Here is a 57,671-nt window from a genome sequence, read left to right on the forward strand (position 1 = left end):
GTTTTATACCGATGCACAAAGGGCACGAGTCCCTTATAACAAGAGCACTTGAAGAAAATGACAAGATAATTCTTGCAGTTTGCGGTTACCAGACCGACAGAGGACGTGATTTTATTGACTTTGAGACAAGGATCCGTCTGGTCACCGACATGTTTAAAGACAGGAAAGACCGCGTTATCGTAGTTAAGATCGATGACAAGAAGCTTGGTCTTGACGGAACGTTCACACACGAGAACTGGGTTCTCTGGGGCGATGAGCTTTTCGGCAATGCAGGAATATCCCCCGATAGCGCGCACTTTACCTGGTATACGGGTGAGGCATCTTACGTTGAAAAATTGGGAGAAATTTATCCGGATCATACTTTCACATTGGTGGATCGTCAAGTGATAAAAACCTCGGGTACAGAAATAAGAAGTAATCCCGCAATGCATGAAGACGAGATAAACAAAGACTTTCTTGAATATCTCAGAACTACGGGAAAGCTTAAATAAAAGGAGTAAAAAATGGAAAACATTATTCAAAGTCTTCTTGAGACAGACCTTTACAAATTCTCAATGGGTCAGGCAATCTATCACAACTTCCCTGACTACACAACAACATGGACATTTAAATGCAGAAACAAAGATGTGAAATTCACAAAAGAAATGGTCGAGGAGATCAAAAAGCAGATCCTCGCTTACTGTGATCTCACTTTCAAGGAAGATGAACTCGAATACCTCAAGGGAATCAAGTGGATCAAGCCTTCCTACGTAGATTTCCTTCGTCTCTGGCATCCCAGATTTGAGGACTTCACGATCGGAACAGACGCCGAGTGCGGTCTTTCCATCGAGACAAACGGAACATGGCTTAACACATCTCTTTATGAGATTCCCACACTTGCCATCGTAAACGAAGTTTATTTCAGAATGGCTTATGACTACAACGAGCTCATAGCATCATTTAAGGAGAAACTTGATGAAAAGATCAAGCTCCTCACCGACAATACATACAACATCGGTGCATTCAGTGAATTTGGTCTCAGAAGAAGACTTTCAGCCGAAGCTCAGGAACTTGCAGTTGAGAAGCTCAGAGATTCCAAACTCGGCGATTCAATATTTGTAGGAACATCAAATGTTCTTTTGGCCAAAAAACTCGGTGTAACTCCCGTAGGAACAATGGCTCACGAGTGGATCATGTGCGTAGGTCAGGGTAACCACAAGCACAATCCCGCTTATTCAAACTGGTACGCACTTGATTATTGGGTAAAAGAGTATGGTATCCTCAACGGAACAGCTCTCACTGACGCGATCACAACAGACTGCTTCCTGCGCGACTTCCAGCTCACTTATTCAACTCTTTTCTCAGGTGTTCGTCACGACAGCGGAGACCCGATCGAATGGGGTGAAAAGATGATCGAGCACTACAAGAGCCTTGGCATAGATCCTACAACAAAGACTCTCCTGTTCAGCGATAGCCTTGATTTCAAGCGCGCAAACGACATCAACGCTCACTTCAAGGGAAGAGCAAAAGTTGCTTTCGGAATCGGAACATACATTGCAAATGACACCAACGTTCATGCACTTAACATCGTCATGAAGACAACAGCCTGCAACGGTCAGGATGTAGCTAAGATTTCAGATGTAGCAGGTAAGGGAATGTGCAAGAATCCCGACTATGTAGACTACTTACAGAGATGTATCGACTGGAGAATGGCTCACGAGAAGGTATGATTATGGAAAATATGATTAAGATAGATCCAAACGAACAGATTGAAAAAATTACAAAATGGATACGCGACTGGTTCGATGAGAACGGCAAGACTGCAAGCGCCGTAATCGGTCTTTCGGGTGGTAAAGATTCTACGATTGTTGCCGCTCTCCTTGTAAAGGCACTCGGAAAAGACAGAGTTGTAGGCGTTATGATGCCAAACGGCGAACAGAAAGACATTGCCGATTCACAGAAAGTAGCTGAGCTTCTCGATATCAAGACTTATACGGTAAATATCGCTCCCGCCGTTGACGGTGAGAAAAAAGCTCTTGAAGAAGCCGGAGTCACAATGTCAAATGATGCAAATATCAACACACCTCCGCGAATCCGCATGACAACTTTGTATGCGATCGCACAGTCACTTCCAAACGGCGGACGTGTGGCAAATACATGTAACAAATCTGAAGACTACGTTGGCTACTCAACCAAATACGGCGATGCCGCAGGTGATTTCAGCCCCTGCTCAGATTTCCTCGTTTCGGAAATGCTCATGATAGGTGACGCTTTAGGTCTTCCCAACGATCTTATCCACAAAACTCCTTCCGACGGATTATGTGGATTGTCTGATGAAGACAAGCTCGGATTTACTTATGCAACTCTTGATAAGTACATACTTACGGGAGAATGTGAAGATGCGGCGCTCAAAGAAAAAATTGACCGTCTCCACGCAATAAACCTTCACAAGCTTAAGACTATTCCGATGTACATAAAATAAGCAGTTGAATCAAAGAGTCGCATCCTTAGCGGAGCGATTATTTGGAGAGGATTTTCCTCTCCAAATAATAAGGACATTTCATTCTTCTCTAATCGTCTGTAACAGACTTTGAAAAAAGAATGAAATGTCCTTATTTCTTTTCAGAACATCCTTATTATTCTTCAGAATCACCAGAATCGTCATACTCGGCAACAATTGTTGTCTCAGCTTCTGAAGCCTCTGAAGTCTCACGCTCTTTTACCAAAACAATAAGTCTCTTGGGTTTTTCAGTTTCTTTTCTTTCTGAAACAAGACTGATCCTGCCGCATCCGGTCAGGCACATAGAAAGTACTAATAATAATGGTAAAAATTTTTTAATCATACGTTTTTTCCCTGTCATATCTGAAATCGTCAATTTTCCCCTACCAACAAACCGCTTGTACACTGGATTTGTACACTTATATGTTATCACAATCGCCTTGTTGCTTCAATTTTAAAGATATTTTTACAAAATTTACAAATCGGTTTCATGTGCTTTAATCGCAAACAAATCTTTATTGTGGTAATATAGATGATGATTTTATTATAGATTTTTCAGGAGGATATTATGGACCAGCAGAAAATCGGAACAAAATGCGTACAGGCAGGCTATACACCCGGTAACGGAGAACCTCGTCAGATACCTATTATTCAGTCTACAACCTTTAAATATGATACAAGTGAGGATATGGGAAAGCTTTTCGACCTTGAAGCTTCAGGATACTTCTATACAAGGCTTCAGAATCCCACAAATGACCATGTTGCAGCCAAGATTGCAGCTCTTGAAGGCGGAAGTGCAGCAATGCTCACATCTTCAGGTCAGGCCGCTAACTTTTTTGCGCTATTCAATATTTGTGAATGCGGAAGTCACATTGTTGCCTCATCTTCCATCTACGGCGGAACTTTCAATCTCATCGCAGTAACTATGGCTAAGATGGGAATCGAAGTTACTTTCGTATCTCCCGATGCAAGCGATGAAGAGCTTGATGCAGCATTTAAGGACAACACAAGAGCCGTATTTGGTGAGACAATTGCCAATCCCGCTCTTACAGTTCTCGATATTGAGAAGTTTGCAAACGCAGCTCACAGACACGGTGTTCCTCTTATCGTGGACAATACATTTCCAACTCCTGTTAATTGCAGACCTATTGAATGGGGCGCAGATATCGTAACTCATTCAACAACAAAATATATGGACGGCCACGGCGCAGCTGTAGGCGGTGCTATCGTTGATTCCGGCAAGTTCGACTGGATGGCTCATGCCGACAAATTCCCCGGACTCACACAGCCCGACGAATCATATCACGGAATCGTATATGCCGAGAAATTCGGTCAGGAAGGTGCTTTCATAACAAAATGTACAGCACAGCTTATGCGTGACTTTGGATGCATCCAGTCTCCTCAGAACGCCTTTCTCCTCAACCTCGGACTTGAATCACTTCACGTCCGCATGCCCAAGCACGTTGAAAACGGACTCGCTGTTGCCAAGTTCCTTCAGGAACAGCCTCAGGTTGAAAAAGTCAGCTATCCCGGACTTGAGTCAGACAAGTATTATGAGCTTGCCAAAAAATATCTTCCATACGGCGGATGCGGTGTCGTATCCTTCGAACTCAAAGGCGGAAGAGCCGCTGCAGAGAGCTTCATGAAAAAGCTCAAACTCGCAGCTATCGAGACTCACGTTGCAGACGCACGTACATGTTGCCTCAATCCCGCAACATCAACACACAGACAGCTCACAGACGAACAGCTTGAAGCAGCTGGAATCCCTGCAGGTCTTGTTCGTATGTCTTGCGGTCTTGAAGATAAGGATGATCTTATTGCAGATATCAAGAATGCACTTGCATAAATATTTCTGTATATCAAAAAACCAGACTTTTCGAAGTCTGGTTTTTTTGATGTAAGTATATTATATATATCTTTATTTACTCTGAGCTACATTTGGCTTATAAGGGCCTTTTACATTAGGCTTATAAGCACCTTTTACCTCGGGCTTTGCTGTGTTCTGAGTCACATTGGGCTGAGGTGCCGGTGTAGGTGCCGGAGCAGGTGTAGGTGTGTCCTGAGATTCACTTGGCTGAGGATTGTCATGATGCTCCTCTGTATCCTGAGGCTGCGGCTGCGGCTGAGGTGTGCATTCAGGCTGAGGTTGCGGCTGCGGCTGTGGCTGAGGTGTGCATTCAGGCACTGGAGGACACTGAGGCCACTGAGGCTGACACTGAGGCCACTGAGGCTGACATTCAGGCACTGGAGGACACTGGGGTACAGGTTGACACTCAGGCTTCGGTGTGCATTCAGGTTTTTTAGCCTCATCCTTCTTTTCGTTACAAGTAGGTTTAGGCTGCTCCTTCTTTTCTTCACAATTAGGCTTTGCAGTCTCTTCCTTCTTCTCTTCCTTATTCTCGTCTTTCTTTTCTTCTAATTTACCCGACGTAGGTGTACATTCCGGCTTAGGCGTGCATTCCGGTTTAGGCGTGCATTCCGGTTTAGGTGTGCACTCCGGCTTAGGTGTGCAATCAGGCTTAGAATTGTTATTCACTACCCAGCCATTTGGCTTGTACATTTCCCAACCACCACAGTATGATTCTTCCATCTTAACAGAATCTGAATACTCTGATTGTAATTCATCCGCACCCTTATCATTTTTATCCACAAAAAAATCACTGACGCAATAAGCCATAGGAACTGTAAGTACCGCAACTATTGCCAACGCTGTAGTCGATAAAAATCTCTTATTCATGTCATATACCCCCAATAGCAATATAAAATTATTTGTTTGTTATTAACATCTCTTAACAGATATTACTTTACCATTAACCTCTGATTATTTCAACTCATATTTAGTATTTATCACATATAATGCAATAGGCAGATAAGAATTCACTAAATTTTGAATTCTTATCTGCCTATAAAATCGATTAAACGTTTAACTTTTAATTAACTTACAAATACCCCTCCCACTACTTCTGGCAATTCGGTCATATCCTTGATTGAATATGTAACCTGAGGGTGTGTTGCAGCTTCTCCGATACCGACACATTTAAAGCCTCCGGCAAGGGCTGCGTCTATTCCGGAAAGAGCATCTTCAACAACGATCGCATCTTCCGGTTCCACGCCAAGCATTTGCGCCGCTTTAAGAAAGACCTCCGGATCCGGTTTGGATCTTGTTATATTGGTTCCGTCAGATACCGCATCAAAGTAGTCCTTTAGTCCCAGCTTCTCCAGTATCTTCTTGGTATTCTTGCTACTTGATCCGATTGCAAGAAGAGTTCCTCTCTCCCTAAGAGTATCAAGCACTTCTTTCACCCCGTCATCAAGATCGTTTTCGTTCATCGTATCAAGGAGTGATACATATATGCTGTTCTTCTTTTCCGCAATCTCTTTTTTCTCATCAAGCGAGTAAGCTCTGCCGGCCCTCTCCAGAATAATATCAAGAGACGCCATCCTGCTTACCCCGCGCAATCTGTCATTTATCTTCTCATCAAAATATATCCCCTGCTCATCAGCAACGGTTTTCCACGCCTTGTAGTGGAGCTTATCCGTAAAGCAGATTACTCCGTCAAGGTCAAAGATCACTGCCTTCATTTTTCATACCTCATTTCCTTAACACCTTTTACCTCTATTTTTTCTCCCCTCAATACCTCGCAGACAGCACCGCTCTTGGTAACGGTAAACTTAAGAAGACTGTTTCTGTACTTTATCTTGAAACTGTATTTCTTCCAGCCTGTAGGCAAGAACGGATCAACCGAGATCCCCTCCTTGGTAATCCTAAGCCCTGCAAAGCCGTTAACTATCGCCATATAACTTCCGCCCATATTCGCGGTATGTACGCCGTCTCCCGAGTTATTGTGCGTATTCATAAGATCCAGTTTTATTGAATCCCCGAAATACTCAACAGCCTTTTTGTGCATTCCAAGCCGTGACGCAACAATACTGAACACACAGGTTGAAAGAGATGAATCATGAGTCGTGATCTTCTCATAATATTCAAAGCTCTTTTTCATCACTTCCTTGGGCTGCCTGTCCTCAAACAGGAAATAAGAAAGCACAGTGTCAGCCTGCTTGCAGACCTGGTATCTGTACAGGTGAAGCGGATGATAGTGAAGAAGAAGCGGAAACTCTTCTTTAGGCGTATTCTTAAGATCCCACACAGGCTTTTGCAAAAAAGAATCATCCTGCGGATTGATCCCAAGCTCCTCATCATACGGAAGATACATCTTTTCCGCTGCTGCCTTTATCTCCTTAAGTTCCTTGGCTGTCACGCCGAGCTTATCAAGAAGCTCTTTTAACCTCTTATTCGATGAATGTTCCTCCGCAAAAGAAACAGCCATACTCATGTTGTAAGCCGCGCAGCAATTGGTGTAATAATTGTTGTCGGTCATGCATGTATATTCATCGGGGCCTGTCACCTCGTTTATAACAAAGCGCCCCTCTCTGTCATAATTTCCCACATCAAACCAAAGTCTTGCCGTCTCAAGAAGGATTTCCTCGCCCCGGTCCAGCATGAAATCTAGGTCTCCCGTTGTGAGATAATACTGCACGATCGTATAAGCTATCGCTCCGTTTATGTGATACGCCGCAGTTCCCGAGGGAAAATAGCCCGAGCACTCTTCACCCGTGATCGTTCTCCAAGGATAAAGCGCTCCCTTCTTATGACCCAAAAGAGCCGCGTTCTCCCTTGCTTTATCAAGTATTCCGTACCTGTACTCCAAAATATTCTTAGCAAGCTCGGGACTAGTCAGTATGAAAAAAGGTGCCACATACATCTCTGTATCCCAGAAATAATGACCTTCATATCCCTCGCCCGAAAGTCCCTTCGCAGCTATGCTGCAGTGCTTATCACGCGTCGCGGACTGAAAAAGCTGATACATATTGAAATTGACAGCCTGCCCAAGCTCATCGTCTCCGTCAATTTCCATTTCGGAATTGTCAAAAAACTCCGTTACATACTCTTTTTGCTTCTCATAAATATCCGAAAGACTTCCTCTCATCGCTTCCTTTAGAGTCTTCCTTGCAAAATCCTCAGGATCGTCCTCTCTGACTGAATCCGAGAATGTCGAATACTTTATAAGAGACAGTTCTTCCCCCTGCTTCACTTCAGCTTTTACATGATAAAGAGTTCTTCCCTCTTCCTTGCCATAGCCGATCTCCGCTTTGCCCGGGAGCCTCAACCTGTGTGACACTGCAGATGCCACGGTGATCCCGCTGACATTTGTCTCACTTACGGCAACGCTCATATCCTCGCGCCACTTAACGACTTCAACATTAAGAAGTGCTCCGCTGTCATCGCCAAGCCTTGGATCGTCCGGGTTTGAATAGTTTTTTACATCTGCGATATGATATGACTCAATCTCGATCTCGCCGTCAAAATTAAGAGCCTTCACGTTGTACTCAATCGTAAAAAGAGACGGGATCAAAAAAGATGTCATCCTCGTAACCGACAGTTCAATTTCTTTTCCGTCGGGAGAAGCCCAGATAACATGGCGCCTTGTAACTCCCTGCTCCATATCAAGCACTCTCTCATTCGCAATGACCTTGCCGGTAGTAAGGTCAAATCTGTCTCCGTCCGCTATAAGGCGTATCGTCTGGGTATCTGCCACATTGAGCATCGTTTGCTTCTTCTCGATAAGATTGCACAGACTCTCCGCCTGTTTCATCGGGATAATCTCGTATACACCGTTGATGTACGTTCCGCGCATGGTATTCCAGCCTTCGGGAACACCTTCCTCGACATTACCCCTCACACCTATATATCCGTTTGCATTGGAAAAAAGAGCCTCATGAAGATTGACTTCTTTTTCCATAAATTTTTCCTGTCTTGTAATGATACGCTTCATATTTTTTCCCTGCTTCTTATCCCTTTACAGCTCCCGCTGCCACGCCCTTTACGATGTATTTCTGTGCCGCAAGATAAAAAACAGCAACAGGAATGATCGTTATAACAAGGGCAGCCATAGCTTCGTTCCAGCTGATCGTATACTGTCCGAAAAACTTGGCCGTCGAAATCGGTATTGTCCTGTTCGCCGTCGACTTAAGAGTAAGTGAGGGCAAAAGATAATCATTCCATATCCAGATGACATCAAGGATTATAAGTGTCATCGTAGTAGGTTTGAGAATCGGAAAAACAATCCTCCAGAACAACGTCCAAACACTGCAACCGTCAATAATTGCCGCCTCTTCCAAAGATACGGGGATTGACGAAATAAAGCCGTGATACAGAAATACTCCCATTCCCGCGCCAAAACCGATATACATAAATATCAGGCCGCCGACCGAGTCTGTCATCTGTAGCCCTGTCACCTTACCGATCTTGTTCATCTCCTGCATAAGAGGCATCATGATAGTCTGGAAAGGAATAAGCATGGTTGCCACCAGAATCGAGAAAAGAGCTATGCTGAGCTTATTTGCACTTCTTACAAACATCCATGCAGTCATCGCTGAAAGCACAACGATTATAGTTATCGATACGATCGTAATAACAATCGAATTAAGTAGCGACGTCGTAAAATTCATCTTGCCAATTGCGGAGGCATAGTATTTAAACGAGAACTTTCCCGGAAGCGCCACCATATTTTTATACATCTCGGCTCTGCTCTTAAATGAATTCGTAAGTATTAAATAAATCGGGAACAGGTACAGTAAACACATAAGTGCAACAAGTACGTTCGGAATTATCTTTTTTACACTCTTTGACATTTACAGTGCCACCTCCCTCTTCTTGGTTATTGATACCTGAATAAATGTGACGATCGCAATTATCAGGAAAAAGATAATTGCCTTAGCCTGGCCGTATCCGAAATTACTGAGACTGAAAATCTCGTTGTAGATATTAAGCGAGAACATCTCAGACTGGAAATTCGCTCCTTCACCCGTAAGTGATACGTTGACGTCATAGATCTTGAAACAGTTTGAAAGAGCAAGAAACAGACATATCGTAAACGATGGCATCAGAAGCGGAAATTTAATTGAAAAGAGCGTCTGAAAATAATTGGCTCCGTCAATAGCCGCAGCCTCCATTACATCATCCGGGATAGCCATTATTCCCGTTATGTACACGATCATCACATATCCTGCCAGCTGCCATGTTGTCACCACGATCATCGCAATTACCGATTTAGTCGCATCAGTAAGCCAGTTTCCCAGCCCAACACTTAAGAAAAACTCACTGAACACGCTCTTCCAGATATATCCCAGGATAAGTCCACCGATAAGATACGGTAAAAAAAGCATGGTCCTTGCAAAATTCTTTACTTTAAGCCCCGTCGTCACAAGAAGGGCAAAAAACAATCCCAGGACATTTACGGTTATCACACTGATAACTGTAAAGATTGTTGTCCTTACCGCTGCGTTTATAAACTGCTTATCTCCGAATACCGCTTTATAATTGCTCATCCCCACAAAATTAGCAGCGTGCTTGGCAAATCCGTCCCATTCAACAAATGAATATCCGATTCCTATGAAGAACGGAATGATCACCACCACGAAAAAGGTGATCATGAGCGGTGCCGTAAATAATGCGTACCATCTTTTTTTAATCTTCATACCTTTATCTCTCCGTAAGAGGTGCTGCAACATATGCTGTCACAGCACCCTCATATCATTTAAAACATCATTTTGCATTTACAAATGCGTCATTAAGCTTGTCTATAAGTTCCTCACCTGTCATTGAAGTATTGGTAAAGAATTCCTGTGTGATAGGTGAAAGGCTTGTTGTGATAATTCCTGCAGGCCAGTTGCTCATTACCCACGGAATGCTGTCCTTTGCCGCCTCTGAAATAGACTTTGAAAGAGGATCGAGATTCTCTGAAGTCATTCCGTCAACAACTGGAACAAATCCAAATTGATTCATGAGATAGTCTGTTCCTTTTTCGCTTGTGTAAAGCCACTCAAGGAAATCTTTTGCCATAGCCTTCTCTTCATCCGAAGCATCAACGTTGATATACCATGCGGCGGGAACCGATACAGCAACTTTCTTGTTGCCCTTTATCGGAACGGGTGCGATACCCATGTCAAAGTCCACATCATAGTCTTTGAACATTCCGTATGCCCAGTTACCCTGATGGATCATTGCAGCTTTGCCTGTAGCGAAATCACCGCAGTTGTTGTCATAAGTCACATCAACGGGATTAGTGCAGTTCTCGCGGATCGCTTCCATAAGCTTTGCAAACTCTTTGAAAGCATCGTTGTCCTTCATTCTCACTTCACCGTTTAATACCTGCTGAAGATATGCGTCAGGATCGTCCTGAACCGCAAAAGGTGTATTCAATATATGTGCAATAAGGAAATAATCTTCCTGTGAAAGGCCGAGGCCGTTTATTCCCTTTCCTTTTGCTTCTTTCAAGAAATCAATCAGCGCGTCTGTCGTACCGATCTTTGATGTATCTACAAGATTGCCGTCATATACAAGTCCGAATCCTTCGATAGTATAAGGAACCCCCACAACTTTTCCGTCTACCGAATCTTTGAGATTGTCACTTATCTTGCTCATAAATGAGAGACTGCTCAAATCCTCAAGATAATCTGCCATCTCCACCGACTCTGAACCGGGTGCAAGTGAAAAAAGTACAGGGCCTGATTCTGTAGAAATACCTGTCTTGAGATCTTTGTAGTAGTTATCTCCGCTGGTCTCCCAAACTTCGATCTCTACTCCCGTCTCATCCTTATAATCCTTGGCGAGCTGATTAAGCTGATCCATGATCTCAGTCTTTGACTGGAAAATTGTAAATTTACCGCCTGCATTGGCACTCTTACCTTCTCCGTCAGCAGCTGCCCCTACACCTGCCGTTCCTGCAGCAGCTCCGCATCCTGTAAGAACGGAACCTGCTACCATAACCGTTGCCATAAGCGCAGCAAACAATTTCTTTTTCCTCATAGTTAATTACTACTCCTTTCCCATAACTCCCCTTTAAAAACAGTAAAAAGGTTATCTTCTTAACTACATCTTCCTATTTTTTACTAAAAAAAGACAATACCCCTTCTGTTTTTTAGAGGTATTGTCAGTTTGAGCCCTTTATTATTATGTAAAATTAATATAAAAAGAGGCCGTTTTAGTAAAACGCACCTCTTTTTTAGTAAAATATTATTGATTTAACTTCTTTTTACTAAAGTGGTTGTCCTCCACTTAATCCTTGCACCGATCTTAAGAGATTCATAGCTTCCCGATCCTTCGATAAGTTCGACCAGAGACTGGGCCGCAAGAAAACCTCTTTCGTAATTCGGAACTTCAACGGTTGTAAGTCCCATATACTTGGAAACAAAGGCATCGTCAAAACCACAGACTGCTATATCCTCGGGAACACGAAGTCCCGCCTCTTTGAACTTCCTCATAGCACCTATAGCCATCATGTCGTTCGCGCATACAAGAACCTGAGGCATATGCTCGGAAAGCATCAAAAGCCTCGCCGCCTGCGATCCGCTCTTCTCTCTCCAATTGCCCTCATAATGATCTCTTCTGTGAAAAGTTATCCCGTGAGCGGAAAGAGCATCGCGAAAAGCCTGATACCTCTCTTTATTATCATCCGTATCCATACCGGAAAGATAAGCAAATCGCTCATATCCCGATTTTATGAGAGTTTCAACCATTTCTTTTTCAGCATCATAGTTATTTACTATAACGCTCTTGATTCCCGGATGCTTTATCTCTCTGTCGAGAACAATTATCGGATAGTTGTTCTCTGCCGCTTTTACCAGCATCGAGTCTTCACATCGGTAATCAATATTGATACATCCCGCGGAATAATCACGGGACATATACTTCTCGGCATTTCTGCTTGTGCACACCATAATGTCATAATCCTTGGAATAGGCATAATCACTTATTCCATGGAGTATGTTCAGATAAAAATTGGTATCGAAATCACTGAAATTAACTACTATAGTTTTGTTTTCGGCGATCTTTTCCTTTACCCTGATCTTGGGCAGTTCATAGCCCATCTCCTTTGCAATAGCAAGAATCTTGTCTCTTGTCTTATCACTCATATTCCGCTTTCCGTGCAGAACATTCGAGACGGTTGCTATGGAAACGCCGGCTTCTTTAGCTATATCCTTAATCCCTACCATACCTTAAGTCTTCCTGTGCAAAAAACAGAGTTGTCGTCAACAATTAAAGTAAGTGTGCTCTGAGCTCCTCACCGCTCTTCTCGGATAAATATGCAGGAGCAATATCAAGCATTGTCTTGCATCCCTTCTGACCTTCATTGTACATACGGAAAGCAGCACGTGCAACCGCAGTAAGAACGCTTGTTGTAAATTCAGGGTTTGAATCAAGCTTTAAGCTGTACTCGATAACGTGGTTGTGCTCCTTGTCTGCACCTGTCTTTCCGCTTCTGAATACAAATCCGCCGTGAGCCATTCCGCTGTGATTCTTTAAGAGTTCCTCTTCGCTGATGAAATGAACTGTTGTGTCATAATCGGCAAAGTAGTTGGGCATCTCCTTGATCTCTTTTTCAACGGCAGCTGCGTCTGCTCCGTCTTCAAGTACAACGAAGCACTCTCTTGTATGTTTCTGACGTGTTGTAAGCTCAGGATTCTTGCCGCTTCTGACTGCCTCAAGTGCACTCTCTACAGGGATAGTGTACTGCTTAGCATTCTTAACGCCTTTTACGCGACGGATAGCATCTGAATGTCCCTGAGAAACACCCTTGCCCCAGAATGTGTAATCATTTCCGTCAGGAAGGATTGCATTTGAATATACTCTTGCAAGCGAGAACATTCCCGGATCCCATCCGCAGGAAATAACGGCAACTTTACCTGACTCTTTTGCAGCGGCATCAACATTTGCAAAGTGCTCGGGAATCCTTGCATGTGTGTCAAAGCTGTCAACAACATTGAACATCTTTGCGTACTGAGGAGTCTGTACGGGAAGATCTGTAGCACTTCCTCCGCAAAGGATCATAACATCAACCTTATCCTTCCAGCTTTCTATATCATCTGTAGAAACAACGGGTACACCCTGTGTTTTAATCTGAAGTGTCTTGGGATCTCTTCTTGTAAATACAGCAACAAGTTCCATATCGGGAGCAGCGTTTACAGCAAGCTCAACTCCTTTACCAAGATTTCCGTATCCTAAAATTCCTATCTTTATACTCATAATTACGCCTCCTTTATTCTCGTAAAGTATATCACACAATCACTATCCTTGTGTATAAAAGACACTTTGACGAAATAGCGGAAAAACTTAGCACTTTTCTTTCCTTGTAGGATTATTTTAACTTTCTTGTAACATCCCATTGACTAAATTTATTTTCAAGAGTATAAGTGTATTAGAACTAATAATACACTCGATGCTTATAAAGGAGACCGATATGAGAAAAACAAGTATCGCCATTATTTCATCTGTGCTGATACTCACACTTATGGGATGTAGCGGAGACAATTCCGCCAATTCCGCAAGCAGCGAGGTTTCAATAACGACAGTTACTATAGATGACACAGATGCTAAGGCAGAAGCAGATACAGCAGAAACTAAAAGTATAGAGGCCGCTTCCAATATGAATACAAAGTCTGCTGCCAGCAAAAATCCTGATGCTTCATTCAAATGTAACGGAAAGGAGATTTCTGTATTAAACGACACTGAAACTACAATTGAAGATCTCGGAACTTACGATCCCGAGCTTTCATACCTGGACGAAGAATACAAGAATTACGTGTTCTCTGACAGCAAGGTTCAATTTGACACAGCGATGATCGACGGAAAAGAATCCCCCATGGTACTATACGTTGCAAACCCTGAGATCAAAACCACAAAGAATGTAGGTGTCGGTAATACTGAGGAAGAAATTATAGCTGCTTACGGTTATCCAAATAACACAACCGAAAGCGACTACATCTATACACTCGAATATCACTTCACTTCTTACGATCTGATATTTGACTTCGACGGTAACAAAGAACATGTTGAAATGATTCGCTACAAGAATACTCACAACTGCAAAAAGGCTTCATTTTGATCATATAAATTTATAAGTTTAACATTTTTTACAAAGTGATCGCGACCGACTTGCTTAAAGAAGCATATATTGCTAATATATTTAACGCATAAAGCCTATGAAAGGAAAAATGATTTCCATGGATAAGAAACAAAGATTATTAGATCTTATTGATAAAGCCGGTCGCGGAAGTATAGAAGCGGCAGAAGCTATTGCAGAAGGATATTTTAAAGGAACTTTCGGGGACAGACCAAATCCCGAGAAAGCCAAAAAATGGGCATCTTACGCCGCAAAACATGGCAGTGAAAATGCCCAGAAAATTCTAGACGCATTAAAATAATGCAACCTATTATGAAAAAATCTATCTTTACAATTTAAGTATTTATGAAATCCTCCACATTATTCATGATACTTATGAGATTGCCAAGGTCAGTCTTCACTGAATCAGTTTCAAGTGAATGATTGGCATTGGCAATTTTTATGCACTCAATACCAAGTTCCTTGCACTTCTCATCCGCAAACGGAGTCTCACACCATGGATCGCTCGTTCCGTGTATTACAATCCCGCATTCTTTTCTAAGATATTTAAAGGTCTGTGCAACAGGAGTAAAGACAATCTGCTCGGCATTCACATTCTCCTGCCTGTCGTACTCTGCAGCAATCGCGGTACCGATACTCTTTCCCGCAAAGATAACTCTGTCATATGCAGAATAATCAATATCTTTAAGCTGCTCTTTTGCCTGTGAAAGAGCGATGTTAAACGCCTCAAGCATCTTCTCCGGATTTCCTTTTACGGCAGATGCCTTCTCCGGAAGTTCAAAACTCACCTCGCGTATCTCATAACCGTACTTCTGCGCCAGTTTTCTCGTATAGTAGAGAATCGGCCTTGATGAGTTGTATCCCATTCCGGGGAATATTACCATTAAGTTCTTTTTATCCATTACTAAAAACTCTTTCCTTAGTATTTATTTTATTTCATCAGGTTGTAGCATTCTGCATTTCGCCCGTTTCCAGCTCTGAGGCAAGTTTGCGCTTTCTGTACAGAACATGGGCCTGATAAATAATCAAAGCATATATTGCGATCATGAGCACAGCGTTTTCAACAATTCCTTTGACAGCCACCACTGCTTCCATTAATGTTGCGGTAGGAAAAAATGTAGCAAAATATTTTTCCAATTTTATCCACTGCCAAAATTCAAAGCATTCCCATATTATTTTAAATACCGCAACAACCGTGATTATATTAAACCACAATCTGCGCTTTACGCCACGTATAAAGCATAAATACGAAGCCACCACTCCCAATATACATAATATGGCAGGAATTATAACCTGTATCATCATAGCCATCACAAAGATCATAACACCTCTGCCTGACACTATATACTGCTCACGAAGCCTTAAATAATTAACATATTCATAATAGATATTGCTACCGACGTGGAAAACCAAAAAAGTAAAGAAAAATGCCATCAGAATCTTACCAATTTTCCCCGGTGTCAACATATATCTTACCGCATTGTACAAACCATAAGAAAAAACCAGCATTAGCACAACATGCTCTATAATAAAAATGTGATTACTTCTGACAATAGAATGAGCTATTGTTGTTCCGTCGAATTCAGCATATTTATCATACGCATGAACGTAATGCAACGTCAACTCTTCACCAACTTTAAGAAAAAGCGACAATACAATAACTGCATACAGTGCAGCAATCAAACCGTTTACTATCTTATTTTCAATTACAGGCTTCTTTTCCACCACTTTCACCATTTCCTTTCCGGATAACAGATCATCAAGGCTCACCTCAAGAAGCTGAGAAATTTTCTTCAGCGTAACAATATCAGGATAGCGCTCTCCGCGCTCCCAATTTGAAATTGTCTGCCTGCTCACATACAACCGGTCTGCCAGTGTTTTCTGCGTCAGTCCTTTTGTTTCTCTTGCACTTCTTAGCTGTTCACCAAATTCGACCATAACTCTGCTCCTCTAAATGATTTACACCTGCGCATGATGTTAGCTTCAGTATCCGATATCGTTCAGGATATTACAAGTTTTTACATAAAAATAGGGTGCCACGTTACGTTGCACCCGCATAAATACTGACTATTTTCACTTTTCCCGGAAAGAGCCGACCACTCAACATTTCTCTAAATAATCGATGACAGCGATCAGATCATCACATATTACTTCCGTAAGTTCACGCATCTCATCATCGGGACCTATGATATCCGGAACCATTATGGGACGCATTCCTGCTGCCTTGGCTGCTCTTATCCCGTTGTAGGAATCTTCTATCGCAAAGGTCTCACTTGGATTCACTCCAAGTTCCCTGCATGCGAGCATATATATCTCAGGATTGGGCTTACTTATCTTAACGGCATCACCACCTACTACCATATCGAAATAGTCTATGAATCCCGCGTCTGTAAGCTCGCTTGTCACAAGCGCCTTCCTTGTGGATGAAGCAACACCGACTTTAACGCCTTTTCCTTTAAGGTACTCAAGAATTTCTTTTACACCATTCTTAACAGGAAGCCTTCCTCCGTCGAATTTCTCATGGAATAATCTGGAGCTCTCGGCAAGGAGCTTATCAGCTATCCCCGCGCCCATCTTGTCTGCATAAGCATTCTCAACAATGTCGTGTGTCTGCGCGTTATTGGTACCTATGCACCTCTTAAAGACAGGTTCAACATCTCCGAGCCCGAACTTCTCACCAAGCTCATACCAGCATGAAAGGCAGGCTCTCTCGGAGTCGAATATAACTCCGTCCATATCAAATATTACACTGTAAGAACATGCCATTTATCTTTCCTCCGAACCAATTATATATACGCGACAGTATAACATATCCGACAAGGAATTTCCTGTTTTTATCAGCGAAAAAAAGACACCCCGAAATTACCAGGGTGCCGATCTTACCGTATCAAGCCTTTCCGGATTGTTCAGATATTCGCAGTCCGGTGGCGAATTTACAAGTGAATTGTTTCGTACTTTGCATGAAGCATTTCTGCATTCTCTGCATCTGAAACTTATATGATTGTTATAAAGCCTCTTACACCCCACCGAGCAAAAAGCCCAATTACCGTTACGTGCAATAAACGTTCTTCCGCAATGCAAGCATATCCTTTTTACATTATGTGCCATAATTCTATACTTCCCCAAAAAACCAAAACGCTAGGCGCGTTTTTTATAAAACGTAAATCTTTATATTCTTAATTATAAACTAATGTGCAAGTCCCTTAAAGAGGGGCTTGCACAAGTTCACAGATAGTTCAAACTTTCTAAATTTGCATCATTTAAAAAGAGTAATTTCTAATATATTTTGGAATAATCAATTTTCACACGGTGAATTCAAATCAACTTTCTGAAAACTACAATCGTTTAGCTCAAGCTGCTGCCTTTTTTTCATCATGTGCATAAATTGCTTTCAAAATAACCGGCGTCAATATAGAACTGATAACGATAAGCAGGATTACTGCAGTAAAATACCTGCTGTCGATGATCTCCGCCTTAAGTCCTCTTTGCGCAACGATAAGCGCAACCTCACCTCTTGTCATCATTCCGACACCGATCTTAAGACTGTCGGAACCGTTATATCCAAGGACTTTGGCCACAAGTCCGCAACCCACTATCTTACCGAGAAGGCCGACTATAACAAATGCAAGAGAAAATACAATAACCGTTGTATCAACGGATCTTAAATTAGTCTGAAGTCCTACACTTGCAAAGAAAACAGGTCCGAAGATCATATATGAGTTAATATCCATTTTCCTGTCGATATATTCGGAATCATCAAGCGAGCTTAAGATAATTCCCGCAACAAACGCACCTGTGATATCCGCAACTCCAAAATACTTATCCGCAATGTAAGAAAATACAAGAGCGAGCGCAAGTCCCATGATGGGAATACGTCTTGTATGACGCCACTTTGTATCAAGCTTTTGCATTATCTTAAAAATAATAATTCCCACAACCAAAGAGAACGCAAAGAAAAGAACAGTCTTAACGCATACCATTCCGATATTTGCACTTGGATCTTTCATACCGATAACGGCAGTAAGCACAACAATGCCGATAACGTCATCTATTATCGCAGCGCTCATTATGGTAGTTCCTACCTCAGTTGAGATTTTTCCAAGCTCTCTGAGCGCCTGAACGGTTATACTTACAGAAGTTGCCGTAAGAATTGTTCCGATGAAAAGAGCTCTCATAAATTCGACACTTCCCGGAGCCGCAAATCCGTAGAAGCACATATAAAGAACAGTTCCGAAAGCAAGCGGTATTCCAACTCCCGCGCACGCAAGTATTGTAGCTTTTATACCTGACTTTTTGAGATTATCGATATTAGTCTCAAGTCCGGCACTGAACATAAGAAGAATAACGCCGATTTCCGCCATCTGGGAAAAGAAATCACTCTCAGATACGATATTAAGTATTGTAGGTCCTATGATAAGGCCTGCAATAATCTCTCCCGCCACCTGAGGCGCCTTGAGTTTCCTTGCTCCGAGTCCACAGAACTTAGCTGCAATAACTATGATTGCAAGATTACGCAAAATTTCTAAACTGTCCACTTTTCATCCCTCGATTCTATTATTTAAAAATCAATTTCTTTTTTAAATAAGAAAAGATTGCATCGGCCAAGTTTTAACCGAATGCAATCCTATTATAATACAACTTAGATTTTTCGCAATCTAATAAACATATGAATAAAAATTATGGTATACTATCTTTCAAACAAAGGCGTTTCGATGTGTTTCGAGCGCCTTTTTATATTGCGACATCATGGCGAACGTAGTCGCAAAATCAGTATTTCGGAGGAAAAGTAATGGAAAAGATCTACAGTTACATTGAACAAGTCAACAGTGCTGTAAACGGTTTTGTCTGGGGGCTGCCCATGTTGATACTTCTTGTCGGAACAGGCATACTTATGACTTCACTCACAAGAGTATTTCAGGTCACCCATTTTAAGCACTGGGTAAAAAATACTGTCGGCGGAATATTTAAAGACAAGAATGTCACAGCTCACACAGGAAAAGATGATATGCAGATATCACAGTTTCAGAGCTTATGCACAGCACTTGCCGCAACTATAGGAACAGGTAATATCGCAGGTGTTGCCGCTGCCATAATCTCAGGTGGCCCGGGCGCAATATTCTGGATGTGGATAGTTGCATTCTTTGGAATGATGACAAACTTCTCCGAAAATGTTCTCGGAATATATTATCGCCGAAGAAACAATAAAAACGAATGGTGCGGCGGTGCCATGTACTATCTTAAGGACGGTCTCGGCTCCAAACCCGGTCTTGAAAAAGTAGGTGCATTTCTCGCCGTTATGTTCAGCGGATTCTGTGTTATCGCATCATTTGGAATCGGCAATATGAGCCAGATAAACTCAATCGCGGTTAACGTAAACTCAGCTTTCGGAATCCCCAACCTTGTTACCGGAATCATTCTTATGATCCTCGCAGGACTTGTAATCGTCGGAGGACTTAAAAGAATCGCTTCTGTTACAGAGACACTTGTTCCTTTCATGGCAATAATCTATCTTATATGCACACTCATTATCATAGTGATCAATATAGATCAGCTCGGCGCAGTTATTACTTCAATAGTTAAAGGTGCGTTCGGAATGAAAGCAGTAGGCGGCGGAATTGTCGGAAGCGGTATCGCATATGCCATGCAGTGGGGAATGAAAAGAGGCGTCTTTTCAAACGAAGCGGGACTTGGATCATCTGTAATGGTTCATTCAAGTTCTAACGTAAGAGAGCCTGTAGTTCAGGGAATGTGGGGCATCTTCGAAGTTTTTGCCGACACGATCATCGTATGTACACTCACTGCTTTTGCAGTACTTTCAAGCGGACTTGTAGATCTTGAAACAGGTAAAGTTATATCCGATCAGGTGTCAACCGCACTTGTTGCAGAAGCTTTTTCAACCGTATACGGCAAAGCAGGTGGAGCATTTATAGCAATCGCAATTCTCTTCTTTGCATTCTCGACAGTACTCGGCTGGAGCCAGTACGGCAGCAAAGGTTTTGAATATCTTTTCGGAACAAAGACCGTAAAAATTTATCAGTCAATTTTCGTCGTATTCATACTTGTCGGCGCTACGATTGATCTTACACTTGCATGGGATCTTTCAGATACCTTCAACGGTATGATGGCCATTCCGAATCTGATAGGTGTCATCGCACTTAGCGGAACGGTAATGAAGATAACCAAGAACTACGTAGCCAGAAAGATCAAAGGTAAAAAAATCGAGCCTATGCTTTCTGCGATTGATGAAATTCAGGAACAGCACTTGAAAGAAGTTTCATAATATGCAAAATAGTTCGGATAGCGACTCTATATCTGCTATCCGAACTATTTTTTTAATTCACTAATTGTTTATTGGCACCTGCATCATACTATATTTTTTATTCCTTCGCAGATTCTCCTTGCCACTACGGGATTGTTCATCGTATACAGATGTATTCCGTCGATGTCACTCACAAGAAGGTCTATGATCTGGCTGAGCGCATATGACATTCCCGCATCAAAAAGAGCTTCCTTGTTGTTCTCGTACCTTTCCGTGATCTTCTTAAATCTCTCGGGGAAAGTTGCGTTGCACATCGTGAGCATTCTCTTTATCTGTGCGGCATTGATAACCGGCATAACTCCCGGGATCATCGGAACTTCTATTCCATTGGCCTTACTCTTTTCCTTAAAGCTCATGAACTTGTCATTGTCAAAAAAGAGCTGTGAAAGAAGCACCTCCGCTCCGCTGTCCACCTTGGTCTTGAGATTCTTAAGCTCATCCTCTTCAGTTGCAGTCTCCGGATGCATTTCGGGATAGCATGCGCCGAGTACACAAAAATCATACTTATCCTTCATATATAAAATTACATCCGAAGCGTACCGGAAATCATCTTTTTCAGGGATATTCGCATTTCTGTCTCCCCTGAGAGCAAGAATGTTTTCAATTCCTTCACTCTGTAAAGCCACCGCAAACTCATCAATCTCACTCTTGTCGTAGTGAAGGCTCGTCAGGTGAACCACAGGCTCAACGCCGTAATTATGCTTTATCTTTTTGGCAATCTCAATCGTATTGTTTGAACCTACGCTTCCGCCCGCTCCGAAAGTTACGCTTATAAAATCAGGCTTAAGCTCGCAGAGAACATCAAGTGTCTCATCTATCGCTTCAAGCGCCTTATCTTTTTTCGGAGGAAAAATCTCAAATGACAGAGTTTTTCTGCCTTCTTTATATAAATCCGATACTTTCAACTTCTTGCTTATCCTCTCACTGTCTTTGCTGCCTTAACAAGATTGATAAGGCTCTCTTTGGTCTCGGGAATTCCCCTTGTCTTAAGTCCGCAGTCGGGGTTTACCCAGAGTTTGTGGTCATCGATCCTGCCGCGCATCTTGCCAAGTGCATCAACGATTTCCTGAACGGAAGGAACACGGGGACTGTGAATGTCATAGACACCGGGGCCTACTTCCGTCTTGAAGTTATTGGCTTTTAACGAATCCAGGATCTGAAGATCGGATCTTGAAGCCTCAAAAGTAATAACATCCGCATCCATCGCATCGATCACAGGAATGATATCCGTAAACTCGCTGTAGCACATATGTGTATGAATCTGAGTCTCAGGCTTTACTCCGCTGTGCACAAGTCTGAATGCAGGAATAGCAAAATCAAGATACTCGCTGTACCAGTCCGACTTTCTGAGAGGAAGCTTTTCTCTGAGCGCAGCTTCGTCGATCTGGATGATCTCTATTCCGGCTTTCTCAAGATCAAGAACCTCATCTCTTATCGCAAGCGCAAGCTGCAAAATGCTCTCCTTAATAGAGATGTCTTCTCTCGGGAAAGACCAGTTAAGGATAGTAACAGGTCCTGTGAGCATTCCCTTCATCGGCTTATTTGAACAGCTCTTTGCATACTTTGACCATTCTACGGTAATAGGGCTCTTTCTTGAAACGTCGCCCCAGATGATCGGAGGCTTAACACATCTTGTGCCATATGACTGAACCCACGCCTTCTCAGTGAACACATATCCTGCAAGGTGCTCACCGAAGTACTCTACCATGTCATTTCTTTCGTATTCGCCGTGCACAAGTACGTCGAGCCCAATCTCCTCCTGGAACTCTATGCACTTTTTAATTTTCTCTTTGTTAAAGGCAACATACTGCTCTCTGCTGATATTTCCTTTTCTGTAATCCTGTCTGTTCCTTCTGACATCCGTAGTCTGAGGAAACGAACCTATTGTAGTTGTGGGGAAAAGAGGGAGTCTCAATTTATCTTTTTGTATCTTTTCTCTCTCGTTAAACTCCGGACTTCTCTCGTAGTCGCACTCTTTTATATTTGAAACTCTCTCCCTTACCACCTCATCTACGCTATCAACTCTGTTCTTGAAAAGCTCGGCGTTAGATACAAACTTTTCAGAGGCTGATGCCTTCTTTACATCCTTCTCATCCGCGAGCTCCGCTATATCCTTAAGCTCAGATAATTTCTCTTTTGCGAACGCGAAGTGCTTCTTGTACTCAGCAGAAATCTTGTGTTCACTCTCAAGTGTGTAAGGCACATGAAGAAGCGAACAGGACGTATTTACAACTATGTTGTCCGAACCCGTGATTTCCCTTAACTTTCTTATAATTTCAAGAGACTTACCGTAATTATTCTTCCAGATATTTTTACCGTTGACCACGCCGGCAAAAAGGAGCTTATCAGCAGGGAAACCGTTCTTTTTGACAAGTTCAAGAGATTCTTTCCCCTCAATGAAATCCAGACCAACCGCATCAAAATCAAGCTGTGTAAGTAAGTTGTAAATATCTCTCACATCTCCGAAGTATGTCTGAATAAGAACCTTTGTATTTCCCTTTCCGGCAAGAATACTACGATACAGCCTCTCGAAAAGCTTAATATCTTCGAGCGAAAGATCTCTTACAAGATAGGGCTCATCAAATTCCGCCCACTGCGCGCCAAGCTCTGTAAGCTTTGAAAGGTATGCCACATATTCTTTTGCAAGGGTCTGCTCGAAATCTGAAATATTCTTTTCACCTGTAAATCTTGCAAGCTTTAAAAACGTAAAAGGTCCGATGATGTTGACCTTAAGATTATCTGCAAATTCAGATGCCTCCTTAAACTCATCAAAAGGCTTTGTTCCGGTGAGCTTGATCTCAGTATTGTCGTCAATCTCAGGAACAAGATAGTGGTAGTTTGTATTGAACCACTTCTTCATGGCAAACGCCTTGACGTTTCCCTCCTTACCCTGATAGCCCCTGGCCATGGCAAAAAAAGTATCTGTCTCCGAAAGTCCGAGCTCTCTGTATCTGTCCGGTATGATATTGAAAAGCACCGCAACATCAAGCATGTTGTCATAAAAAGAAAAATCATTTACGGAGATAAAATCTATTCCGCTTGCTTTCTGAAGCTCTAAGTTTTCTCTTCTTAGTCTCTTCGCTGTATCCTTAAGCTCTTTTTCGTCTATTTCATTCTTAAAATATTTCTCAGATGCAAATTTAAGTTCTCTGTCTTTTCCAACTCTTGGGTATCCGATAACCGCTGTTCTCATATGCTTTCCTCTCCTGATTTAGAAATATTTATTAAAGTCCCACTCCGGCGCAGTTGTTTATTGTAGTAATTGGAAGTATACTGCTACGATATCCATAGGTAAAATACATATTTCCATGTCGATATCATAGAATTAATCTATGATAGATGGTATACTTACAGCATGACACTAAAACAATTAAATTACGTGGTAACCGTGGCTGATACAGGAAACATCACAGAAGCTGCCAAAAAGCTCTTTATCGCTCAGCCAAGTCTTACCAGCGCTATTCAGGAAATTGAAAAAGAATATAAGATAACAATCTTCAACAGAACAAAGAGGGGAATCAGTATAACCACCGAAGGAACCGAGTTTCTTGGCTACGCCCGTCAGCTTCTTGAGCAGGCAAACCTTATCGAAGAACGCTACACAGGAAAGCCTGTCGGAAAGACAAAGTTCTACATTTCTTCCCAGCACTACTCTTTTGTCGTTGAAGCTTTTGTTGAACTGTTAAAAAGATACGGCGGTGAAAAGTATGAGTTTCACATGAGAGAAACCCAGACCTATGACATCATCGAGGACGTTGCGCGCCTTAGAAGCGAGATAGGCGTGTTGTATATGAATAAGTTCAACGAGACGGTCATTAAAAAAGAACTTCGCGATAATGACTTGTCTTTTACTCCGTTATTCAAGGCAAAGCCTCATGTGTTCATCGGAAAGAATTCTCCTCTTGCAAAGAAAAAGAGCCTTACGCTTGATGATTTAAAACCTTACCCCAGGCTATCTTACGAGCAGGGAACACACAACTCTTTTTACTTCTCAGAGGAAATCCTGAGCACTCAGGACTCAGACAAAGATCTCGTTGTCTGCGACAGAGCGACTCTTTTTAACCTGCTGATAGGGCTAAACGGCTACACAATCTGTAGCGGTGTGATCAATGAAAATCTGAACGGAGCAAATATAGTCGCGCGCCCGCTTAAGGTTGATGATTACATGGAAGTTGGATATATACTTAAGAATTCCGTAGGCGTGTCCCCGCTCACGCTGAGTTATATAGAGATAATAAAGGAACTTGTGAAAAAGAAATAGAATACTTACAATGCAAAAGAAGTGATAACTTGAGCAAATGAGCTGTAGTTATCACTTTTCTTTGATATCCGTGCAAATGGGCACTGTATATATTATGAATTTATGTATGAAGAAGCGATATGATTTACAGAAATCTGCATAGGAAAGCTCTTCGTTCCGCAGATTTCGCATGAGAAGCGTCATACCCGCGTTTCTCTATCTTACTTTGCAGCTGCAAATCCCTTCTCAAGGTCCTCGATGATATCATCGATGTGCTCTGTACCGATTGAGAGTCTGATCGTGCTCTGTGAGATTCCCTGATCCTTGAGCTCATCGTCGTTAAGCTGAGAATGAGTTGTTGTTGCTGGATGGATAACAAGGCTCTTTACATCGGCAACGTTTGCAAGAAGTGAGAAGATCTCAAGGTTATCAATGAACTTCCAAGCAGCCTCTTTTCCGCCCTTGATCTCAAATGTGAAGATTGAAGCTCCGCCGTTGGGGAAGTACTTCTCATAGAGAGCGTGGTCGGGGTGATCTGCAAGTGAAGGATGGTTAACCTTCTCAACCTGAGGATGCTTTGAAAGGAACTCTACTACCTTCTTTGTGTTCTCTGCATGTCTCTCGAGACGAAGTGAAAGTGTCTCAAGTCCCTGAAGAAGCAGGAATGCGTTGAACGGAGAAATTGTTGCTCCTGTATCTCTAAGGAGGATAGCTCTTATAAATGTAACAAATGCAGCAGGTCCTACGGCATCATAGAAAGATACACCGTGGTAGCTGGGGTTGGGAGCTGCGATATTAGGATACTTGCCGCTCTTTTTCCAATCGAACTTACCTGACTCAACGATCACACCGCCAAGAGTTGTTCCATGACCTCCGATGAACTTGGTTGCTGAATGTACAACGATGTCAGCGCCATGCTCGATAGGTCTGATAAGGTAAGGTGTTCCGAATGTATTGTCGATAACAAGAGGAAGTCCGTGCTTGTGTGCTATCTCTGCAACTGCGTCGATATCAGGAATATCACTGTTGGGATTTCCAAGTGTCTCGAGGTAGATTGCTCTTGTATCTTCCTCAATCGCACCCTCGATTTCTGCAAGGTTATGTGCATCAACGAATGTCGTTCTTACTCCGTACTGAGGAAGTGTGTGTGCAAGGAGGTTGTAGCTTCCGCCATAGATTGTCTTCTGTGCTACGATGTGTCCTCCGTTAGCTGCAAGCGCCTGGATTGTATATGTTATGGCTGCTGCGCCTGATGCAACTGCAAGTGCTGCGCTTCCGCCTTCCAAAGCTGCAATTCTTTTTTCAAAAACATCCTGTGTGGAATTTGTAAGTCTTCCGTAGATGTTACCTGCATCAGCAAGTCCGAATCTGTCTGCTGCGTGCTGGCTGTTTCTGAATACATATGATGTAGTCTGATAAATCGGAACCGCTCTTGCGTCTGTAGCGGGATCCGGCTGCTCCTGTCCAACGTGTAACTGTAATGTTTCAAATCTGTAATTGCTCATAATCTATCTCCTTCATTTGCATTTATTTTTCGTGTGTGTTATGTTGTGTTAATGTTATTCCTATTTACCTATTACGTCAATAGGTTTTATGATAACTAAATCAGCATGCCACTAATAAGTTTTTGTTATATCTCATTATATGGGGTACAATGTCAGTATAAATAGGAGGTTTACATGTTTACTACCAAAGGACGCTATGCCCTGCGCGTTATGATCGATCTTGCGCAGCACACAGAAAATGAATACATCCCTCTCAAGGATATCGCCACAAGGCAGGACATCTCCAAGAAGTATCTTGAGATTATTGCAAAAGAACTTGTAAAAGGCGGTCTTATCGAAGGCGCCAGCGGAAAGCACGGCGGCTACAAACTTTTAAGAAGTCCCGACGAATATAGTGTCGGAGAAATAATAGAACTAATGGAAGGCACTATCGCGCCCGTAGCCTGTCTTGAAACAGGCGCTCCCGAATGCACACGTGCCTGCAAATGCAACACTCTTGATATGTGGACCGAATTCTACGAACTTGAACGCAACTTCTTTTTCGGCAAGAAACTGAGCGATCTGTGTAATTAGTGTGTTGCCTTTCCGTACGCGCGGCCACAAGGTAACTGTTTAGAAATGCGCTGCGTACGTCTGCGCAGTAATTTTCATAATTTTACCCAAAACGGGAATGCCTCCTTTCGACGTTGCTCAGAGAAGTCGGCATTCCCGTTTTTGATAAAATTTGAAAATTATCTTGCTCGTCCGAAAGCAGCGCATTTCTAAACAGTTACCTTGTGGCCGGGCTGTCTATGGAAAGGGCGACAAACATAAAACTATACCTATATCAATCATGCAAAAACTCTATCGATAATAGACTACTATTCCCTGTACCCGTGTATCTGAGATACAACGCATGCGTTCCGGAAACCGCATCGAATCTGCATTCATCGGCAGTCCAGATGTTGGAGCCTATAGCATGAATCTTGCCAAGAGGCTCGCCGTCAAGATCCGTGAGGATCTCAAAGTCTCCGTTGAAATAAGCTCTTGTCTTTATCCTGAGACCTGTAAGGTTATTGAAGTCAAAGTATTTGAAGCCGATTGTTGTTCCGTCAACAATATCTTTGATATAGCTTTCTCCGTATGATTCGTCACCACCGACCTGAACCACTCTTGGAGCACCGGGCTCGACGTACATCTTGTGCTCTTTTGTAAAGATGTTGCAGGCAATGTATGCGGGATATTCTCCCTTGTCAGAAAGAGGTCCGCCGTTCAGACCGCATGAAGTTATCTCTACCTGAGGAATACTTCCGTCGGGGGCAAAAGAGATTTTTTCCGCGCATCCCTGTCTGCTGAACCAGGTTCCGTTGGTATGTCTGTGATAGAAGATGTACCAGTCGTCACCGATTTCGATTATGCTTCCGTGGTTGTTGGCGCCGTAAGCTGTCGGCTCGTCGGCTTTCTTGTATGTATCAATGTGCATATCGCAGTTACTTACGATAACTCCACCGTACTCAAAAGGTCCTTCGGGGCTCTTTGATGTAGCATAGCAAAGCTCGTGCATAACTTCAGATGAATATACAAAGTAATAAATATCTCCGCGCTTTCTTATCGATGAAGCTTCAAAGAATGCGTGTCCTTCGAATGATGTTCCCTTGCTGTATTCGCATCCGGGCGCGATTATCTTGGGAGCTTTTTTAACCGTAAGCATATCCTTATCAAGGACTGTGAACATCGAACCGCTCCTTGACTTATCGCCCTGTCCGCAGAAGCCTGTGTACATGTAGACTTCGTCGCCTTCCGTGAGTACACCGGGATCGAACTGAGGCTCATCGCCCTCTTTGTCACCGAGCTTAACGCCGTCTTCATAGTGAACATATCCATAGAACTCGTAAGGGCCTGCAGGTTTGTCACTTACCGCAACAGAAACAACGCTCACCTTATCAAGCACGTAGTAGAGATAGTATCTGCCATCGGGACCGACCGTTACATCTGGCGCATAGAGGCACATATGTCCGTCAGGATTAAGTGGATCCTGTGTCTTTTTGAAAATTACGCCCTCATACTTCCAGTTTCCAAGGTCATCTACAGGTGCTGACCAGCAAACGTAATCGCCGAGGCAGAATGTCTCGCCGCCGTATATATCATGCGATCCGTAGACATATACTCTATCTCCGAACACATAGGGCTCGCCATCCGGAATGTACTCCCAGTTTGGAAGATAGGGATTGATTCCCTGCCGCCTTGTGTTCTGTCTTATGCCGCCTTCCTTCTTAGGAACTGCTCCGCGGGATGTGAATTCCATCTCGTTTGGATTTTCGGAAGTGTATGTTCCCCAGTTCGGGAGCTCTTTTTCACCCTTACCTGTTCCGTTCGGATTGCCTGTCTTAACAAAGTTGGCAAAATAATCGCACATCTGCGCTGCAAGGTCATAGTGTCTGCCCTCATACGCGCGATGGCTCTTTCCAAGTGTATCAAAGAAGAACCACAGATCCACAGAGTGGAAGCATCCCGGGTATGCCTCATCACCGGCACCGTCGCCCGGAATATCGGGGCAAAATCTGTAGTAATAGAAATCTCTGTCGGGGCTGTTTTTCTTTGCTCCGATCAAAACTTCTTTTACAGACTTCTCGACCATATTTGTGTTATCTTCTATAAATTCATCAATTGTATTTCCGGCAAGGATCGGAATGTCAGGATACTTTCCTTCTATGAAAGCGTCCGTGGTATTTTGCTTACAGAATACTCCGTCCATTATCGGAACCATCATTGGATTATTCAAAAGATATTCGTGATAGCCCTCAAGAATCTTTTTGGAATTAAGCTTTCTTGCACCTTCGATTCCATCCACGCCAAGCGCTTCCATGAACTTTGCACCAAGCTCCTCCGCCTCAGAAAGCGGCTTAGGTGTAAAGAGCTTATCCTCGGGTTTATCAAGTTTTATAATTCCGCTAAATATTGCTGCGCCTTTTATGATCTTGCTGTTATCTTCACAAACAAGCTGATTAAGGACAGAAGCGCCACCTGCAGACTGGCCTGCGATTTTGATATTGTCAGGATCTCCGCCAAATGCCGCAATATTCCTATGTACCCAATGAAGCCCCGCCTTCTGATCAAGAAGACTGAAATTACCGGGTGCATCGGGTGATTCCTCTGTGAGCTCTTTATGCGCAAGATTTCCAAAGCAGCCAAGCCTGTACGCTACAGAAACAACTACAATACCCCTTTTTGCCAGTGCCTCTCCGTCAAGCTCCATCTCTGCTGTGTAACCCCATTGAAAAGAACCTCCGTAATACCACACAAGTACGGGAAGCTTTTCATCTTTGCTCTTTGCAGGTGTCCATACATTAAGATACAGGCAGTCTTCACTCATCGGTATTTCGGGATCGACGTGCCACTCTCTGCAATAAATATCAGTACCTAACCCCGGTGTATCCTGATAAGGAATCGGCGCAAATGTGTTGGCCTCATATATTCCATCCCAGTCTGTACACGGCCTTGGAGCTTTCCATCTATTCATTCCAACAGGCGGTGCAGCATAAGGAACCCCTTTAAATACCGTTACACGCGGATCCGCACCCGCTATGCCCCTGATCCTGCCATTTTCTACTTCCGTTAATCTTAGCAACCTCCTTTACCTCCTCTAAAACATTAAACGATATATGAAATGCATAATAACTTTTGTCACCTATATCGTTATATTTAAGTTATACCATAATACTTTAGATTTTGGTAAAATAAATATTTCACAATCTAGTGTGCTGTCATCAAATAACAATTTAGGCAAGTAATAAAGTCGACTTATTTGGTGACAATAGCACTAGATAGCATAAAGTGAAATTTTAAATTTGTAACTCGATTGCAAAGTCAACTGCAAGCTGTATCTTTAGCAGTTTCTCAACAAGTATATCGTAATTCCCCCGAGATACAACTTTGCAATACAAACAGAAGGGACAAATGCACTATACAAGGCACTTGAATGAGTCGATGCAAGTTACTCAGATTCGATTACAAAATTTATGCCCGTAAAGTCATTCTCACATTTGCTTATTTCTACGTGCAATATATCAATTTCCGGATTCTATACCCGTAAAATCGGTCACTCATTGCTCTATAGTTTTATGCATTTGGGGGCAAAACAATTTTCATTACGTTCCGTACGCTATCTTGATGATATCGTCTATCCCCGCTTCCTCTATCGAAACATCCTTGATGTTCTTGAGTTTCGAGAGATCAGCGATGATCTCTGCTGCCGTCGTTTCTTTTTTCATAAATTTATATTTGGCAATATTGCCGCTGTGCTCTATCATCTCGCAGCGCTCGTGCGACGGCGCCTCTTCGTCGTAATACTCAACAACGAGAGTCTTGTACGGCGCGATCCTGTCGATGATCTGCGATAAATTCCCGTCCTCCATCATAACGCCATGGTTAATGATTATCAGTCGCTCGCACAATTCCTGAATGTCGCCGAGGTCGTGCGTTGTAAGTATAATTGTTGTCTTTTTGATCTTATTGATCTCTTTTATAAAAGTTCTAAGCGCAAACTTGGACGATACGTCAAGCCCTATAGTCGGCTCATCAAGGAAAAGAACTTTCGGAGAGTGGAGCATTGCCGCAACGAGGTCGCCTTTAACGCGCTGTCCGAGAGACATCTGGCGAACTGGCTTATCCACAAGCTCTTTTATCCCCAAGATGGCGTCCATGACATCCAGCGTCTTGTCATAATCAGCCTGGTCAATTCGATAAATATGCTTAAGAAGCTCAAAGCTTTCTCCAAGGCGAAGATCCCAGTTAAGCTGCGACCTCTGTCCGAAGACGACACCGATATTTTTCACAACTTCTTTTCTGTGCTTTGTAATATCCTCGCCGCCGATGTACACGCTTCCGCTTGTCGGTGTAAGAATCCCCGACATCATCTTGATCGTGGTACTCTTACCTGCGCCGTTAGGCCCAATAAATCCTACAATCTCGCCCTCTTCTATGTTAAAAGAAAGATCGTCAACCGCATGTATAGCCTTGTACTCATTTTTTATAAGTCCTTTTAATGCTCCGGAAAGTCCCGGCTCCTTTTTCTTAAGCAAATAGTCCTTACTCAAATTCTCAACTTTTATCATACTAATTACCTGCACTTTCGTATTTTTTAAGTCCTAATGTAAAGAAAGCACCGGAAAGTGCCATCATCAAAAGCCCGACAAATAGCGTAATGAACGGGACAATCAGCCCTCCATATGTACTGCCCGAAATCCCCAAAAGCGATGATACCGGATAAAAAGACACCCAACCGATAGGAATCAGGTATGTCAGAATAAACTGCATACTCTCAGGGTACATTGATATCGGATACATAGTCGACTTATCCATGATTTCCTGCGTATACTGCCCAAAATCCACGACGCTTCTGGTGTGAAAAGAAGTGCTTCCGAGAAAGATATACAATCCGCCTCTTATCAGCGTTGCGCCTATCAACATAACAATAACCTGTATACAAAAAAGAAGCGTGATCTTAATCTCACATTTTGCGCATCCATAGATAAATACAAGAATTCCCGGAATCAGGTCCGTCACGCCAAACACATTTATATTGGTAAAAAAGAACTGATACAATACCCCAAGCGGTCTTGTAAGATACCTGTCAAAATCGCCGTAAATCACGTAATAGCCCATGAACCAGCCTTGTACAAAAAAGATCATCGAAAGTGCATGGGATATGACGGAGATTCCGTACAGAAACGCAAGTTGTCCGTAGTTCCAGCCGTTTATCTCGCCAAAAGATTCAACTACAAATTTGATGATCGCAAATCCCATTATGAACTGAAGAGGATTCGATATCAGCCATCCCGCTATGTTAGAGGGATATTCAATTATCGTCATCATTGCCATCTTGATAACATGCCAAGTAACGTCGATATAGTGCCCCAGTTCGTCAAAAGCTTTTTTCATACTGCCTCCTCCATGTTGTCTTCTAAAATCAAGCATTTCCCACGTACAAATACCGATGCGAACGTGATCTTCCTCATTTAACCGCCTTGTACCATGACTTTTCGCGTCACTTTTTTCCGGATGAAAAAGAAAAAAGCCGCAAGCGCTATAAGCCACAAAAACTGAATCTGCATGCCTGCGATATACTCTGCTCTTTCGCCTTTTCCAATGTAGATACTAAGCGGAAGCTGGTAGATATACACAAAGGGAAGCGAAGAAACCACCTTTGATACTCCCGCAGGAAAGAACCATATCGGTATAATGCTTCCCGACAGCAACCTTATGAGATGTTTTTTCACCTGAATAAGCGCATCGATGCTCCCCGCTTTAAATGCTATCATCCCAAATAAAGCTGCAATAAGCCAGTTGATCAAAAAGGATTCCAAAACCGCGATCACAAAAAGCGGAAGTGCGCTTATATCCGCCATCGCAGGAACTTTTATTAAGAGTGTACCGATGACAAGAATCGGCAGCATATTCTGGAATACAAGTGCAATGACTCCGCCCAGATCTTCCGCAAAGTACATTCCGAAAAGATCTACGGGTCTCATCATATCCGTTGCAACCGTTCCTTTTCTCACGCTCATCTCAATTCTTTTTTCCACATTTGTTATCAGCAAGACCGACAACATCGACGATACGATTATATATGTCAGCATGCTGTCGGCATCGACTCCGCCGACACTTCCGCGATCTTTATACAACGCTTTCCAGAAATATGCCGATGTAATCATAATAATCGTCTGCATGATAATATTTCCATATACACTAAACTCATAGGTCATACTCTTTATTAACTGTGTCTTTAAAATGTATAGGTATTTTTTCACGTTTATCTCCCCGTTGTTTTTCTTATTTTTCTCCATTCAGCAACAAGCCTCTCCTGATTCCATGCTGCATTTGCAGGACTGGTCGACGGAAGGCAGATTGCCTCTCTTCCAACAAGTTTCTCCGTATATTTCTTGTAATACTTTTGCGCCGTCTTTCCGTTGACGTAAATATCTCTTATGTCCGCTACTTTCAATATCTCATTAAGGTTATTCACCGTCACATTCCTAATGCTCGAGTCTGAAGAGCCCTCAATCTCACATGAATGTATCACGTCCCATACCGCTATATGATTGCGAAGTAGAAACTCTCTTTTCTCTTCTATCGTTTCAGGCGTCCCTTCTCCAAAGACAGCCGCAACTACCTTCCAAAAACGATTCTGTTTATGGCCGTAGAAAAAACCCTCTTCTCTTGATTTCACAGACGGAAAGCTCCCAAGTATAAGAATTTCTGAGTTCTTGTCATATACGGGAGAAATCGGATGAATTATCATAAAGTTCATTTCTCTTTTCTCTAATATTTTTTAATCTCTGCCTCAATCGAAAAGGCATTCCGCGAGCTGCGCATCGGTCGCATCCTTAGCGGAGTGTTTTTTTATTTGATAGCTTCCTATCAAATAAAAAAGAGCCTAACTGCGTACGCAAAATAGACTCATACAATCAGACCCACTATTACAAATAGGCTTGTAGCGTGATGCAACACACTTGAAATGCATGATAATCCGGATAAAGCGTACACAAAAGAACTGCCGTAAAGCAGCTTTCCAAAAAACTGTGTTCACTAAAGCCAAATTATCTCATTCGCATTTCATCACCTATACGCAAAGCGTTCTTTCTTTATTTCTTATTTTTCATAATACTACACAAATTGTATTTTGTATAACTATTCTTCAAATTATTTGACACATCTTATGATTGCTACTTCATCACTGATCCGCAACATCCTGAACTCCTATATTGTCATCCCTCACCCCCTGCAAAAACGCCCTCTCCAGGGATATTCTTCCCAAAAAAAGTACCGTCATAAATTGTATTTGCTCCACACGAAGGACTCCTTGATTGCAGTATAACAAGCTATCTTCCTTCATCAATTACAGTGGCTTATATTTCCGCAGACTCTCTTGAAATAGGCAGCTCTCCTACGTTATTCAGATTCAATTACATTGTTTATACCCGTAAAGTCATTCTCACATTTGCTCATTTCTACGTGTATGAGTCGATTTCAGGGATTCTATGCCTGTAAATCCTATCACGTAATATCTCGTAAACCTCTTTTGACCTCTCCCTACGTGACTCAGATTCTATTACAGACTTTATGACCGTAGGATTATTCCCAAATTCGCTTATTTCTACGGGCAAAAATCGGTTTCTGGATTCTATACCCGTAAAATCATTCCCACTTTCACTTATTTCTACGGGTATAAATCGATTTCCGGATTCTGTACCCGTAAAATCATTCCTGCATTCGCTTAGCTCTACGGGTATAAATTAGTTTCCGGATTCTATACCCGTAGAGCCATTCCCACTTTCACTTATTTCTATGTATACATTCTTGAACATGAAGTTCAAGAATGCATCAACCAAGCCAATTAGAATCGACTTCGTCGATGAGGCTTGGTTGACTCTTGAATCACTTTCTCACGAAATCCGCAGCAAGTGCGGATTTCTGTAATTTCATCTAAGATATCATACAAATCGATCATCATATTCCATGCCAGCAGAATCATTATTCCCTCATTTTGAGTCATGTATTTCAGCTTAATTCCTCAATTCCTTGACGCAGCGTAACAAATAACAATTTATTCTGCGTAAAAAGTCGAGTTATTTGATGACAGCAGCACTAGTTTGGTGTCTCCGTTGATATACAAGGCAAAAAAATAAAGACTTTTCGTTTTTCGCTCCATAAATAGCCACAAACAGATGAAACAAAAACATAACGAAAAGTCCTTACTTTTACCCTTAAGCTTCTATCGCCCTGTCAGTGTCGCCAAGGAGTTTATTCCACTGCTCATCGGTAAGGTCTGACAGCCCTTTATTTTTTCCTTTGGTCGCGAGTAAAAGAGCTGTCTCCTTGAGCATCCTTATAAGGACGGAGGCATCGAGTACTTCGCCGGTCATCTTTTTGGTGAGAGTTGTACTTGAAGAGGAGATAGTGCTTTCCCAATTGCTCTTTTTATTTATGGCCTCCTCCATCGAGGAATACTCTTTTCCACCCAGAGGATCCGTGACTCCCTTAAGTGCGTTGAAACTTCCAAAGGTACTACCGGTTCCTGTGCCATGTGCATCTGCGTACTGGCAATATGCGAACATCTCGATAATGGTGGCATTCTTTGGATCGACTTCCGAGATATTTACGTCGATGTCACGCCCGCCCATATGCACTCTCACAATCGGATCGCAGCAGCCTTCCCTTGTCACTTCGGAAGCCATCACCATATGGCTTGTATTGTTTCCCACAGGAATAGAGCCTATACCACGTAGCGGTGTTACGTGTTCTCTTGGTTTGTCGGCGTTATCACTTACTTCCTCCGGCTTACATTCATCAACGGATTCTTGCGGAATTACAGGCCTCATATCAATAAAACTTGCTTTCAATTCACTTGCTGAAATAATGCGGGTAAACTCTCTCTGAACAGAAACGTTCTGCTTTTTAGTACAAGTTGCATCATCTGATTTCTGTTCGCCACTCTCGGATAGAGCACTCAAAAAATCCGCTTCTCCGAGGCTTTGATCTGCGCTACGATAAGAACTCTGTACAAATGTGCTCTGTCTAAAACAATAACTTCCGGTAGTAATCATATTTGACATATATGTTCCTTTCTGCGACTCTTCAGTCATTCACAGTCGCTCCACTCTCCTGAAAGGACCGAGTGGATAAGTGCACGGTCAACAGTTACGCATAACTTCGTCTCAGTATCACCCCCTTCTATTCAAGAACAAAGAGTTGCTTTGCAACTCTTTGCGCGCCGATGCTCGCAAGCTTTAGCTTGCATAATACTTCTGCGCATCGGTCGCATCCATAGCGAAGCGTTTTTTATTTGATAGGAATTTCCTATCAAATAAAAAGCATCTCCTTCAGCCATTCCTTTGAACGTTGAAAAAGATGCTATCCATAGCAAAAATATTAAACTTATCGCTCTCTGTATATATCGGCAGACTATGCTATCGACTTTAGCATTCCAGATATTTTTTTATATTAAATCCAACAAAAAGAGCATTTCGCTCGCGAAATGCCAGCGCGCGGGCGGATTGCGTAAACAATATATTCCTTACCGCGAGCTGCGCATCACTGCGACTCTTTGCGCGCTGATGCGCGCAAGCTTTAGCTTGCATAATTCATCTGCGCATCGGTCGCATCCATAGCGGAGCGTTTTTTATTTGATAGGAATTTCCTCTCAAATAAAAAACTCTTCGTTCCATCTCTTGCGACAAGAACGAAGAATCCACTTTTCTTTAAATAATCCCTAATCATAACAACGGATGACATCTCTTATGCCGTTATATCCGCAAGTGTGCACCGCACCACAGACATCAGATCTGCGGGAGCAAGTTCAATCTGGCATCCAACCTTACCTGCGCTGACAAAAATCTTTTCACCGTCCTGCGCGGTTTGGTGTATAAAAGTCGGGAAGGCTTTCTTCATGCCAATAGGCGAACATCCGCCGTGAATGTAGCCTGTAAGCGGAAGGAGCTCTTTTTGTTTGATCATCTCGACTGACTTTTCGCCTGCTGCCTTTGCGGCTTTCTTGAGGTCAAGTTCTGCTTCGACAGGAACTACGAAGACGTAGTACTGTCCGGTCTTTCCTCTGGTTACAAGAGTCTTGAAAACTCTCGAAGGATCTTCGCCGAGTATGCCCGCGATCTCGGCGCCTGTAAGTGTCTGGTCAGGCTCATAGGAATGACTCTCGTAAGCAATCTTCTTGCCGTCAAGAACTCTCATTACATTTGTTTTTTCGTTATTCTTCATTACCTTTTCCTCAGTCAACATTTGATGTCATCTTTTTGCTTTCTTCCATAAAAAAACAGGACGAGTACATGGACTAAACAAGCTAAAACCTTCATATCAGGTCATACACCTCTTACCTGATAAAGTTAGTAAATACCTTATCTTCAGCAACAGGCTGCTCTACGCCGTTCTTCTTTCCGGCTTCGATACTCTTAAGAACCCATGCCATATTTTTTCCGAGAGTATGCATGATCTGGATACCTTCAGTATCGCGGAGAACATCTTCGGGCTTGCTGCCGTGTACCATGTTCCAATATCTTGATGCGATAAGAGGCATGTTTGCAAAAAGAGGATACTTGTTGAGAACATCAAGAGTCGCTGTAGTTCCCGCTCTTCTTGCAGATGCAATCGTTGCGGCAGGTTTGAATCTAAGATACTCCTCTGCAGACCAGAACAATCTGTCAAGGAACATGAGAATCTCGCCTGTAGGGCTTGCATAGTAAACAGGTGAACCTATGACAATTCCGTCAACGCCTTTGATTATCTCTGTTGCTTCCTGTACCGCAAGATCCACTTCACCCTTGAAAACCATAGTTCCCGCATTATAGATATCAGTTTCGATACCTCTTTCATTAAGTTCTTTTGCAACCTCTGACAAAGCTGTATATGTGCAACCTTTGCTCTTTCTGCTGCCGTTGATAAGTAATACTTTCATTATATGTTCCTCCTCTTCCTATGAAATAAGTGACTAAATACATGAAAAATTCGAATTTTAGTCACACATCAAACTTACGATTACAGACAAAAAAGTAATTTTTGCTTCAGTTATCTGTGAAATTTCGTCTTTTTGCTTGTAAATCGCCATGATCTCACAGATAAATTTTGCCACCCATGAAACATTATCTGTGTTTCAACACATATCATGCCATAAAATCACAGATAAACCATTTCTTTTCACAAATCTTATCTGTGTCCCTGCCAAACTACTACCCTATGGATCGGACACATGGCTTTTACTTTTGGTTAGCACGTAGATAAGTGACCGTAGTTCCAAAGTATGGTAGGAATCTCCTACCATATAATAATGAGCGGCACCGAACTTATTGGTCACCGCTCATTACTATTCTATATTATCTTTTTCATAATGTCATTCGGAAATCTTGAATACGTCTATATCCTGCTTAACTCCGGCGGCGATATTCGAAATCTGCGTTGCGATAGACGATACTTCTTCCATCATATTGCTTACAACTGAAGTAGATGCGCTTGTTTCCTGCGTTGATGCGGCATTTGTCTCAGCAATTGTTGAAAGAGATTCTACTACATTTACAACGCTGCTACGGACATCATCGAGCCTTTGTACCGTTGAAGAAATCTCATCGATACTTTCAAGGTTATTGATAATCTCGTCTTCAACCGAACCGAAGATTTCCTCCGTCTGCTGAACATACTCATTCTGCATGTCGATTATCTTCTTAACTTCATCCATAGCTTCTATAGATCTCTTTGAGTTATCAATAAGCTGCTGGATAATGTCATTGATTTCCTTGGTAGTATCAGCTGTCTGTGAAGCCAGGGATCCAATCTCTCCTGCAACTACCGCGAATCCTCTTCCCGCATCTCCTGCTCTTGCAGCCTCGATAGAAGCATTAAGGGACAAAAGATTGGTCTGGGTAGCGATGGATGCAATAAGCTCGGAAGCCTTCGCAATCTGATCTGCAGAATGGCTTGTCTGTGCTGTCTGCTCGTACATTGCATCAACTGCAGACTTTGTCTTTTCATTGACTTCACCAAGCTCTTTAAGGATCACGCCCGCCTTCTTTGAAGAATCCTGCATGGATTGTGAATTTTCTTTAAGCTGCAATGTCTTTTCCTTGGTCTCCTCGACCATAACTCCAATTTCTTTTACAGAATCCGTAGCATTTTTTGTTTCATCAGACTGCTCTGTCGCACTCTGCGCAATGTCATGAACCGCAACATCTACCTGTCCGATGGATTCAAGTGTTGATTCGGAATTTTCGCGAAGTCTGCCGGAACCGTCCTGAAGATCTCCCGAATGCCTGCGAAGCGACTTGATCGTCCTTTCAACCGCACTTGAAAGCTTTTTGGTAGCATCTGCAATAAGTCCTACTTCATCATTTCTTCCTTTATACTTTTCAAGTGCCTGAGTCTTGGTAATATCAAGTGTTCCGAGGTCTGTGATTACGTCAGTTACGCTTTCAATATCTTTTGATATAGCCTTTGAGATCAGAACAACTCCTACAAGCGAAACGCAGAATACAAGTATTACAAGGAAAAGAATGAAATTACTGAGGGAATTGATATCCTTCAAAAAGTCTTTTTCCGAATCAGTAACAATGAATGTAGCAGCCACGCTCGGAATATTGCGATATGACAGTATCGAGCGTCCCACTGCCTTGTCACGATATGTGAAAAAGCTTGTCGGAACATCAGCCATCTGCTGAAGAGCTTGAACCTGCGCTTCATCTTCAACAGGTGCTCCAAGCATCGCAGGATCCGGAGCAAAAATATATGTTGCCGCAGTAATATCGCTGCTTCCGATAAGATACATCTTAGCTGCATCCAGTCCCTGCGCACTCATTCCTGTAATCGTGCTCTGAAGCTCATCTACATAGGTAGCACCTCCGACAAAGCCTATAGGCTTACCCGATGCATCATGTACATTTGCAAATACTATCGCAACATTACTGTTACTTGCCGGGGAAAGAACGATTCCGGCGCAAATCGCGCCTCCTGCGCTTTCGATATTTGCTGTAAATCCCGCCATTTCAGCATTTGCCACCTGACCAATAAATGACGGATCGGTATGCGCATAGACAAGCGTAGCATCATCGGCAAGATACATACTTTCAATATCAGATCTTGTCGATGTGTAGCTTAAAAGAGTCTCCTGCACAGCATTTGCAGCAGCTTTATCGCTTGTATTTTGCATATATGAAACTACAGCGGGAAGTTTCGCAAAATTCACAACATAATTTTGCAGATCAGAAAAGTATTTCTCAATAACAACCGAACGGCTTTCGGTAATTTCCGATAACCTTATCTCAGTCTGTCTTCTCATAATAGATCTGGTACGAAAATTGATTATACCGTAAATGGCTCCAAGTCCAATCATGATTACAAGACCAATGACAAGACTCATCTTTACATAAATCTTTAAATCGTTAATCTTCTTCATTCTCAGCCTCCTTACACGTTAACTGAAGAAATGACCGCATCATAAAACTATTGCCCCAAAGGTATATATCCTATCATACCATTTTATTCGAGATTATATTTACTTTATAGACGTTAATTCATTAACTTTTCATAAACCAATTCATAAAATTCAGTTACACCCCGAGTGTTTGGGTAAAAAGAATCATCAAAACCGTGATAGTCACCATCGACACGATAGTTGTAACAGTAATTGCTCCCGAAAGTATCTCGGTATCTTCACCTATTTTTTCCGACTGGATAAGAGGAAGATTGCCCACAGGCATGGTCGCCATAAGGCAGAATCCAAGCACGGTTACTTCGTCGCAGCCGATTGCTCTCAATATAAAGAACATCGCAACGGGAAGAAGTACCATTCTAAGCGCAATATATCCCCATATCCTGAGATCTTTGAAGCCTTTTTTGACTCCTGATCTTGCTATTGAAACGCCAAGCAGCGTCATAGACAAAAAGACCGTCGCGTTACCTATATAGCTAACGGTATTTGTTACGATAAGCGGAGGATTTATGTTAAACCAGCACACAATAAGGCTAAGAAGCGCCATTATTGTTCCGGGACTCATTGCTTTTTTTACATTCATCTTCTCTCTGCCGTTGCTGAGCACTGTGATTCCGTGTGTATAGAAAAGAAGGCTGTACATGACATTGCACACGATAACGTATATGATAGCCCTGTCCGGAAGAATTGCCTTAGCGACGGGAATTCCGATAAATCCTACATTTGTATAGACAACCATGAGATTGTAGAATCTTCTTTTGTCCTTATTAACTCCAAGGATCATGGGCAAAAGAAATCCCAATCCCATAAGAGACGCATAATAAACAGCTCCAAGCACCACTGCTTCCAAAAGCACCTGATGACTCACATCTATATCACCCGTGAGAATCGAAGCCAGTATCAGTGCCGGATTGCATATGTCCATAACGATCACTGACAGATGCTTCGAGACGTTATTGTCCACAACGTCCTTCTTGTATAAATAAACTCCTATCGCAACGAGAATAACTATCATACCCATCTGCTGCATTACTATCCAAACGCTCATTTTATTTCCTTTCCTGATTGTTTCAGAATTTCAACCGCATCATTTTAACTCAATTCCTATCGTCTCACAAGCAGATTTCTGCATAGTTTATAAGGGAATACTGACAATTTTTTCCACTTAATGATAAAATTAGATTACATATTTTATGTGTATCATAACGGAGGTTTATGTATGGAATTTTTCAAAAATAATAAAAATCGCTTATACCTGGCAGTAATTGTTATTGCCGTGATCACGATGATAATCCTTTTGGTCGATTATAAAAAGAACGCTCCCGCAGCCCCAAGTCTGTCAGACATTGCAGCGACGGATAACACCGTAAAAAAGAGCGATACCAAAGTTCTCGTGTCTATTAACACCGAGACAATCCGCGAAGGAATCGCAAACATGGGAACACTCATTACGCAGGAATACTATTTTACTCAGGTTGAAAAATATACCAAAGAAAAAACAATCATGAAGTTTATCACATCTTCTTCCGAATTCATTTACAGTTATGACGGTTCTGTCACAGCCGGTGTGGATTTTGAGAAAATAGCAATAACCAAGGACGAAGACGCCAAGACTATCACGATAGACATTCCCGATTCCGAGATTTTCTCCGTAAACATCGACAAGGACACATTCAAGATCTATTCGGAAAAAGATTCTATATGGAATCCGGTAAAGCTCGAAGACTACAACACTTCACTTGCTAAATTCGAGGAAAGTGCCAAAGAAAAAGCTCTCAAAAACGGCATTCTCGAAAAGTCAGATGCCCAGGCAAAGACGCTTATCGAAAACTTTGTAAACAGCCTGCCCGAGACATCAAAGTACCAGATTGAGTTTAAATAAAGGGGAATATTTATATGAATTTAAAAAAGATAACTTTAATAGTAATACTACTGCTTGTTGCAGTTATCTCACTTACAAAGATTGCTCCGATAGCCGCCAATCCCGCCACACACAAGCATTCTATAGAACAGACGGATGAAAAGATCACTACGGTAATGAAGCTCGCCGGTGGCGCAGCGGCAACATCAGCCACTTTGTCACTCCTTCCGGGAGACCTGTGCACGCCTATCTCAGAGCAGCTCGCAGATCTCGCTTCATATTTCCTCTTGATATTAAGCGCTCTGTACCTTGAGAAATTCATGATAACTCTGACAGGATATGTTTCATTCTCAGTACTTATCCCTGCCACATGTATCCTTCTCAGCGTTGCCATATTATTCAAGAAAAAGAAATTTATGGACATGGCCGCAAGAATTGGCCTCCTGGGACTCATTATCTTCCTGATCGTCCCTTCAAGCATCTGGCTCTCCGACAAAGTTTACCAGACTCAGTCCGCCAAAGTTGAAGCCTCGATCACAGAATACGACAACCTCGACATCGAAGGCGATTCCGATTCAGGCATACTCAGCGACCTTACCACAATCACTACCGAAACAATCGACAGAGTTTCCAACTTCCTCAAAGACCTCCTCGAAGCTCTCGCCGTAATGATTGTAACCGCCTGCGTTATCCCTGTTCTCGTATTCGTACTGCTTGTGTGGATTGTAAAGACCATCTTCTCATCCACTTCACTCAACATCGACAAGCTCATCATCAATCAAGATCAGGAATCACAGGTTACAACTGAATCATAAATCAGAATTAAGATTAGAATCTGCGCAAATATAGGATGGACGCTTTGCATAGACTACCCAGTCGCGAAGCCATCCGTTCTGAAATGCGCAGATCTCGTACGAGCAAGATGAGTTTCAAAATTTATAAAGACGGGAAATGCTGACTTCTCTGAACAACGTGAAAGGAAGCATTTCCCGTCTTTATAAATTTATGAAACTCACTGCGCAGACGAACACAAGCATTTCAGAACGGATGGCTTCGCGACGCCCTGCTCGCTCAATCCGGCAGGTCTATTTTTATGCCGTCTCTGTGCATAGAAAATTTGTCCATGGGATATTTCTTAAGATTTTCGAGAACCTTTCGGTCATCTGCTTTTGAAAGAAGCGCTTCTCTGGCTTTGGTAATCTCAACCTCAGTTTTATGTTTTGAAGGTCCGCCTACGCAGCCTCCCGGGCATACCATGCCTTCGATAAAGTCATCCGGAAGCCTTCCTGCTTTAAGGAGTAAAAGAGCTTTTTTACACTCATTTCCTCCTGCAACGCGGTGCAACTTGATATTGCTGACATCTTCGCCTCTCTCTTTCATACACTCGATAACCGCATTGGCAACCCCGCCGCTTGTCGCAAAACGTTTGCCCCAGATTGAAGACTCCTGATATTCATCGGTCACAGGCTCAAATTCAACATCTTTGGATCTCATAAGAGCACGAAGCTCTCCGTATGTCACTACATAATCCGCATTATCGGGAACGCTCTCATCAATTGCTTCCGACTTCTTGGCAATACAAGGGCCGACAAATACAGTAACGCATCCCGGGCGCGTTGCCTTGAGATATCTTGAGATCGCACACATAGGAGAAACCGTTGATGACATGTTATTTTCAAACTGCTCGGGGAAATGCTTTTTGAGCATGTTGATAAATGCAGGGCAGCATGACGTCGTCATCTTTTTGCCCTCTGCGTGAGCTTCCGCCCACTCTTTTGACTCATAAGCAGCCGTCATATCGCCACCGAGTCCTACTTCTACCATATCTGCAAAGCCAAGTTTTATCAGCGCATTCTTTACCGAAGCCATGGAAATCTCTTCACCAAACTGGCCTTCTGTAGCAGGTGCACACATCGCTATAACTTCTTTTCCCGCCTTAATGGCTTCTATTATCTGAACAAGGAATGTCTTGGAGCTGATTGCTCCGAAAGGACAATTGTGGATGCAATGGCCGCACTGAATGCACTTGCTCTCGTCAATCTTACAGTAGCCATTCTCATCATATGTTATCGCGCCGACAGGACAAGCCTTGTGGCAAGGGCGCTCAAGATGAACGATAGCGCCATACGGACAGGCACCTGCACACATTCCGCACTCTTTACACTTTGCGGAGTCGATGTGCATCCTGACATCACCGGGATGTATCGCATCAAATTTACATGAATTAAGACATGCTTTTCCCATGCAAAAACGACAGTTATCAGTTACGGAAAAAGCATGGATAGGGCACTCATCGCATGCAGGATCGATTACCTGCACAATATTTTTGGAGCCCTCATTATATGTTGTGCTAAGGCCGCAAGCAAGGCGGATTCTCTGGCGCACGATCTCACGCTCTTTGTACACACAACATCTGTACTCAGGCTTTGGTCCGGGTGCAAGCTTATAAACAAGCTGCTCCTTGTGTTCTTCATCGAGTTCATCGTTCCATGCAAGTCTGCAGACCTCTTCCATGATCTTATGTTTAAATCCTACCAGTCCCTTATCGTTCGTAATCATAATACTCAATCTCCTACCCTTTTAGATATCAATGTTATTAGTTACCAAACTTATCCCCGTGTTTTGCCAATGCACGGGCTGTATTGTTTCTGATAATCCCGAAACTGCCGTATTCAGTTTTATTTCTCTATTTAATATTACCACATCGCAAGACTTTTCTCCCCGAATATATTAAGCGTGCAAGCAGAAAAAAAGAGTGTAAAATATGAATAGTATTATTTTTTTAGGGGACTTTTATTATGGGAAAAAAAATAGCATTAACTTTCGACGACGGACCAAGCACCGTCACAACACCTCAGGTTCTTGAAAAGCTCAAGAAGTACAATATTGTCGCATCTTTTTTTCTGATTGCGGACAACATAACAGATGAATCGGAAAAGATTGTAAAGGAGTGTATCGCACACGGATGCGAGATCTGCAATCATTCCAAGACTCACTCTCACATGCAGACATTTACTGCAGACGAAGTGCGTTCAGAGATTGAATATACAGACAAGGCAATCGAGAAGATCACGGGATACAAACCGCGCTTTTTCAGACCTCCGTTCATAGATGTGAGTAGGACCATGTACGATTGCATAGATCTTCCGTTCATATGCGGAATTCACGGAGAAGACTGGGAAGACAGCGTTCTTGCCAAAGAACGTGCTGAAATGATATTATCTCAGGCCTGCGACGGCTCTATCATACTTATGCATGATTACACAGATAATGATGAAACCGTCAAAGCCCTCGATATTGTGATCCCTGAGCTGCTTGCACAGGGCTACGAATTTGTAAATATTAGTGACCTCTTTAAAGACGGAGGTATTAAGCCTTCCGTGCACAGCGGCATCGTATACTCAAACATACACGACACCGAACCAAGAGAGCCTCTTTGCTAAGGAAAATCTCCGTCACAGCATGAATAATGCACCGAATATCGGCGACAGTATTATCATGACAACCGAGAACACAAAAGAATTCACGGACATAAGCGTCGCGCGCTGCTTAGAGGGAATCATATTGTTTAGCATGACATCAGTCCGCACTTCAATGTAATTGTCTCCGAAAGCGCCGATGAATCCGCCGATCACGGCAAGAATAATACTTCCCGAAAAAGCCATTGCAAATGCAAATGTCACACACAGTAAACTTATAAGCCCGATATATCTATATCGTGAAGGCTTCACATATTCGACAGCCTTCGCTCCTACTGCGGCGCCTAGTCCCATGACAAAGAGTGCCGGTCCAAACAGCACATTGTCAATTCCCATCTTAGGAAGTTTTGCCTGCAAGAAGAAAAGAACAAGTATCGAAACCGCTCCTATCGCCGCATTAAACAGAATAATGAGCCTGACTTTGGAATTGTTCTTAAGAAAAAGAAAACTCTCTTTTGCAACTTCTTTAAAACGCTTCTTGACACTCTTTTCTTTACTTAGCTCCGTCTCAACTTCACGCAGAGACGCAGCTATTCCAATCGCCAACACTCCGACAAGAACATCAACCGCATAAGCTTTTTTGTATCCAAGCGCTATTGCCGCACCCGCAAGAATCTTGGCGAGCGAGCTTGCAACCTGATATATGACAAGATCGTTCGAGGCATACTTATCGTATTCATCCTCAATACCGGCTTCTTTGAGTGAATCATATGCAATCGCTTCCCTTGTACCCGACGCAAGGTTATAGCTAAGAGCACTCACTACCATCGCTATCGCGATCATAAAAAACGAATCCGAAAATATCATCATCAGCGCAGACAACACTGTCACTACGCTGCTTGCCACCATCGTCTTTTTCCTTCCGAACACATCGGCCACAGCCCCTGAAGGAACTTCAAATATCATACTTGCTATGTGGAATATGCTCTCGAACAGTCCGATCTGCGCAGTAGTAAATCCTCTCACCGCAAGGAGCGCAACCCATGATGCCCCAGCGATCATAAGGCTCCCCACACTGTCCAATAAATATAATTTTCCAATCTGTCTTCTTGCTGTCTTTTTACTAAATTTATTCATAAAAAAATCTCCTCATCTTTTTTGTTTTAAATAAAAGAATAAGGAGATAACACGTTCATATTCAAAGCTCAAACCTTGCAAATTTAGCAGGTTTGCCTAAAAAAGAGCGCACTATCCCCGTAAACAGCAAAAATGCATCCATTCATCAACTGAATATTAACTGTTTTCCAGGACATTCGTTTGCTCCTTTCGAATAAATTTCTTTTTACAATCCACTTGGATAAATCATTATCTTACAGTAATCTTGCGTCTTATTGCGCATAATGTCAAGCCCTTTATCGAGTTCATCAAGCGCAAATCTATGCGTTATGAGCTTAGACGGCTTAATTCCACCCGCCTCCAGCCTGCTAAGAACGTAGTGCCAGTCGTCAATCTGCGCTGTGTCTGAATCCTTTATATTCACACTACAGCCATCCTGCCCAAAACTGCCGGCATCAAGTGCCTTTCGATATGAAGAGTTCCATATCCCAATAAGGCGCATCTGCTTTCTCAAGATCTCCCAATATGTATTTCTGGAAAAAGACATATCGCTCCTCGGATTGCCAACCAGTATCTGTCTTGATTTTGGTGCTCCCGCTTCGAGTCCGTACCTGATACTCTCGTTACTTCCGACGCACTCAAAATAGACCGATACGCCATTCGTCTTCTCTTTTAGCCACGCGACGGGTTCTTCAACTCTCATATCGCAGTAATGCTCCGGAAGAATTCCGATATCAATCGCTTTATCTCTGTGACTGTCCTTGTTTCCAATCACATAGATATCTGAAAAGCCCATGTCTTTAAGAAGCATGACAACCATAAGTCCTATCGTTCCCATCCCGCAGACTGCGATCTTCACATCTTTATCCGCAGGAGCAACCCCCGCACAACCTGTTCTGACAGCATTGGCTGCAACGGCAAGCGGTTCGATCATAGCTCCTTCTTCAAAAGAGATGTTATCCACAAGCTCTATCAAGTTATCCACAGGAACACACACATATTCCCCAAAAGCACCGTCTCTTCTCGATCCCGTGTAGTCGTAGTTAAGGCACAGATCCGTCTCACCCTTTGCGCACATCTCGCACTTCCTGCATGGAATCTTGGGCGAAACCGCAACCCGCATTCCCTCAAGGTCTGCAGAAACTTTGGCTCCCGTCTTTACGACAACTCCCGAGAACTCATGTCCCGGAACGAGCGGCATCCTGTGCGCTCCCGTCTCGTAAACACGCGGCACATCGGAGCCACATATACCGACAGCCTTTACATTTACAAGGACTTCATTCTCTGCGGGAACCGGAATATCCACATCTTCAAGTCTTATATCGCCTATTTCATGCAGTACCCATGCTTTCGCCATTACTGCTTTTCCTCCTTAAGTTGCATAAATCTGTCCAGATCGGCCGCAGTCGTAACTTTAAAATTCTTCTCGTTTCCGGAGATCATTGCGATATCCATTCCCGCAATAATAGCAGGTTCAGTCGCACCGTTTATAGAAAAGATCTTATCGGGCAAAAGAATTACATTTGCCTCGTAATATTTTTTATAATTAAACAGCTCAGGTGCCTGTCCCGCTACCACCTTCTGTCTGTCCAGGAGCTTGGAAACAGTCTTGCCGTTCTCGCTGTAATATACTGTATCTTTCATGGGGATAACGGGCATAACTCCGTCATGTCCGCTCAATGCGGCATAGATATCCTTAAGAAGCTGGAAATCAAGGAAAGGTCTTGCAGCATCATGAACAAGAACCGTATCTTTTCCCGAAACCGCCTCAATATCTTCTTTCTTTGAGATTCCGCGAAGTATCTCTTTCATGCCGCTTAATATGGATGCCTGCCTGTTCACCCCCGGCATGGCAAAGCCCTTAATCTTTTTCACATTGAGCCCCATTTTCCTCGCATCTTCGTAAATCTCTTTGTGCCAATCCTCATTTGCAACCACATAGACATCATCCACTGCTTTGCTCTCAAGAAGCGGCTTTATGGCGTAAGTTGCCATCATATATCCGCCCGCACGCACATACTGCTTGGGTATGTCAGATTCTGTTCTCTTTCCGGTCCCCCCGGCTAAAAAAATCGCATGATTCATATTTTTACCGCTTTCCTTTATAAAAAACAAAAACGCTACAGCACTGGGATTCTCACTAAACTCGCGTTCTGCTCGTTAAGTGTTCTGCTCAAATTAAGTGGTCACAGCAACCGCCATGACCACTTAAAAAACTCATTTTTTAGAAAAGCTTTCTTCCGCCCCAGATGCAGATGCAAGCACCTACAACGGATATAATAAGACTTCCGATGATACTATCTGCCTTAAGTCCGATGAGTTTAAACACAAGCCCTCCAACAAAGCCACCTACTACTCCAAGAATGATATTCTTGAGAGTTCCCGATGATTCATTCATAATCTTACTTGCAAGAAAACCTGCGATAGCTCCCATGATAAGGCTAATAATCAATCCCATTTTGTTCTTTTCCTCCATTGCTAAATACAAAACGTTAACTACTGCTTTATATCATACTCTATTTTGAGAAAAATCGGTACTTTCGCTTTTCCATGGATTCTCAAACACAATTTAGTATCAGAACTTAACAGTCTCGGGTGCTGCTGTAAATGAGCTGAATGTTGCTGTTGCATTCTTGAAATAAAGTACCTGCATATTGTCATCGTCTGCACTGTACATTGCCTTCAACTGAGGCATTTTCTCCAGCATAGCAACTTTAACATCGTGAGAATCGTCGTTGATGAGTTCTCCTGCAACACGGATCCACTCACCATTCTTGAAAGCACAGATCTCAGCCTTAGGATTGGCTGCAAGCTGCTTAGATACGTCTTTTACCTTTCCTGTCTGAATGTAGATCTTGCCGTCTGACAAAAGAACTGTACCAAAAGGTCTTACTCTCGGCTGATCACCGTCTACTGTTGCAAGATAATATGTCTCTGCCTCATTTAAAAAATCATATACTTTCTGAATGTCTGCCATAAAATTTTCCTCCGATTGAATAACATTATATTTCATACAATTTATGTTATTATAATTATTCTACCGTGTAAATACGCTTTTTATTCATTTTTGAAACATAGGGAAAGCCCCTCTCGCTGCGCCTTTGGCAGTAAGAAGAGCTCCCTGTTTCGTATCAGCTTTTTACTTTCTAATTCAATTATTTTTAAACAACAATGTTACTTAACAAACTCATATGTGATGGTTCTTGGTGCAGTACCCTGACCAATGATACCAAATGAAATGAAGTTGCCGTTTTCGATGTATGAATTCCAGAAGAAAGGAGTGATTACATAATAGTCGCCTTCTTCCTTAACTTCCATGCACCAGTTCTGAGCGATCTTGATTCCATCCTTCTTGATCTTGAGCTTCCATCCGTTTACAGTCTCGCCTGAGTTATTGCTTACTCTGAAATCTACAAGGTATCCTGAACCCCAGTCATTTACTGTATGTGAAAGTGTAAGGTTCTGTTTGCTTGTTGTAGATCCGGGATTCTGTGTGTTTCCTGCATCATCTTTCTTTTCAGGAGTTGTTGTTCCTGTATTGCCTGTATCGTCTTTCTTCTCAGGGGTTGTTGTTCCTGTATTGCCTGCATCGTCTTTCTTTTCAGGAGTTGTTGTTCCTGTGTTGCCTGCATCATCCTTCTTCTGAGGTGCGCTCATTGCATTCCACTTCTCAATGCTTACGCTTCCACCCTTTCCAACAAATACAAGTGCATGTGTTCCGTCAATTTCCTTGTCTACCTTAACAACTACTGACTTATACTCACCGTTTGTAGGTGTGATCTGAGCACTTCCGATTAATTCTCCGTCAGCGCTTCCGTCCTTAATATCAAATGATGAGAGCTTATCAGCCTTAACTGAAACATTTATTACTTTAACGCCCTTTGTAAACTTAACGTTGTTTACTACGAAATAATCACCTTTCTCAAGTCCGGAAATAACTTTCTTTCCGTTGTAATCTACAAGCTCTGTACCCTTTGTCTCGCCAAAGTTAAGTCCTGTAGGAACATCTTCATAAGGATTTACATCGGGTCCCTTAGCTGTCTTTCCTGTTGTATCTGTAGTCGTATCCTTCTCAGGAGTCTTCTCAGGTGTTTTCTCTGTTGTGTCTTCCTTCTTCTCAGTATCTGTCTTCTTCTCAGGGCCGGCCATTGCCTTCCAGCTTTCAACACTTACATCGCCCATCTTACCAACGAATGCAATTGTGTGCTTTCCTGTAATATTATCAAACTGGATACGATAAGTCTCAAACTTGCCGTCGGTATTGTTAATCTTCATTGTTCCGAGCAACTTTCCGTCAGCGCCGCCGTCTCTTACTTCCAATACAGCAGGCTTATCTGACTTTACAGTTGCAGAAAGTGTAACTGCGCCCTTCTTGAAATCAACATCCTTAACTGTGAAGTAGTCACCCTTGCCAAGACTTGTGATAATCTTCTTGCCGTTATTCTCTGAATACTCTACGTCCTTTGCTTCACCATAGTTTTCACCTGCAGCGATATCGTTGTAAGGGAAAAGAGTTGCTCCTGTACCCGGCTTCTGTGTTGTATCTGCTGGCTTCTGTGTATCTTTGTTATCTTTATTATCTTCTTTGTTATTTTCCTTGTTTTCTGTAGGATTCTCAGGCTGCTTAACTTCCTTATTATCGCCGGAAGCCTGAACACTCCACTCTGCGATGCTTGCGCTTCCCATCTTTCCTACGAATACAAGCGCATGCTTTCCGTCAACATTCTTGATGCTTGTGCTGAAAGACTTGTACTCACCGTTTGTAGAGTTAACCTTGATAAGTCCAAGTAATGCGCCGTCAGTGCTTCCGTCTCTTACTTCGATTGAAGAAGCCTTGTCAGCCTTTGCCAAAACTGTAAGAGTGCTTGCACCATTCTTGAAATCTACGTTGTTTACTACAAAATAGTCACCTGACTCAATGCTTGAAACAACTTTCTTTCCGTTATAATCAACAAGCTCTGTTCCTTCTGACTTACCGAAGTTAAGACCTGTTGAAACAGGCTCGTAAGGATTTACGTTAGGTCCGGGACCTGTCTTATCTGATGAACTTGCACTGCTTGAAGAATCATCTGTAGGCTCTTTTACAGTGTTATTATCGTCTTTTGCCTTTGCATTAGGAGCGCACATTGCCTTCCACTTCTCAATGCTTACTTCACCTGTCTTTGTTGTGAATACGATAGCATGAGTTCCTTCGATGCTCTCTTCAATCTTTGTTGTGTAAGACTTGTATTCACCCTTTGTATCATCAATCTTTATAGATCCGATCACGTCGCCGTCAACAGCCCCGTCTCTGATCTCCAATAAAGCTGCCTTATCAGCCTTTGCTGAAACAGTAAGTGCAACAATTCCCTTATCAAGCTTTACATTGTGTACTACAAAGCAGTCACCCTGACCAAGACTTGTTACAACCTTATCTCCGTTATATTCTTCCTGCTCAACGCCCTTTGAATCTGTTGAAACAAATACTGTTGAAACAGGCTCATAAGGATCAATGAAAGGACCGGGGCCTGTCTTGCCCGTTGAAGGATCTACTTCAAATCCCTTCGTCTCCTCAGTCTTCTTATCATCATTTGCGGAAGAATCTTTTGACTCAACCGCTGTCCAGTTATCGATGGCAAATGATCCCATCTTTCCTACAAAAGCAATCGTTGCCTTGCCATCAATGTTTGATGAAGTACTAACTGTGAACTCCTTGAACTCACCCTTAGTTGCTCCGATCTTAAGATTGGCGATCACATCGCCGTCAACACCACCTTCTCTGATCTCAAGCAGTGATGCCTTATCAGCTTTTGCTTTTACCTTGAACTGTGATACTCCCTTAGAAAAGTTAACGTCCTTTACAATGAAATAATCCCCTGACTCAATACTTGATACTGCTTTAACCCCATTATCAGTAACAACCTCAGTACCTGACTGTCCGAAATTTGTCTCCGCTTCTACCCCCGAATACGGATTAAGTGACGGTGCAGCATTGATGTCTACCGTGTTGTTCAGAACCATTAAGCCGCTAAGCGCAACTGTTGATAAAATAGAAATTTGTCTTTTCATACATGTAACCTCCACAAAATGTAAACTTGTTCCTTACAAATCTTTCATATATTAAATATTCTGTAATATTTGTTAGGATAAGACAAATTATAGCAGTAAACGTTTAAGTCGACTTGTCAAATATTGCTATTTACCACTCAAATATTGCTATTTGAGCAATTTTTGTTACATTTCTTTTAACGTCGCATTGTATCCAATAAAGTTGTATCTTATATCAGATTCAGTAAGAGAATGTCTGCAAAAATTGTCTGAGTCTGTCCGTCTTCGGATTGTCAAAAAATTCTTTAGGCTCCCCTTCCTCAACGATTCTTCCGTTATCTATGAACACCATACGATCCGCAACCGCCCTTGCAAACTGCATTTCATGGGTCACGATTATCATTGTTCTTCCCTCTTTTGCAAGCGAAAGCACAACATCCAATACCTCGCGTACCATCTCGGGATCGAGTGCCGCAGTGATCTCATCAAGAAGAAGTATCTCGGGATGCATTATAAGCGCCCTTACAATCGCCACTCTCTGCTTCTGTCCGCCTGATAACTGCCTTGGGAAACTGTCTTTCTTGGTCAAAAGACCTACTCTCTCAAGCAAGCCCAGTGCTTCCTTTTCCACTTCCTTCTTATCCCTCTTCTTAACCTTTACAGGTGCAAGCATCAGATTCTGAAGAACGGTAAGATGCGGAAAAAGATCGTAGCTCTGAAATACCATACCGGCTTTTTCCCTGATATTTCCTATATTCTTACTTGCAGAATCAACCTTCTCACCCTCGAGAAGGATCTCACCGTCCTGAATATCTTCAAGTGCATTAAGGCACCTTAGGAACGTACTTTTCCCGCATCCGGAAGGGCCTACTATCACTACGACTTCGCCTCTTTTTACCGTGAGGTTCATATTTTCAAAAACTGTTATGTCTTCATATCTTTTGCATACATTGTTAACTTTGAGTATCTCTTCCATATCAGGTCTCCCATTTCTTTTCTAAATATCTTGAAAGCATGCTGATCGGCCAGCATGCTGCAAAGTACAGCAAAAATATCACCAGGAACACACCAAATGCCGCTGTCGGAGATGCTTTCCTGTTTGCCTCGATTATCTGTTGTCCTACTTTAAGTACTTCAACAATTCCTATCATCATCACAAGACTCGTAGTCTTGATCATTCTGGTAATAAGATTTATAGAAAGCGGTATCATGCGCCTTATAATCTGCGGAATTATTACATATATATAAGTTTGCAATTTGTTAAGTCCAAGTGATATGCTGCTCTCGTACTGAATTGCCGGTATGCTAAGAAGCGCTCCGCGCACCAGATCTGCCATCTCAGCCGTTCCCCAGAACGAGAACACGATGACGGCAGCCGTCTCAGCCTCAAGATTGATACCCAGCGCTTTTGTCGTTCCGAAGTAGACAATAAAAAGAAGCACCATCTGCGGCATTATCCTGACAATCTCAAGGTAAATCCTTGAAACCACCGTAATGACCGGATTTTTTAGCGTCATCAATATTCCAAGCGCCACTCCAAGTACAATGCTGATCGCAACGGATACAAAACTTATCTTGAGCGAAACGGCAAGTCCCGTCAGGAGCCTTATCATATTATTTCCCTTTAATAAAACTTCAAATCCCATATGCTCACACTCCTAACGTCCTAAATCTTGCTTTTTTCTCAATATAGCTTCCGATTGCGGAAACAGGAAGCAGCATCACTATATAGAAAATAACCAGCAAAAACAGCGCTTCCTTCGTATCATAGTAAAGTCCTATCAGATCTTTTGCCGTAAACATAAGGTCCATAAGGCTTATCGCAGAAAAGACACTTGTCTCTTTGAGAAGGAATATCACATTGGCGAGTATTCCAGGAACACTCTGTGAAAGCGCCTGCGGCAGTATTACCGATAAAAAGAGCTGTTTTCTTGATAAACCAAGTGCGAGCGCACTCTCTGTCTGAGAACTTGGTATGCTTTCAAGACCGCTTCTAAATACTTCAGCCATATAACTTCCGCCGAGAAGCCCGAGTCCCACAAATCCGCATGTTTCCGCAGAAATTGTAAGGCCAACCTTGGGAAGTCCGAAATAAATAAAAAAGAGCTGGACAAGAAGCGGTGTATTTCTGAAAAGTTCTACATATACAACTGCAACTCCCGACAAAAACGGAATCTTAAAGTGCATCACAAACGCAACTATAATTCCTATCGTCAGTGCAAGAAATATGCCAAGCCACCCGATCTTCACCGTCAGGAGAAATGCTTCTATATATAATGGTATGTAAGAAATTATGACCTCTAAGTTCATCCTGTGTTTTCCTTTTAAACGCCGATTGGGAGAGCCCGAAAGCTCTCCCTCTCATATATTGTCAGTGCTGTTTTTATAAATTATTTTGCAGATGATGCTTCAGTTGCAGCTTCTGCAGCCTCTGAAGTAGCTGCTGTGCTTGCTTCCTCAGAATCCTCTGATGATGCTTCCGCAGCTGCGCCGTCTGAAACCTTTCCGCCTTCAACTACAAGTGTTTCCTCATAGTCTTTTCCATATGTCTCAATGAGAGTTGCCTCGTAATCTGCGTGGAAGAAATTCTCTTTGCCAAGGCTCTCGATCTCACTGTTGATCCACTCAAGAAGTGTGCTGTTGCCCTTAGATACTGCGGGAGCAATAGTATCCTGGCTTCCAAGTGAAGGAATACCTACAACATATCCCTTATTCTCGATCGCGTAAGCAATAACCTCTGTGTTGTCATTTGCCCAAGCCACGCCTGTTCCGTTTTCAAAAGAAGTCTTTGCTGTTGCATATGTATCGAACTTCTGAAGCTTGATATCAGGATAATTCTTCTCAAGATATGTCTCAGCTGTTGTTCCCGAGATAACAATAACCTGTTCATCAGCCTTAACCTCACTAAGATCCTTGATCACTTTACCCTCAGGTGAAACAACTCCAAGTGCCACATTCATATAAGGAAGTGCGAAATCAACCTTCTCAGCTCTCTCCTCAGTAACCGTGAAGTTTGCAAGAACTATATCAACCTTACCTGTTTCAAGATACTCAACTCTGCTTGCCGCCTCAGTTGATACAAAGTTGATCTTTACACCAAGATCCTCACCAAGCTTATTTGCAAAGTAAACATCATATCCCTGATATTCACCGTTCTCATCAACATATCCAAATGGATTCTTATCAGAAAATACTCCGATATTGATCTCTCCACTCTCCTTGATCTCATCAAGTGTTCTATAAACCTTGCTATCACTCTGCTCCTGCGCCGCCGAAGCCTCACTTGTCTGCTCCGCAGCCCCTTCCTTCGCCGAAGCAGATCCGCATCCCGTAAGTGCAACAGCTCCAAGTGCAAGTGTCAGTGTTGTTGCCAAGATTCTTTTCAAACTATTCTTTTTCATAATATTACTCTCCTCGTTTAATACATTTTCTTTCTAACTTAAATTCAACTGTTGATTTTTAACGGGTCCGTTTCGTAATCGATGAACAAATATTACTTCTATTCGCCTATTAGGTCAATAGGTTTTACGATAGCTAATCTTTATACCTCTTGATAGCTTGCACTTATCCCCTCCTAACTTCCGCCATTAGGCGCCCTTGTCGAAATTTAGGCTGGAATATAACGCAAAGGTCTGCTATAGTTACTTCGAAGCCCGAAACAATGAGACCTTGAACGATCAAGGCTTGTATGGAAAAGAGGTAGAAAAAAATGAAAAGAACAGTAACGACGTTACAACAACAAAAGTTGGAAGGCCGTAAGATTAGCATGCTCACATGCTACGACTACACAACCGCATGCCTTATGGAAGCGGCAGGCGTAGACACAGTGCTGATCGGCGATTCTCTTGGAATGACCATGCTTGGGTATGATGACACCCTCCCTGTTACTATGGAGGACATGATCCACCACACCAGAGCTGTCTCAAGAGCACTCCACAACACCTTCCTCATAGCTGATATGCCTTTTTTGTCATATCAGACCTCAACCTATGATGCCGTCATGAATGCCGGCAGATTAATGAAAGAAGGCCACGCACAGGCTGTAAAGCTTGAAGGCGGCGCTAAGGTCTGCGAGCAGATCGAAGCCATCACCAAAGCGGACATTCCCGTGGTCGCACATCTCGGACTGACTCCTCAGTCGGTCAATGCCTTTGGCGGATTCAAAGTACAAGGCAAAAACAAAGCGCAGGCAAAACAGATTCTTGAAGATGCACTTGCAGTAGAGAGAGCCGGCGCATTCATGGTAGTTCTTGAATGTATTCCCGAAAAATTAGCAACACTCATAACTCAGCAGCTTTCAATTCCAACAATCGGAATCGGAGCAGGAAACGGATGCGACGGACAGGTCCTCGTCTATCAGGACATGCTCGGAATGTTTGAAGGCATCAAGCCCAAATTCGTTAAACAGTTCGCTCAGATTGGAAAAGAAATGAAAGAAGCCTTCAGTGCTTATGACGAAGCTGTAAAAGCAGGTTCCTACCCTTCAAAGGAACACTCTTTTGCAATTGACGATGATGTCATAAATTCCATCATCCCGGATCTTCCGATTCAGGCAAAAGCACAGGCAATATAAGGAAATACTTATCAGAAAACAATACATCATAGAGAGGGCAAACAAATGATAATAGCCAGTAAAATAGATGAAGTAAAAGAACACGTAAGAGAATGGAAGAAAACCGGATACTCAATAGGACTTGTTCCTACAATGGGATATCTTCACGAGGGACACGCAAGTCTTATAAAAAGAGCCGTCAAAGAAAATGACAAAGTAATTGT

Annotated in this window: 53 protein-coding genes and 1 pseudogene (2 of these 54 cut by a window edge); 14 read left to right on the forward strand and 40 right to left on the reverse strand. The window is 42.6% G+C overall.

The genetic code is table 11. The annotated features are described in order from the left end of the window. The 3 genes in view from T356_RS18180 to nadE are tightly spaced (at most 12 nt apart) and all read left to right on the forward strand, a layout consistent with a single transcriptional unit that may run on beyond the window. Positions 1–491: the 3' portion of an adenylyltransferase/cytidyltransferase family protein gene (locus T356_RS18180; protein ID WP_051563110.1), read on the forward strand. The gene continues 28 nt to the left of window position 1, outside the view; the window shows 491 of its 519 coding nt (coding positions 29–519); the start codon falls outside the window, past its left edge; it ends in the stop codon at positions 489–491. Positions 492–503: 12 nt separating this feature from the next. Next, the gene (gene pncB / locus T356_RS0103100; RefSeq protein ID WP_026513236.1) at positions 504–1,709 is read left to right on the forward strand and encodes a nicotinate phosphoribosyltransferase; all 1,206 of its coding nucleotides are present in this window, start codon (positions 504–506) and stop codon (positions 1,707–1,709) included. 2 nt (positions 1,710–1,711) lie between these two features. Continuing rightward, on the forward strand, positions 1,712–2,461 hold the full coding sequence (nadE, locus tag T356_RS0103105; protein WP_081777728.1) for an NAD(+) synthase: 750 nt from the start codon (positions 1,712–1,714) through the stop codon (positions 2,459–2,461). Between the two features lie 154 nt (positions 2,462–2,615). On the opposite strand, the gene T356_RS0103110 is transcribed toward nadE, so the two are convergent. Then, entirely contained in the window at positions 2,616–2,822 is a 207-nt protein-coding gene (locus T356_RS0103110) for a hypothetical protein (RefSeq protein WP_026513238.1), read from the reverse strand. 225 nt (positions 2,823–3,047) lie between these two features. Between T356_RS0103110 and T356_RS0103115 the strand changes: the two genes are divergently transcribed. Then, the gene (locus tag T356_RS0103115) at positions 3,048–4,325 is read left to right on the forward strand and encodes an O-acetylhomoserine aminocarboxypropyltransferase/cysteine synthase family protein (protein WP_026513239.1); all 1,278 of its coding nucleotides are present in this window, start codon (positions 3,048–3,050) and stop codon (positions 4,323–4,325) included. Between the two features lie 72 nt (positions 4,326–4,397). Here T356_RS0103115 and T356_RS20105 read toward each other — a convergent pair whose 3' ends face one another. The 8 genes from T356_RS20105 to T356_RS0103155 all read right to left on the reverse strand — a co-directional run bounded on the left by T356_RS20105 (position 4,398) and on the right by T356_RS0103155 (position 13,565). Continuing rightward, complete coding sequence (locus tag T356_RS20105; RefSeq protein ID WP_051563111.1) at positions 4,398–5,216, reverse strand: hypothetical protein; 819 nt, start codon at positions 5,214–5,216, stop codon at positions 4,398–4,400. A gap of 197 nt (positions 5,217–5,413) precedes the next feature. Beyond that, positions 5,414–6,061 (reverse strand): beta-phosphoglucomutase, encoded by a 648-nt coding sequence (pgmB, locus tag T356_RS0103125; protein WP_026513240.1) that lies wholly within the window; start codon positions 6,059–6,061, stop codon positions 5,414–5,416. Beyond that, positions 6,058–8,313, reverse strand: a complete 2,256-nt coding sequence (locus tag T356_RS0103130) for a glycoside hydrolase family 65 protein (protein WP_026513241.1) — start codon at positions 8,311–8,313, stop codon at positions 6,058–6,060. The genes pgmB and T356_RS0103130 overlap by 4 nt, the downstream gene beginning before the upstream one ends. 16 nt (positions 8,314–8,329) lie before the next feature. Then, the gene (locus T356_RS0103135; RefSeq protein WP_026513242.1) at positions 8,330–9,172 is read right to left on the reverse strand and encodes a carbohydrate ABC transporter permease; all 843 of its coding nucleotides are present in this window, start codon (positions 9,170–9,172) and stop codon (positions 8,330–8,332) included. After that, positions 9,173–10,018: a carbohydrate ABC transporter permease gene (locus T356_RS0103140; RefSeq protein ID WP_026513243.1), complete on the reverse strand. Its 846-nt coding sequence runs from the start codon at positions 10,016–10,018 to the stop codon at positions 9,173–9,175. Between the two features lie 67 nt (positions 10,019–10,085). After that, entirely contained in the window at positions 10,086–11,348 is a 1,263-nt protein-coding gene (locus T356_RS0103145) for an ABC transporter substrate-binding protein (RefSeq protein ID WP_026513244.1), read from the reverse strand. Positions 11,349–11,563: 215 nt separating this feature from the next. Next, on the reverse strand, positions 11,564–12,535 hold the full coding sequence (locus tag T356_RS0103150; protein WP_026513245.1) for a LacI family DNA-binding transcriptional regulator: 972 nt from the start codon (positions 12,533–12,535) through the stop codon (positions 11,564–11,566). Positions 12,536–12,578: 43 nt separating this feature from the next. Then, the gene (locus T356_RS0103155) at positions 12,579–13,565 is read right to left on the reverse strand and encodes a diaminopimelate dehydrogenase (protein WP_026513246.1); all 987 of its coding nucleotides are present in this window, start codon (positions 13,563–13,565) and stop codon (positions 12,579–12,581) included. 214 nt (positions 13,566–13,779) lie between these two features. On the opposite strand from T356_RS0103155, the gene T356_RS0103160 reads away from it, so the two are divergent. Then, a complete protein-coding gene (locus tag T356_RS0103160; RefSeq protein ID WP_026513247.1) occupies positions 13,780–14,424 on the forward strand; it encodes a hypothetical protein in 645 nt (214 codons plus the stop codon). Between the two features lie 118 nt (positions 14,425–14,542). Next, complete coding sequence (locus tag T356_RS0103165; protein ID WP_026513248.1) at positions 14,543–14,743, forward strand: hypothetical protein; 201 nt, start codon at positions 14,543–14,545, stop codon at positions 14,741–14,743. Positions 14,744–14,777: 34 nt separating this feature from the next. Here T356_RS0103165 and T356_RS18190 read toward each other — a convergent pair whose 3' ends face one another. From T356_RS18190 to T356_RS0103190, 5 genes are all read right to left on the reverse strand, one after another. Further along, positions 14,778–15,344: an alpha/beta hydrolase gene (locus T356_RS18190; protein ID WP_051563112.1), complete on the reverse strand. Its 567-nt coding sequence runs from the start codon at positions 15,342–15,344 to the stop codon at positions 14,778–14,780. 37 nt (positions 15,345–15,381) lie between these two features. Next, positions 15,382–16,380: a helix-turn-helix domain-containing protein gene (locus tag T356_RS20110; protein WP_051563113.1), complete on the reverse strand. Its 999-nt coding sequence runs from the start codon at positions 16,378–16,380 to the stop codon at positions 15,382–15,384. 162 nt (positions 16,381–16,542) lie between these two features. Then, positions 16,543–17,208: an HAD family hydrolase gene (locus T356_RS0103180; protein WP_026513249.1), complete on the reverse strand. Its 666-nt coding sequence runs from the start codon at positions 17,206–17,208 to the stop codon at positions 16,543–16,545. Between the two features lie 96 nt (positions 17,209–17,304). Continuing rightward, positions 17,305–17,550, reverse strand: coding sequence for a hypothetical protein (locus T356_RS0103185; protein WP_026513250.1), 246 nt, complete (start codon positions 17,548–17,550; stop codon positions 17,305–17,307). A 242-nt stretch (positions 17,551–17,792) separates the two neighbouring features. Then, positions 17,793–18,977: a cation:proton antiporter gene (locus tag T356_RS0103190; protein WP_026513251.1), complete on the reverse strand. Its 1,185-nt coding sequence runs from the start codon at positions 18,975–18,977 to the stop codon at positions 17,793–17,795. A gap of 254 nt (positions 18,978–19,231) precedes the next feature. Here T356_RS0103190 and T356_RS0103195 point away from each other — a divergent pair, with 254 nt between their 5' ends. Then, a complete protein-coding gene (locus T356_RS0103195; RefSeq protein WP_051563114.1) occupies positions 19,232–20,722 on the forward strand; it encodes an alanine/glycine:cation symporter family protein in 1,491 nt (496 codons plus the stop codon). A gap of 83 nt (positions 20,723–20,805) precedes the next feature. On the opposite strand, the gene metF is transcribed toward T356_RS0103195, so the two are convergent. Together metF and metE are read right to left on the reverse strand one after the other, a co-directional pair. Next, positions 20,806–21,666: a methylenetetrahydrofolate reductase [NAD(P)H] gene (gene metF / locus T356_RS0103200; protein WP_026513253.1), complete on the reverse strand. Its 861-nt coding sequence runs from the start codon at positions 21,664–21,666 to the stop codon at positions 20,806–20,808. Between the two features lie 8 nt (positions 21,667–21,674). Then, positions 21,675–23,954 carry a 5-methyltetrahydropteroyltriglutamate--homocysteine S-methyltransferase gene (metE, locus tag T356_RS0103205; protein ID WP_026513254.1) on the reverse strand — a complete coding sequence of 760 codons (2,280 nt, stop codon included), beginning with the start codon at positions 23,952–23,954 and terminating at the stop codon, positions 21,675–21,677. Positions 23,955–24,116: 162 nt separating this feature from the next. Between metE and T356_RS0103210 the strand changes: the two genes are divergently transcribed. Beyond that, positions 24,117–25,022, forward strand: a complete 906-nt coding sequence (locus T356_RS0103210; protein WP_026513255.1) for a LysR family transcriptional regulator — start codon at positions 24,117–24,119, stop codon at positions 25,020–25,022. 200 nt (positions 25,023–25,222) lie between these two features. Here the strand turns inward: T356_RS0103210 and T356_RS0103215 are convergent, their stop codons facing one another. Next, positions 25,223–26,506, reverse strand: a complete 1,284-nt coding sequence (locus T356_RS0103215) for an O-acetylhomoserine aminocarboxypropyltransferase/cysteine synthase family protein (protein WP_026513256.1) — start codon at positions 26,504–26,506, stop codon at positions 25,223–25,225. 174 nt (positions 26,507–26,680) lie between these two features. On the opposite strand from T356_RS0103215, the gene T356_RS0103220 reads away from it, so the two are divergent. Further along, positions 26,681–27,079, forward strand: a complete 399-nt coding sequence (locus T356_RS0103220; RefSeq protein WP_026513257.1) for an RrF2 family transcriptional regulator — start codon at positions 26,681–26,683, stop codon at positions 27,077–27,079. Positions 27,080–27,332: 253 nt separating this feature from the next. On the opposite strand, the gene T356_RS21705 is transcribed toward T356_RS0103220, so the two are convergent. The 12 genes and pseudogenes from T356_RS21705 to T356_RS0103285 form a co-directional block, all read right to left on the reverse strand. Then, positions 27,333–30,113, reverse strand: a complete 2,781-nt coding sequence (locus T356_RS21705) for a carboxylesterase family protein (RefSeq protein WP_330370878.1) — start codon at positions 30,111–30,113, stop codon at positions 27,333–27,335. Positions 30,114–30,633: 520 nt separating this feature from the next. After that, positions 30,634–31,599, reverse strand: coding sequence for an ABC transporter ATP-binding protein (locus T356_RS0103230; protein ID WP_242846546.1), 966 nt, complete (start codon positions 31,597–31,599; stop codon positions 30,634–30,636). Between the two features lies 1 nt (position 31,600). Then, positions 31,601–32,425 (reverse strand): ABC transporter permease, encoded by an 825-nt coding sequence (locus T356_RS0103235; protein WP_026513260.1) that lies wholly within the window; start codon positions 32,423–32,425, stop codon positions 31,601–31,603. A gap of 77 nt (positions 32,426–32,502) precedes the next feature. Then, positions 32,503–33,330, reverse strand: coding sequence for an ABC transporter permease (locus tag T356_RS0103245; protein WP_051563115.1), 828 nt, complete (start codon positions 33,328–33,330; stop codon positions 32,503–32,505). Continuing rightward, positions 33,297–33,785, reverse strand: coding sequence for a DNA-deoxyinosine glycosylase (locus tag T356_RS0103250; protein WP_026513262.1), 489 nt, complete (start codon positions 33,783–33,785; stop codon positions 33,297–33,299). Before T356_RS0103250 ends, T356_RS0103245 begins: the two co-directional genes overlap by 34 nt. Positions 33,786–34,217: 432 nt before the next feature. Continuing rightward, positions 34,218–34,365 (reverse strand): annotated as a pseudogene (locus tag T356_RS21445) (DUF523 domain-containing protein); the annotation flags it as partial. A gap of 885 nt (positions 34,366–35,250) precedes the next feature. Further along, entirely contained in the window at positions 35,251–36,129 is an 879-nt protein-coding gene (locus T356_RS0103260; protein ID WP_026513263.1) for a hypothetical protein, read from the reverse strand. A gap of 484 nt (positions 36,130–36,613) precedes the next feature. Further along, positions 36,614–36,763, reverse strand: a complete 150-nt coding sequence (locus tag T356_RS21035) for a hypothetical protein (protein WP_155838963.1) — start codon at positions 36,761–36,763, stop codon at positions 36,614–36,616. Positions 36,764–36,781: 18 nt separating this feature from the next. Further along, positions 36,782–37,258, reverse strand: coding sequence for a Cys-tRNA(Pro) deacylase (gene ybaK / locus T356_RS0103270; RefSeq protein WP_026513264.1), 477 nt, complete (start codon positions 37,256–37,258; stop codon positions 36,782–36,784). A 112-nt stretch (positions 37,259–37,370) separates the two neighbouring features. Beyond that, positions 37,371–37,952: a flavodoxin family protein gene (locus T356_RS0103275; RefSeq protein WP_026513265.1), complete on the reverse strand. Its 582-nt coding sequence runs from the start codon at positions 37,950–37,952 to the stop codon at positions 37,371–37,373. 432 nt (positions 37,953–38,384) lie between these two features. Then, complete coding sequence (locus T356_RS20115) at positions 38,385–40,436, reverse strand: methyl-accepting chemotaxis protein (protein WP_026513266.1); 2,052 nt, start codon at positions 40,434–40,436, stop codon at positions 38,385–38,387. 154 nt (positions 40,437–40,590) lie between these two features. Beyond that, complete coding sequence (locus T356_RS0103285; protein WP_026513267.1) at positions 40,591–41,520, reverse strand: AEC family transporter; 930 nt, start codon at positions 41,518–41,520, stop codon at positions 40,591–40,593. Positions 41,521–41,691: 171 nt separating this feature from the next. Here T356_RS0103285 and T356_RS0103290 point away from each other — a divergent pair, with 171 nt between their 5' ends. Both T356_RS0103290 and T356_RS0103295 read left to right on the forward strand, forming a co-directional pair. After that, positions 41,692–42,354, forward strand: a complete 663-nt coding sequence (locus T356_RS0103290; protein ID WP_026513268.1) for a DUF4230 domain-containing protein — start codon at positions 41,692–41,694, stop codon at positions 42,352–42,354. Between the two features lie 14 nt (positions 42,355–42,368). Next, a complete protein-coding gene (locus T356_RS0103295; protein ID WP_026513269.1) occupies positions 42,369–43,148 on the forward strand; it encodes a hypothetical protein in 780 nt (259 codons plus the stop codon). Between the two features lie 256 nt (positions 43,149–43,404). Here T356_RS0103295 and T356_RS0103300 read toward each other — a convergent pair whose 3' ends face one another. Beyond that, the gene (locus T356_RS0103300) at positions 43,405–44,892 is read right to left on the reverse strand and encodes a 4Fe-4S dicluster domain-containing protein (protein WP_026513270.1); all 1,488 of its coding nucleotides are present in this window, start codon (positions 44,890–44,892) and stop codon (positions 43,405–43,407) included. Positions 44,893–45,131: 239 nt separating this feature from the next. Here T356_RS0103300 and T356_RS0103305 point away from each other — a divergent pair, with 239 nt between their 5' ends. Then, complete coding sequence (locus T356_RS0103305) at positions 45,132–45,776, forward strand: polysaccharide deacetylase family protein (RefSeq protein WP_026513271.1); 645 nt, start codon at positions 45,132–45,134, stop codon at positions 45,774–45,776. Between the two features lie 12 nt (positions 45,777–45,788). Here T356_RS0103305 and T356_RS0103310 read toward each other — a convergent pair whose 3' ends face one another. From T356_RS0103310 to T356_RS18205, 10 genes are all read right to left on the reverse strand, one after another. After that, positions 45,789–46,889: an MFS transporter gene (locus T356_RS0103310; protein WP_026513272.1), complete on the reverse strand. Its 1,101-nt coding sequence runs from the start codon at positions 46,887–46,889 to the stop codon at positions 45,789–45,791. Positions 46,890–47,094: 205 nt separating this feature from the next. Then, the gene (locus T356_RS0103315; RefSeq protein ID WP_026513273.1) at positions 47,095–48,225 is read right to left on the reverse strand and encodes a galactitol-1-phosphate 5-dehydrogenase; all 1,131 of its coding nucleotides are present in this window, start codon (positions 48,223–48,225) and stop codon (positions 47,095–47,097) included. Continuing rightward, on the reverse strand, positions 48,225–48,953 hold the full coding sequence (locus T356_RS0103320) for an IspD/TarI family cytidylyltransferase (RefSeq protein ID WP_026513274.1): 729 nt from the start codon (positions 48,951–48,953) through the stop codon (positions 48,225–48,227). The genes T356_RS0103315 and T356_RS0103320 overlap by 1 nt, the downstream gene beginning before the upstream one ends. Positions 48,954–49,092: 139 nt before the next feature. Further along, positions 49,093–49,326, reverse strand: a complete 234-nt coding sequence (locus T356_RS0103325) for a GlsB/YeaQ/YmgE family stress response membrane protein (RefSeq protein WP_026513275.1) — start codon at positions 49,324–49,326, stop codon at positions 49,093–49,095. A 117-nt stretch (positions 49,327–49,443) separates the two neighbouring features. Further along, entirely contained in the window at positions 49,444–49,845 is a 402-nt protein-coding gene (locus T356_RS0103330) for a pyridoxamine 5'-phosphate oxidase family protein (RefSeq protein WP_330370880.1), read from the reverse strand. A gap of 197 nt (positions 49,846–50,042) precedes the next feature. Continuing rightward, positions 50,043–52,916, reverse strand: coding sequence for a carbohydrate-binding protein (locus T356_RS0103335; RefSeq protein WP_026513277.1), 2,874 nt, complete (start codon positions 52,914–52,916; stop codon positions 50,043–50,045). 220 nt (positions 52,917–53,136) lie between these two features. Then, on the reverse strand, positions 53,137–53,871 hold the full coding sequence (locus tag T356_RS0103340; RefSeq protein ID WP_026513278.1) for an amino acid ABC transporter ATP-binding protein: 735 nt from the start codon (positions 53,869–53,871) through the stop codon (positions 53,137–53,139). A gap of 1 nt (position 53,872) precedes the next feature. Beyond that, complete coding sequence (locus T356_RS0103345) at positions 53,873–54,541, reverse strand: amino acid ABC transporter permease (RefSeq protein WP_026513279.1); 669 nt, start codon at positions 54,539–54,541, stop codon at positions 53,873–53,875. 4 nt (positions 54,542–54,545) lie between these two features. After that, positions 54,546–55,205 carry an amino acid ABC transporter permease gene (locus T356_RS0103350; protein ID WP_026513280.1) on the reverse strand — a complete coding sequence of 220 codons (660 nt, stop codon included), beginning with the start codon at positions 55,203–55,205 and terminating at the stop codon, positions 54,546–54,548. Positions 55,206–55,285: 80 nt separating this feature from the next. Then, complete coding sequence (locus T356_RS18205; protein ID WP_081777731.1) at positions 55,286–56,296, reverse strand: transporter substrate-binding domain-containing protein; 1,011 nt, start codon at positions 56,294–56,296, stop codon at positions 55,286–55,288. A 308-nt stretch (positions 56,297–56,604) separates the two neighbouring features. Here T356_RS18205 and panB point away from each other — a divergent pair, with 308 nt between their 5' ends. Continuing rightward, complete coding sequence (gene panB, locus T356_RS18210) at positions 56,605–57,468, forward strand: 3-methyl-2-oxobutanoate hydroxymethyltransferase (protein ID WP_051563116.1); 864 nt, start codon at positions 56,605–56,607, stop codon at positions 57,466–57,468. 45 nt (positions 57,469–57,513) lie between these two features. Beyond that, on the forward strand, positions 57,514–57,671 hold the start of the coding sequence (gene panC, locus T356_RS0103365; protein WP_026513281.1) for a pantoate--beta-alanine ligase. The gene runs 694 nt beyond the window's last position; 158 of the gene's 852 nt are visible here — the first part of the coding sequence; the start codon lies at positions 57,514–57,516; the stop codon falls past the right edge of the window.

Source organism: Butyrivibrio sp. LB2008 (assembly GCF_000621565.1).
Classification (GTDB): Bacteria; Bacillota; Clostridia; order Lachnospirales; family Lachnospiraceae; genus Butyrivibrio.

What these genes read in the sequence shown, in the direction of transcription:
- pncB (WP_026513236.1), top strand. Translation starts at nt 504, where the DNA reads ATGGAAAACATTATTCAAAGTCTTCTTGAGACAGACCTTTACAAATTC.
- nadE (WP_081777728.1), top strand. Translation starts at nt 1,712, where the DNA reads ATGGAAAATATGATTAAGATAGATCCAAACGAACAGATTGAAAAAATT.
- T356_RS0103110 (WP_026513238.1), bottom strand. Translation starts at nt 2,822, where the DNA reads ATGATTAAAAAATTTTTACCATTATTATTAGTACTTTCTATGTGCCTG.
- T356_RS0103115 (WP_026513239.1), top strand. Translation starts at nt 3,048, where the DNA reads ATGGACCAGCAGAAAATCGGAACAAAATGCGTACAGGCAGGCTATACA.
- T356_RS20105 (WP_051563111.1), bottom strand. Translation starts at nt 5,216, where the DNA reads ATGAATAAGAGATTTTTATCGACTACAGCGTTGGCAATAGTTGCGGTA.
- pgmB (WP_026513240.1), bottom strand. Translation starts at nt 6,061, where the DNA reads ATGAAGGCAGTGATCTTTGACCTTGACGGAGTAATCTGCTTTACGGAT.
- T356_RS0103130 (WP_026513241.1), bottom strand. Translation starts at nt 8,313, where the DNA reads ATGAAGCGTATCATTACAAGACAGGAAAAATTTATGGAAAAAGAAGTC.
- T356_RS0103135 (WP_026513242.1), bottom strand. Translation starts at nt 9,172, where the DNA reads ATGTCAAAGAGTGTAAAAAAGATAATTCCGAACGTACTTGTTGCACTT.
- T356_RS0103140 (WP_026513243.1), bottom strand. Translation starts at nt 10,018, where the DNA reads ATGAAGATTAAAAAAAGATGGTACGCATTATTTACGGCACCGCTCATG.
- T356_RS0103145 (WP_026513244.1), bottom strand. Translation starts at nt 11,348, where the DNA reads ATGAGGAAAAAGAAATTGTTTGCTGCGCTTATGGCAACGGTTATGGTA.
- T356_RS0103150 (WP_026513245.1), bottom strand. Translation starts at nt 12,535, where the DNA reads ATGGTAGGGATTAAGGATATAGCTAAAGAAGCCGGCGTTTCCATAGCA.
- T356_RS0103155 (WP_026513246.1), bottom strand. Translation starts at nt 13,565, where the DNA reads ATGAGTATAAAGATAGGAATTTTAGGATACGGAAATCTTGGTAAAGGA.
- T356_RS0103160 (WP_026513247.1), top strand. Translation starts at nt 13,780, where the DNA reads ATGAGAAAAACAAGTATCGCCATTATTTCATCTGTGCTGATACTCACA.
- T356_RS0103165 (WP_026513248.1), top strand. Translation starts at nt 14,543, where the DNA reads ATGGATAAGAAACAAAGATTATTAGATCTTATTGATAAAGCCGGTCGC.
- T356_RS18190 (WP_051563112.1), bottom strand. Translation starts at nt 15,344, where the DNA reads ATGGATAAAAAGAACTTAATGGTAATATTCCCCGGAATGGGATACAAC.
- T356_RS20110 (WP_051563113.1), bottom strand. Translation starts at nt 16,380, where the DNA reads ATGGTCGAATTTGGTGAACAGCTAAGAAGTGCAAGAGAAACAAAAGGA.
- T356_RS0103180 (WP_026513249.1), bottom strand. Translation starts at nt 17,208, where the DNA reads ATGGCATGTTCTTACAGTGTAATATTTGATATGGACGGAGTTATATTC.
- T356_RS0103185 (WP_026513250.1), bottom strand. Translation starts at nt 17,550, where the DNA reads ATGGCACATAATGTAAAAAGGATATGCTTGCATTGCGGAAGAACGTTT.
- T356_RS0103195 (WP_051563114.1), top strand. Translation starts at nt 19,232, where the DNA reads ATGGAAAAGATCTACAGTTACATTGAACAAGTCAACAGTGCTGTAAAC.
- metE (WP_026513254.1), bottom strand. Translation starts at nt 23,954, where the DNA reads ATGAGAACAGCGGTTATCGGATACCCAAGAGTTGGAAAAGACAGAGAA.
- T356_RS0103210 (WP_026513255.1), top strand. Translation starts at nt 24,117, where the DNA reads ATGACACTAAAACAATTAAATTACGTGGTAACCGTGGCTGATACAGGA.
- T356_RS0103215 (WP_026513256.1), bottom strand. Translation starts at nt 26,506, where the DNA reads ATGAGCAATTACAGATTTGAAACATTACAGTTACACGTTGGACAGGAG.
- T356_RS0103220 (WP_026513257.1), top strand. Translation starts at nt 26,681, where the DNA reads ATGTTTACTACCAAAGGACGCTATGCCCTGCGCGTTATGATCGATCTT.
- T356_RS0103230 (WP_242846546.1), bottom strand. Translation starts at nt 31,599, where the DNA reads ATGATAAAAGTTGAGAATTTGAGTAAGGACTATTTGCTTAAGAAAAAG.
- T356_RS0103235 (WP_026513260.1), bottom strand. Translation starts at nt 32,425, where the DNA reads ATGAAAAAAGCTTTTGACGAACTGGGGCACTATATCGACGTTACTTGG.
- T356_RS0103245 (WP_051563115.1), bottom strand. Translation starts at nt 33,330, where the DNA reads ATGGAGAAAAATAAGAAAAACAACGGGGAGATAAACGTGAAAAAATAC.
- T356_RS0103250 (WP_026513262.1), bottom strand. Translation starts at nt 33,785, where the DNA reads ATGATAATTCATCCGATTTCTCCCGTATATGACAAGAACTCAGAAATT.
- T356_RS0103260 (WP_026513263.1), bottom strand. Translation starts at nt 36,129, where the DNA reads ATGACTGAAGAGTCGCAGAAAGGAACATATATGTCAAATATGATTACT.
- T356_RS21035 (WP_155838963.1), bottom strand. Translation starts at nt 36,763, where the DNA reads ATGATTAGGGATTATTTAAAGAAAAGTGGATTCTTCGTTCTTGTCGCA.
- ybaK (WP_026513264.1), bottom strand. Translation starts at nt 37,258, where the DNA reads ATGAAGAATAACGAAAAAACAAATGTAATGAGAGTTCTTGACGGCAAG.
- T356_RS0103275 (WP_026513265.1), bottom strand. Translation starts at nt 37,952, where the DNA reads ATGAAAGTATTACTTATCAACGGCAGCAGAAAGAGCAAAGGTTGCACA.
- T356_RS20115 (WP_026513266.1), bottom strand. Translation starts at nt 40,436, where the DNA reads ATGAAGAAGATTAACGATTTAAAGATTTATGTAAAGATGAGTCTTGTC.
- T356_RS0103285 (WP_026513267.1), bottom strand. Translation starts at nt 41,520, where the DNA reads ATGAGCGTTTGGATAGTAATGCAGCAGATGGGTATGATAGTTATTCTC.
- T356_RS0103290 (WP_026513268.1), top strand. Translation starts at nt 41,692, where the DNA reads ATGGAATTTTTCAAAAATAATAAAAATCGCTTATACCTGGCAGTAATT.
- T356_RS0103295 (WP_026513269.1), top strand. Translation starts at nt 42,369, where the DNA reads ATGAATTTAAAAAAGATAACTTTAATAGTAATACTACTGCTTGTTGCA.
- T356_RS0103300 (WP_026513270.1), bottom strand. Translation starts at nt 44,892, where the DNA reads ATGATTACGAACGATAAGGGACTGGTAGGATTTAAACATAAGATCATG.
- T356_RS0103305 (WP_026513271.1), top strand. Translation starts at nt 45,132, where the DNA reads ATGGGAAAAAAAATAGCATTAACTTTCGACGACGGACCAAGCACCGTC.
- T356_RS0103310 (WP_026513272.1), bottom strand. Translation starts at nt 46,889, where the DNA reads ATGAATAAATTTAGTAAAAAGACAGCAAGAAGACAGATTGGAAAATTA.
- T356_RS0103315 (WP_026513273.1), bottom strand. Translation starts at nt 48,225, where the DNA reads ATGGCGAAAGCATGGGTACTGCATGAAATAGGCGATATAAGACTTGAA.
- T356_RS0103320 (WP_026513274.1), bottom strand. Translation starts at nt 48,953, where the DNA reads ATGAATCATGCGATTTTTTTAGCCGGGGGGACCGGAAAGAGAACAGAA.
- T356_RS0103325 (WP_026513275.1), bottom strand. Translation starts at nt 49,326, where the DNA reads ATGGGATTGATTATTAGCCTTATCATGGGAGCTATCGCAGGTTTTCTT.
- T356_RS0103330 (WP_330370880.1), bottom strand. Translation starts at nt 49,845, where the DNA reads ATGGCAGACATTCAGAAAGTATATGATTTTTTAAATGAGGCAGAGACA.
- T356_RS0103335 (WP_026513277.1), bottom strand. Translation starts at nt 52,916, where the DNA reads ATGAAAAGACAAATTTCTATTTTATCAACAGTTGCGCTTAGCGGCTTA.
- T356_RS0103340 (WP_026513278.1), bottom strand. Translation starts at nt 53,871, where the DNA reads ATGGAAGAGATACTCAAAGTTAACAATGTATGCAAAAGATATGAAGAC.
- T356_RS0103345 (WP_026513279.1), bottom strand. Translation starts at nt 54,541, where the DNA reads ATGGGATTTGAAGTTTTATTAAAGGGAAATAATATGATAAGGCTCCTG.
- T356_RS0103350 (WP_026513280.1), bottom strand. Translation starts at nt 55,205, where the DNA reads ATGAACTTAGAGGTCATAATTTCTTACATACCATTATATATAGAAGCA.
- T356_RS18205 (WP_081777731.1), bottom strand. Translation starts at nt 56,296, where the DNA reads ATGAAAAAGAATAGTTTGAAAAGAATCTTGGCAACAACACTGACACTT.
- panB (WP_051563116.1), top strand. Translation starts at nt 56,605, where the DNA reads ATGAAAAGAACAGTAACGACGTTACAACAACAAAAGTTGGAAGGCCGT.